Origin of the sequence: Rhodanobacter sp. FW102-FHT14D06 (assembly GCF_043950705.1) — a bacterium.
Lineage (GTDB): Bacteria > Pseudomonadota > Gammaproteobacteria > Xanthomonadales > Rhodanobacteraceae > Rhodanobacter.
In genome coordinates, this window is record NZ_CP170722.1 from 3,966,920 (window position 1) to 4,022,023 (window position 55,104).

Sequence of the window (55,104 nt, forward strand, 5' to 3'; positions counted from 1 at the left end):
GAGGGAAACATGCTCTTGGAGAAAGTGCCGACGTAGAACACCAGGGCGTCGCGGTCCAGCGTCTGCAGCGCATCGAGCGGACGGTCGCCGAAGCGGAACTCGCCGTCGTAGTCGTCCTCCACGATCACCGCATGGCGACGACGCGCGAAGTCGAGCAAGTCGGCACGCCGACGCAGCGACATCGCCACGCCGGTGGGCGACTGGTGCGACGGGGTGACGCTGATGATGCGCACGTCGTCGGGCAGGCGCTCGACGCGCAGGCCCTCGTCGTCCACCGGCAGCGGCACCAGTTGCGCGCCGGCGGCGGCGAACGCGGCGCGCACCGGCGGGTAGCCCGGTTCCTCCACCGCCACCTTCGTCTGCCCCGGCGTGACCAGCAGGCGGGCGATCAGGTCGAACGCCTGCTGCGCGCCGGAGGTGACGATCACATCGTCGGCGCCGCAGGCCACCGCGCGGGTGAACGCGACGTGCTGCGCGATCGCCTCGCGCAAGGCAGGGATCCCTTGCGACGGTGCATAGGCGAATGGTTCGCGCGCGCTCTGGCGCAGCGTCTGCGCCATCAGCCGGCGCCAGACCTCGTGCGGAAAATGGCGGTGGTCGGGAATGCCCAGACGGAAATTTCGCTCGGGCAGGCTGCGCGCCGGCGACGGCTGCAGGAACGGCGTGCGCCATGCCGGCGCGAAACGCGATTCGTCCGCGCCCGTGTGCAGCGGCCTGGATCGCCGCCGAACGAACTCGGCGACCCGCGGCCGGGCGCCCTGACGTGGGGCCAGGTAACCCTCCGCGATCAGCAGGTCGTAGGCGGCGACCACGGTATTTCGCGCCACGCCCAGGGCCTCGGCCACTTTCCGCGTGGCGGGCAACGCGGCGTGTGGTGGCAGGCGGCCGTCCAGGATCGCCGCGCGCAATTGCTGGTGCAGCGCCTGCGTGAGCGTGCCTGAGCCACGCGGCAGCAGCACGGGGAACGGAAAAACTGGTTCCATGGAATCTCTCGGGAATGGATCAATCACAGGTCCAGATTATGCCTAGAGTCGGCACCGTACGGCGGGCGCCGCCCGCCGTTCCCGAGTCGAAAAGCCGGCGGGCACCCCCCGCCCCAAGCGAGGCCAGACCATGACAAACGCCATCTGCGAAACCTGCGGCACGCAATACCCGAACGTCCCCACGCACTGCGCCGTCTGCGAGGATGAGCGCCAATACGTCGGCGCGCGCGGCCAGACCTGGACGACGCACGACGCCCTGAAAGCCACCCACACGCTGCGCCTGCAGGACGAAGCCGGCGTGCTCGGCATCGGCCTGGCGCCGGATTTCGCCATCAACCAGCGCGCGCTGTACCTGCCCACCGACGCGGGCAACATCCTGTGGGAAGCCTTGAGCCTGGTCACCGACGAGGCGGTCGCCGCCCTGAAGGCGCGCGGCGGCGTGGACCTGATCGCGATCTCGCACCCGCATTTCTACGCTTCGATGCTGGAGTGGAGCGAGGCGCTCGGCAACGTGCCGATCCTGCTGCACGAGGCGGACCGCGACTGGGTGCGCCGGCCGTCGCCGAACGTGCAGTTCTGGCGCGGCGAGGTCTACCGCCTGTCCGACGCGGTGACCCTGATCAACAGCGGCGGCCACTTTCCCGGCAGCACCGTGCTGCACTGGAAGAACGGGCCGCGACCCGGCGGCGCGCTGTTCTCCGGCGACGCGCCGCACGTCGCCAGCGACCGCCGCCACGTCTCGTTCATGCACAGCTACCCCAACTTCATGCCGATGCCGGCGGCCGACGTGCACCGCATGCGCTCGCGCCTGGCCGGCTGCGACTTCGTGGACGTCTACGGCTTCACCTGGGGCCGCAACATCATCGGCGGCGGCCGCGCGGCGGTCGATGCCTCGTTCGCACGCTATCTCGCCGCCATCGCCGCCTGAGGACACGCCATGAATCGTTCCGCCCGCCTGCACGACTATTTGCCCGCCCGCTTCAGCACCGCCGCCGCGCGGCACTGGGTGCCCTCCTCCACGCCCGGCAAGTCGTCCAGCCCGTTGCGCTTCTTCGCCGACGACCGCGGTTTCGTCGAGCTGCTGCGCATGGAACCGGGCACGGTGATGCCGCTGCATCGGCATACCGGCGAGATCCACGCGTACAACCTCAGCGGCACGCGCAAGCTGTGCACCGGCGAGCTGATCGGCCCGGGCGACTACGTCTACGAGCCGCCGGGCAACACCGACTGGTGGAAGATCGTCGGCGACGAGCCGATGCTGGCGCTGGTGATCGTGATGGGCACGGTCGAGTTTCTCGGCCCGGGCGGTGCGGTGACCGCCCGCGCATCGGCCAGCACGCAACTGGCGGAGTACGAACGCCATTGCCGCGAGCTGGGCGTGGCGATGCCGGATGTGCGGGACCGCTGAACGTGGCTCGGCGACGACGCAGCCCGGGCGGCGGCGGCAACCTTCGCCGGCCGTGTCGAAATCGCCGCCCGCCAATCGTCTTACGGGAGACGAGCAGCGCCGCTCTCCGTATCCCCCACCACCGGAAGACCCCGCCATGCCCAAGATGATCTTCGTGAACCTGCCGGTCGCCGACCTCAAGAAGTCGATGGCCTTCTACGCATCCCTCGGCTTTGCGAACAACCCCCACTTCAGCGACGACACCGCCGCGTGCATGGTGTGGAGCGAGGCCGTCCACGTCATGCTGCTCACCCACGCCAAATGGCGCGGCTTCACCGAGCGGCCGCTGCCGAGCGCAGGCGCCAGCGAAGTGATGCTGGCGATCTCGCTCGACGACCGCGCCGCGGTCGATGCCATGAACGGCACGGCCGCGGCGAACGGCGGCACGGCCGACATCAACCCCGCGCAGGATCACGGCTTCATGTACAGCCGCAGCCTGGCCGATCCCGATGGCCACGTGTGGGAAGCATTCTGGATGGACCCGGCGGCCATCCCGCCGGGCTGATGATGTCCGCTGCCGTGGTGGCCGCTGACGCAGCGCGCCCGGTACCGTCATCGGCTGCTGTAGCGGCCGTCCTGTTCGCGGGCGCGGCCCAGCGCCACCAGCATGTCGAGCAGTTGCGGCAGGCGTTTCTTCCACGGGCCGCGGGCGGTGAAGCGGGTCGCCAGCGCGTCCGCGTCGAGCGCGACCGGACTGGCGGCGAGCGCGTCGGCTACGGCACGCACCTGGGCCACCGCGTCCTTCGGCCACGGCAGCGGCTTGGCCGCGGCGGCCGGTGCAGCGGGTTCGTCCCCGCCCTGCCCGGCGGCAAGCTCGGCCTGCTCCGGTGCCGCCTGCGCGGTCGGGTGCTGGAATGCGGGGCGCAGCCAGCGGACCAGGCCGCGCGCTTCTTCCGCCGCGCGTTCCGCATTGAGCGCCACCAGCCGTTCGAGGATCGCCTCGTCGAAGGCGCGCTTCGCCTCGTCGCGGCTGGCGCCATCGGCGGGCGCGTCATTACCGTGCGCCACGCGCAGCAGCGGCAACAGGTCGCCCCAGCCGTAGGCATCGAGCACCGCCGCGTCGATCTCGTCGTGCAGCTGGCGCAGGACCGAGACCAGGCCGTGCTCGTGGATCACCCGCTCCTTCGCCGTCAGCGGCTCGCCGCTGCGCAGCTTGTCCAGCACGTTGTACATGCCGGTGAGAGTGAGGTCGGGGTACGCAGCCTGCTGGCGTTTGCGGTGGGCGTCGAGTTGTTCGGCGAGGTTAGACAGGTGGGTTTGTTGTTGCTCGATCATCACTTTCGGGAATGGAAAGGGATCGAAGCAAAGCGTGTTGTTGTAGCGTGGAGTCGGCCCTAGGTCTGCACCTGCTGCTAGTGCCCACGTGGTGTGAACACAGCTCGACAACACGCCAAAGAGGGCAGCGTCGTCGATGGCAATTCCAAACAAGGAGCCGTCCCAGAGCCGATCCGCTGACACGAACGTGAAAGCCCGGTGCTTGGTAGTTTCTAAAGTTGCAACGTAGCGTCGGAGCCCCTTTAGTCCGTTTCGGATCACCGGCCGATCCCAGGCAAACTTCCACCATTGCTCGCGTATGGAAGGACGCGCGTTCTGGTCGCGGATCGGCTTCACCTCGGTCAAAAGTTTCTGATACGCCGCCGACGAAGTTGCCCTCGCTTGTTGTTCCGTCATGCCAAAGAAGTCGATGACGAGACGTCCTCCTGTTCCATTGAGCACATCCTTGGGCCCAACCATCAAGCGTCCAACAGGCAAGCCAGTTACTGGATTTATCTCAGGGAACGTATCGCCATCGTTCGCGTAGAAGCCCTCACCTACCAATTTGATTCCTTGACCCGAGAGGCCGCGGTTCGCGCGAAGGCGTGTGGCGCCAGCAACGTTGGCTCCAGCGGTCAGGTCGACGTGAATCGTTCCGAGTTTTGTATGGGTGACGATCTCGTATTCACCGGTCGACCCTTCAGTTTCGCCTAAAAGCGAGACCTGCCGGCCTGGCTGGGTTCCGGCTTGTCCAACGGTCATCGCAATTCGAACTGCCGCGCCATCTGCCGTATCCACCCACGGATGATCGGGGATAGCAAACACCAGGGACAGCGGCCGAGCCTTTCCTTTTCCCTCCGGGAGAAGGGAAGAAGACAATGCGGCTTCGATGACGCGGCGGTTGAAAGTCTGGCTGATCGAGTTCGTGGTGATGAAGCCGAAGCGTTGCAGCGCGCCGCGCTGCGTCAACACGGCAGCGTGATGCCACCAGTACATGACGAAATCGGCGGAATCGGGCATGTCCGGCCACGCACCGCGCAACGCTTCGACGTAGCCATCACCCAACGCCGCACGCATCCGCTTGTTGCCAATAAACGGCGGATTCCCCACCACGAAATCCGCCTCCGGCCACGCCGCCTTGCGCGGGTTCACGTAGCGCTCCAGCGGCACGCGCTTGCTGTCGTCCGGCACGTCCTCGCCGGTGACGGGCGAGGGCTTCATGCTCACGCCGTCCCAGCGACTGACCGGCACGCCGCGTTCGTCGAGCACGTACTCCATGCGGTCGTAGGCCAGCACCGCATCGCGGTTCTCGATGTTGCGGAAGTCGCGGATCACCGGCTGCGGCGGGTTGATGTCGCCGCGGGTGCGGTAGTGCCATTGCAGGTAGCCGATCCACAGCACCACTTCGGCGATGGCGGCGGCGCGCGGGTTCAGCTCGATGCCGAGCAGCTGGTGCGGGTCGACGGTTTCGCCGCCGAGCGCGTCGGCGCGCTCGCCATCCAGCGCCAGGCCGGTCTGGCGGTAGCCGAGTTCGTCCAGCGCGTTGAACACTTCGCCTTCGAGGCGCTTCAGGTGTTCCAGCGTGACGTAGAGGAAGTTGCCGCTGCCGCAGGCAGGGTCGAGCACCTTGACCGTGCACAGGCGGTGGTGGAATGCGCGCAGGGTCTTCACCGCCTCGTCGGCCTTGCCTTCGGCGGCGAGGGTGAGCGCGGCGGCATGGGCGTCGCTCCATTCGCCGCGCAGCGGCTCGATCACGGTGGGCAGCACCAGCCGCTCGACGTAGGCGCGCGGGGTGTAGTGCGCGCCGAGCTTGTGCCGCTCGCCGGGGTCGAGCGCGCGTTCGAGCAGGGTGCCGAAGATGGCCGGCTCGACGTGTTCCCACTTGGCCTTGGCCGCCTCGATCAGCAGCGCGACCTGCTCGCGGGTGAGCGGCAGCGTGTCGGGCTGCTTGAACAGCTTGCCGTTGAAGTGCAGCACCTCGCTGGCGATGGCGCCGCTGAAGCCGCCCTTGTCCATGTCGTGCCAGAGCAGGCCGAGCATGCGCATGGCGGTGTCGGGCTGGTCGGCGTATTTCAGCAGCAGGTCGCGGAAGCTGTCGCTCGGCAGCAGCTTCACGTCTTCGGCGAACATGGTGAACAGGCAGCGCATCAGGAACTGCGCGACCGCCTCGGCGCGGTGGCCGGCCGCTTCCAGGCTACGCGCCAGGGTGGCGAGCCGCGCGGCAATCTCGCGGGTGACGCGGGCGGATTCGCGACTGGGGTCGAGCGCGAGCGGGTCGGTCCAGATCGTGCGCAGGCGCGCGCGGATCTTTTCCTCGCGCAGCTCGTCGAGCGCGATGCGGTGGCTGCGCGGGTCGGGGAACGGCGTGTAGGTGGCGCCGGAGCGGCTGAACTCCGCATACAGCTCGATGCGGTTGCCCACATCCACCACCAGCAGGAACGGCGGGCGGCCCTCGCTGGCCGGCAGCGCGCGGGCGTACTGCTCGGCCTGGCTGCGTGCGCGCAGCATCGCGTCGTCGAAGCCCTTGGTATGGGTGGGCGCCTTGAGCTTCTTCGCTTCGAGCACGAAGCAGCCGCGCTTGTACAAGTCGATGCGTCCGGCCGAGCTGCTGCCGTCGCCGTGACTGAAGGTGACCGGCCGCTCGAACATGTATTGCTGCTCGGCATCCGGGTGCGGCGCTTCCACGTCGAGCAGCCGGCACAGGTCCAGCGCGAAGCTCTGCGCGGTGGACAGCTCCGAGGCGGTGACGCCGCGCCATTTGGCGATGAAGGCGTCGGCGGCTTCCATGCGGGTGGTCGTCATGAGTGCTTCACCGCGACGGCGAGTAGGTGTTCCACGATCATTCCTTTCGATAGCCCCGCCGCCGAGGATATCCGGTTCCGCGCCCTGCCCTCACTTCGCCGTCTGCGCCGCCGCGTGCAAAAGCTCAGGCCGAACCCGACCGCCGCCTGCCGGCCGCGGCCACGCGCTTGGCCGGCGCGCTCTTGCGCGTGGCCGGTGCGCAGGTGCCGCCGGACTGGCTGCAGCAGTGGTCGGTGAGGTAGCCGACCAGCTCGTCCATCACCTCCATCACCGGCGCGTAGTAGATGAAGCGCCCGCTCTGCCGGCTGCTCACCAGGCCGGCATGCGACAGCTCCTTCAGGTGGAAGGACAGCGTGGCGTTGGGCAGGCCGAGCTTCTCCGCGATCGCGCTGGCCGCCAGTCCTTCCGGCGCATGTTCGATCAGCAGCCGGTAGACCGCCAGGCGTGATTCCTGGGCGAGCGCGGCGAGGATGGTGATGGCTTGCCTGTTCTGCATGGCGCTACTCCCGGGCCGATTCATACCAGCGCTTGCTGCGGTTGACGATGCGCACCACCCACAGCATCACCGGCACCTCGATCAGCACGCCCACCACGGTCGCCAGCGCCGCGCCGGAATGCACGCCGAACAGGCCCACCGCGGTAGCCACCGCCAGCTCGAAGAAGTTGCTGGCGCCGATCAGCGCCGACGGGCCGGCCACGCAGTGCGGCACGCCGAAGCGGCGATTGAGCCAGTAGGCCAGGCCGGCGTTGAAGTACACCTGGATCAGGATCGGCACCGCCAGCAGCGCGATGATCGCCGGCTGCGCAAGGATCTGCCGGCCCTGGAAACCGAACAGCAGCACCAGGGTGGCCAGCAGCGCGCCCAGCGATACCGGCCCCAGCCGCTGCAGCAGTGTCTGCAAGCGAGTCTCGCCGCCGTGCGCCAGCAGCTGGCGCCGCAGCAGCATGCTGAGCGCCACCGGCACCACGATGTACAGCAATACCGACAACAACAGCGTGTTCCACGGCACCGTGATCGAGGAGATGCCCAGCAGCAGCGCCACGATCGGCGCGAACGCCACCACCATGATGGCGTCGTTCAGCGCGACCTGGCTCAGGGTGAACGCCGGCTCGCCGTTGCACAGGTTGCTCCACACGAACACCATCGCCGTGCACGGCGCGGCGGCCAGCAGGATCAGGCCGGCGATGTAGGAATCGAGCTGCGCGGCTGGCAGCTGGCCGGCGAACAGGTGGCGGATGAAGATCCAGCCCAGCAGCGCCATCGAGAACGGCTTTACCGCCCAATTGACGAACAGCGTGACGCCGATGCCCTTCCACTGGCGGCGCACGCCGCCGAGCGCACCGAAGTCGATCTTCAGCAGCATCGGGGTGATCATCAGCCAGATCAGCACGGCGACCGGCAGGTTCACCTGGGCCACCTGCATGCTGCCCAGCGCCGCGAAGCTGCCCGGCAGCAGGTGGCCCAGCAGCGTGCCGGCGACGATGCACAGCAGCACCCAGAGCGTGAGCCAGCGCTCGAAAAAACCGATGCGGGCACCGTCCGGAGAAACCGCGTCGGCGGCGAGTGCGGCGGATGGCTGGTTCATGCGTGGGCTTCCTCGCCGGTGAGGCTGCCGATGCGGTCGAGCGCCTCTTGCAGCTCGTCGCGGCCCATCGTTTCCACCGGCAGCTGCAGCAGCGCGGTGATCCGCCGCACGATCAGCGCGTACGCACGCCGGAATGCCGCGGCAGCGTCCGCGTCCCGCGCGGCAGCCGGATCAGGCAGGCCCCAATGGCTTTTCACGAAATCGCCGAACAGCACCGGGCAGGCCTCGCTGGCGGCGTTGTCGCAAACCGTGATCACGATATCCAGCGACGGCGCGCCCGCTTCGGTGAAGCGGTCCCACGACTTGCTGCCGAGTCCTTCGGTGGCGATGCCGTGGGCCCGGAGTTCCTCGATCGCATGCGGATTGACGCGCCCGGTCGGCTGGCTGCCGGCGCTGAACGCCGCGAAGCGCCCCGCGCCCAAATGATTGAGGGTGGCCTCGGACAGGATGCTGCGGGCCGAATTGCCGGTGCAGATGAACAGGACGCGACACGGGGGCATGGGCGACGGTTCCGGGTTGGCTTCTATATTTCCATGATTATAGAATTGTCAAACCAACGCAACAGGAACCGCCGTGATCCCGGACCTGCCCCATGTCGCCGCCGACGTGCTGGACACCCCCAGCCTGGCCAAGCTGGCCTTGCCGGCCGATGCCGGCCACCCGCCGCGCATCCTGATCCTGTACGGCTCGCTGCGCGCGCAGTCGTTCAGCCGCAAGCTGGCGCTGGAAGCCGAGCGCATCCTGCGCCACTTCGGCGCCGAGACGCGGGTGTTCGACCCGCACGAACTGCCGCTGCTGGACAGCGTGCCGGCCAGCCACCCCAAGGTGCAGGAATTGCGCGCGCTGTCGCTGTGGTCCGAGGGCCAGGTGTGGGTCAGCCCCGAGCGGCACGGCACGATCACCGGCGTGTTCAAGAACCAGATCGACTGGCTGCCGCTGGAAGACGGCAGCGTGCGGCCCACGCAGGGGCGCACGCTCGCGGTGATGCAGGTCTGCGGCGGCTCGCAGTCGTTCAACGTGGTCAACACCTTGCGCGTGCTGGGCCGCTGGATGCGCATGCTGACCATCCCGAACCAGTCCTCGGTGGCCAAGGCCTGGCAGGAGTTCGACGACGACGGCCGGATGAAACCCTCGTCGTTCTATGACCGCGTGGTGGACGTGATGGAGGAGCTGTTCAAGTTCACCCTGCTGGTGCGCGGGCGCAGCGACTACCTGGTCAGCCGCTACAGCGAGCGCAAGGGTGCCGCCGCGGCGAAGGCGCTGACCGCGGCGGCCGAGGTGCTGGAAAGCGCGGCGACGGCGGGCAAACCCGCCTGCTGCAGCGGCGCGGCATGTTGAGCCCGCAGCTCTCGTAGGAGCCCGCCAGCGGGCTCCTACGGGAGTGCATCCTCCGCCGCCACGAAGCCACCGGTTTGCCGCTTCCACAGTCGCGCGTACAAGCCCTCGTGCGCGATCAGCTCGGCGTGCGTGCCGGTCTCGACGATCTGCCCCTTGTCCAGCACCACCAGCCGGTCCATCCGCGCGATGGTGGAGAGGCGATGGGCGATCGCGATCACCGTCTTGCCCTGCATCAGGATGTCCAGGCTGTCCTGGATCGCCGCCTCCGCTTCGGAGTCGAGCGCCGAGGTTGCTTCGTCCAGCACCAGGATCGGCGCGTCCTTCAGCAGGACGCGGGCGATCGCGATGCGCTGGCGCTGGCCGCCGCTGAGTTTCACGCCGCGCTCGCCGACCAGCGCGTCGTAGCCGCGACGGCCCTCGCCATCGCTGAGCTGCGGGATGAATTCGTCGGCGCGCGCCTTGCGCACGGCCTCGGCCACCTGCGCTTCGCTGGCATCGGGACGGCCATAGAGCAGGTTGTCGCGGATCGAACGGTGCAGCAGCGAAGTGTCCTGGGTGACCACGCCAATCTGCGAGCGCAGGCTTTCCTGGGTGACGTGTGCGATGTCCTGGCCGTCGATCAGGATGCGCCCGGCCTCGAGGTCGTACAGCCGCAGCAGCACGTTGACCAGGGTGGACTTGCCGGCGCCGGACGGGCCGACCAGGCCGATCTTCTCGCCCGCGCGCACGTCCAGATCCAGCCCGGCGATGACGCCGCCACGCTTGCCGTAGTGGAAGTGGATGTGCTCGAAGCGCACCGCGCCGTTGGTCACCTCCAGCGGCATCGCGCCTTCGCGGTCCTGCACCGCGCGCGGCTGCGAGATGGTGGTGATGCCGTCCTGCACGGTGCCGACGTTCTCGAAGATGCCGTTGACCACCCACATGATCCAGCCGGACATGTTGTTGATGCGGATCACCAGCCCGATTGACAACGCAATCGCCCCGGTGGTCACCCGCCCCTCGCTCCATAGCCAGATCGCCAGCGCCGAGGTGCCGGTGATGAGGAAGCCGTTGAGCGCGGTGATGCTGACGTCCATGGCCGTCGTCAGGCGGGTCGTCAGGCGATGCTTGTCGATCAACTCGCCCATCGCCTCGGCCACGTACGCCTCCTCGCGGCGCGTGTGGGCGAACAGCTTCAGCGTCATCACGTTGCTGTAGCCGTCGACGACGCGGCCCATCAGCTTCGATTTCGCCTCCGAGGATTTCCACGAGCGCTGTTTCACCCGCGGAATGAAGAAGGCCAGCAAGCCGATGTAGCAGAAGATCCACGCCGTCAGCGGTACCGCCAGCCAGCCGTCGGCCTGCGCGAACAGCGCGATGGCGCTGCCGGTGTAGATCACGATGTACCAGATCGCGTCCACGATCTGCACGGCCGAATCGCGCAGCGAGGCGCCGGTCTGGATGATGCGATTGGCGATGCGCCCGGCGAAATCGTTCTGGAAGAAGCCCAGGCTCTGGCGGATCACGTAGCGATGGTGCTGCCAGCGGATGCGGTTGGTGAGGCTGGGCAGGATCGCCTGGTTCACCAGCAAGTCGTGCAGGCCGCCGAGCAGCGGCCGCGCCACCAGTGCGACCAGCGCCATCCAGATCAGCGCCTGGCCGTGCAGGCGGAACAGGTCCGCCGGCGTGCCGCTGGCCATGTCCACGATGCGCCCGATGAAGCCGAACAGCGACACCTCCACCACCGCCACGCCAAAGCCGACCACCAGCGTGGCGGCGAACACCGGCCACACCTGGCGCAGATAGAACACGTAGAAACGCCACACCGGCCGCGGCGGCATGCCGTCGGCCGGCTCCTTGAACGCGTCGATGAGGGATTCGAACCAGCGAAAGATCATGGGCGGCACGCAGCAGGCAGGTTCTCTAGCGTGGGTGCGCGGCTGGCTGCATGCAAGGACCCACGCGTGACCAGCGGCGGCGACTGCGGCAGGCCAGGCGCGCTTGCCCGCGCGTGCCACCGCGCAACCAAGCTGAACCGTCGCCGTGCCTTCCGCCGCGCAGGACGCCAACACGATTGACCGCCTGTCGCACCGCTCCGATCATGCGCGGATGCCCACACCATGCCGCTTCCTCCTGCTCGCCCTGCTCGCCTGCGGCAGCCTCGCCGTGCACGCCCAGCAAGGCGACGCCGCGCCGGCATCGGCGGCGAGCGCCGCCACGCCGGCGCAGTCGCTGGAGCAGTTGGACGATCGCCTCGATGCACTCAAGGCAGCACTGAAGGACAAGCAAGCCGCCAGCTCGCTCGGCGACCTGCGCAACGACGCGCTGGCGGTGCAGGACCAGGCGCGGCAACTGGCCAGCGACCTGGCGCCCCAGCTGGCCGCGCTGCAGGCGCAGCTCGACGTGCTGGGCCCGCCGCCGGCCAAGGGCGCGGCGCCGGAAGCGCCGCAGGTCGCGGCCCAGCGGCGGCAACTGGACAAGGCCGGCGCCGCGCTGGATGCACGGATCAAGCAGGCGCAGCTGCTGGGCCAGAACGCGCTGCAACTGGCCGCGCAGATCACCGGCATGCGCAACGACGCGTTCCAGGCGCGGCTGGCCTCGCGCACGGCATCGCCGTTCGGCCGCGCATTCTGGAGCGAGCCGGCGCGCAGTTTTCCCGATGACCTGGCACGGCTGGACCGCCTCGGCGGTCGCGTGGCCGATGCCTGGAGCGAGGCGTGGGAAGCGCCGAACCGCACGCCACTGCTGCTGTGCCTGATTGGCGCATTGCTGTGGCTTGGCGTGGGCCGCTGGCTGCTCGATCGGCTGCTGTTGCGCCTGGCCACGCGCCACGTGCCGGACGGCCATCTGCGCCGCAGCGCGATGGCGGTGGCGGTCGCGCTCACCGCGCTGCTCACCACCGGCATCGCCGCCCAGCTGGCGTACCTGGGCCTGAACTGGAACGACATCCTCGCACCGGACCTCGACGCGCTGGCGCGCTCGGCGGTACGGCTGGTGCTGTTTGCGGCGTTTGTCACCGGGCTGGGCCGCGCGCTGCTCTCCGTGCGCCGGCCGAGCTGGCGCCTGCCGCCGCTGTCCGACCTGGCTGCGCAGCGCCTGCGCATGCTTCCCTGGCTGCTCGGCGCCGCCGCGTTGCTGTTCGGCCTGGTCGAGCGCATCAGCCGCACGATCGGCTCCAGCTTGCCGACCACGGTGGCCACGCGCGGCGCGGTGGCGCTGGTGGTCAGCGGTCTCATCGCGGCGGGCTGGTGGCGTTTGCGTGGGGCGCGGCGGCAGGCGGCGGCCGAGGGCGTGGTCGAACATCAGCCGTTGTGGGTCGGCGCGCTCGGTGCCGGCGCGGTGCTGGGCGTGCTGGTGAGCTGGCTGGGCGTGGCCACCGGTTACATCGCGCTGGCGTTCTTCGCCGCGGTGCAGATGCTGTGGGTCGGCGTGGTCGTGGCCAGCGCGTGGCTGCTCGGCCACCTGTTGAACGACCTGATCCACGTCGCGCTGTCGCCGCACGAACGCGGCGGCCAGCGGCTGCAGGCATCCTTCCAGCTGGCGCCGCATGCGCTGGACCAGGCCGCCACCCTGCTCGCCGGCATCGCCAAGGTGCTGCTGACCCTGCTGGCCATCGCCATCGTGCTGACCCCGTTCGGCGCCGGCCCGGGCGACCTGCTGGCCAGCGCCCTACGCACCTTCGGCAACCTGAAACTGGGCGATCTGCCGATCAATCCCGGCAACATTTTCCGGGCGGTGCTGGTGCTGGTGGGCGGCGGCGTGCTGCTGCACATGCTCAAGCGCTGGCTGCGCGAGCAGTTGCTGCCCAAGTCGACGATGGAACCGGGCATGCAGGATTCCATCGTCACCCTGCTCGGCTACCTCGGCGGCCTGCTGGTGCTGGTGCTGACCCTGGCCGCGCTGCACGTCAACCTGACCAGCATCACCTGGATCGTCAGCGCGCTGTCGGTGGGCATCGGCTTCGGCCTGCAGGCGATCGTGCAGAACTTCATCTCCGGCCTGATCCTGCTGGTGGAACGGCCGGTGAAGGTGGGCGACTGGGTCAGCCTCAACGAGGTCGAGGGCGACATCCGCCGGATCAACGTGCGCGCCACGGAGATCCAGTTGTGGGACCGATCCACCGTGATCGTGCCGAACTCGCAGCTGATCACCGAGAACGTGCGCAACGTGACCCAGGCCAACGCGCTGGGCCGCGTGCAGATCAAGCTGCCGATGCCGCTGGACACCGACGCCGACAAGGTACGGGCACTGGCGCTGGAGGTGCTCGGCGCACACCCGGGCACACTGGCCGCGCCGGCGCCCTACGTGCAATTGGAGGGCCTCGATGCCGGCTCGATGACCTTCAACTGCGTGGCCTACGTCGGCAGCCCGCGTGACACCGGCGGCGTCAAGAGCGACCTGCTGTTCGAACTGCTGCAGCGCCTGCGCCGCGCGCGACTGCCGCTGGTGCGCGCGCAACTGGTGCGCACCCTGCCACCGCTGGCCGAGGAAGACGAACAGACGGGCTGAGCCGGCACGCCAGACTGCCGCGTATCCACGGAGACGAGCCGATGGGATTCCAGTACTACCTGCCCGGGCCACCGCTGGACAAGCTGATCGCGAAAGTCTGGGACTGGGACATGCCGCCCGCGGCGCATCGCCACGAGCGCGTGCTGCCGCAACCCGGGGCGCAGCTCATCATCAACCTGCACGAGGACGAAACCCGTGTCTACACCGATGACGCGGCGCGGCGGTGTATCCGCTCGTCCGCCTGCGTGCTTGGCGGCCCCACCCTGCGCAGCGAGATCATCGACACCGCCGAACAGATCCGCGTGATGGGCGTGGTGTTCCGCCCGGGAGGCGCCCACGCGCTGACCGGCGAGGACGCCACCACGCTGATCGGATGGGACGTCGACCTGGGTGACTTGTTCGGGCCGGCCGCCGCGCTGCTGCGCGAGCAACTGCTGGAAACCCCCGCACCACGGGGCCGCCTGCGCCTGCTGACCCGGTGGCTGGTGCGACGCCTGCACAGCACCGCCTTGCATCCCGCCATCGCCTACGCGCTGGATCGGTTGGCCGACCCGCCGCAGGTGCAACGCATCGCGCCGCTGGTGCGCGAGGCAGGCTTGTCCGAGCGCCGCTTCGGCATGCTGTTCCAGCGCCAGGTGGGCATGCGTCCCAAGCACTACACGCGGCTGCTGCGCTTTCGCGCGGTGGTGGATCATGCGGCAGCGCAGTCGGCGGTGAACTGGAGCCAGGTGGCGGCCGATGGCGGCTATTTCGACCAGGCCCATTTGACCCACGAGTTCCGCCAGTTCGCCGGCGTCACGCCGACCGCATTCATGGCTGCGCGCGGTCCCTACTCGAACCACCTGCCGCTCGATTGAGCGACGGAAATCTACAAGACCGCCACGCCTCGCGGGGCTAGTCTGGTCGCGTCCTTGCTGGGCCGCGACGTCGTTTCGTGCAAGCGGAATGACCACCTCACCGGCTCTGCGAAATTCCACCACGGAGGTACCCCATGGAACAGTCCGGCGGCAGCACCATCATCCCTTGCCTGCGCTATCGCGACCCCCACGCGGCCATCGCCTGGCTCTGCCAGGCATTCGGTTTCGAACGGCACGCGATCTACGAGAACGACGCCGGCCAGGTCGAGCACGCACAACTGGCCTACGGCCGCGGCATGATCATGCTCGGCGGCGTGCGTCATGACGATTTCGGCCGGCACATTGCCCAACCCGACGAGATCGGCGGTCGCGAGACGCAGTGCGCCTGCGTGACCGTGACCGACTGCAAGGCCCACTACGAGCGGGCAAAGGCAGCCGGCGCGGTGATCGTCGACGACTACGCCGAAAAGGACTACGGCGGCGCCGGCTACAGCTGCCACGACCCGGAGGGCCACCTCTGGTACATCGGCAGCTACGACCCGTGGCAGCCGGAATGAACCGGAAACGCGCGGGCGGCGGGCGGTGCCCGCCCCACGGCGCGATGAGGATCAGGGCGTGACGACGGGCTTCAGCCTGGAATCCGGCCGCGCGATCGCATACATCGCCCAGCTGATCTGCTTGAGCAGGCCGTGGTGGTCCTCGCCGATCCAGTACAGGTTGCCGTGGGTGCGATCAGGCAGGAAGCGGAACTCCGTCTTCGCTCCCAGGCCATCGAGCACGGCCTTCAGCTTGTGCGCGGAACCGTCGAGATAGAAGGTGTCGGCCGTGCCCACGTAGAGATGGATCTTGCCGTCGAGGTCGGGCTTCAGCTGCGGCCATTGCTGCTGCAGGCGGTGCGCGATGTCGTAGTGATCACGCCAGTACGCCACCACCGCCGGGTCGACGGCGCCGGTGTCGCGATCGAACATCGGCACGGGCCGGCCATCCTCACCGCGCGGCGAGAATACCCACTCGAACGACGCCAGCTGGCCGCCGTAGCTGCCCAGCACGCGTTCGAGTTTCGCGAACTGCTCGAAGGTGCCCAGCACCTTGTCGTGGTTGCGCACCAGCGGGTAGGCCGAGCCGTCGGGCCGGCGGTAGACGTTGGCGTGCGGCGCGTAAAGATCCACGCCGGTGAAATCGTGAAAGTCGCTCGGGTCGGGCGAGGTCGACCAGGTGCCTCCGAACAGCTTCGGGTAGCGCGTCTGCAGCCACAGCGTGGCCCAGCCGCCGGAGGAGTGGCCGTTGAGGAAGCGGCCGTTGGCATCGCCATCCATGCGGTAGTGCGCTTCGAGATGCGGGATCAGCTCGGTGGTCAGCGCCAGTCCCCACGGGCCGTTGTTGACCGAGTCGGCAAACTCGTGGGTGCCGGTGGGGCTGGACTCGTCGAGGAACACCCAGATCATCGGCGGCATCTGCTGCTTCGCCATCGCGGTGTAGACGGTGACGACCGGGCCGATCACGCGCTCGTTGTTGCCGCCGAAACCCTGCGTGTAATAGACGGTCGGGTAACGCGCGGCAGCCGCGGCGTCGTAGCCGGGCGGGGTCAGCACCCAACCGCGCATGTGGATCGGCCGGCCCCAGAACGCACTCAGCGACGGACTGGTAAAATCGACCAGGTGCGCGTGCGGACGAGCGGCGGCCACGCTTTCGCGCATCGCCGGCGGGGCCGAATCCGGCACGGCCCAGGGATCGCCGTCCGTCGGCAACGCTTTCGCCAGGACCAGTTCCGGCACGCCGGTCGCCGGCAGATGCAGCCTGACCACGTCGCTGACCAGATCGCCGGCACCACGCCCGGTGTAGTTGTAGTCATGGTTCACGTCGAGCACGGCCTGCACCAGGTAATCGCCCGGCGGCAGCTGCGACCACGGAGCCGGGTACGCCATGCGGTTGGTGTCGATGTCGATGGCCTGTCCCGGCGCCCAGTGGTCCACCTCGCGCGCGGCCACGCTGGTCACCGTGCCGCTGAACGGATCGGCGTCGACCGACTCGACCACGCTGCTCTTGCCCTTGGACTCCGCTTCGGCCACCGCCTGCGCCGCCTTGGCATCGACCGCGAACAGCAGCAGCCGGCCCGAAGTCGCTTGCGTGCTGGCCGCGCCCAGTTCGACGCGGATGTAGCGATGTTCCAGCGCCTTGTCGCTGCGTGCCTGGGCAACGCCGACGAGCAAGCCGAAAGCCAGCAGGATCGCCCCGGCGTGACGACGATGATTCATGTCCCTTCCCCTTCGGCGTGGACGCCGCGAACGGCGCCGTGATGGATCACTTGCCTGCTGACGCCCCGGTGGCGGCCTCCACCGGCACCAGTCGCAGGTCCTGGAAATCGAAACTGAAATCGGTCAGCGGCGAGATCGGCTGCATGCGCACTTCACGGATCTTGCCGTCCATGTCCAGCGCGAAATCGACGAAGGCATCGGCGTCCAGCGAGCGGTCATCCCAGCGCACGGTGAAGCTGTCGTGTTGCCACGGCGTCAGCGTGCCGACCAGCTGTTCGGTCTTGCCGAAGCGCATGCGCAGCTTGCCGTGTTCCTGGCTGATGATGACGTCGCCGTACCACGGGTCGCGATAGGTGCCGGCGTAATCGGCCAGCGGCAACGAAGGTTTGCTGCGCTTGTCGCGCGCCTGCTCGTGCTTCGCCACGCTGTCGTCGGCCTTGGCCTGGGCGTGCTGCACGGCCTTCTCGTACACCGCCACCCAGTCGGTCTTGTGCGACGGGTTGAGGTACGCATCCAGCACTCGGTACGTCACCGCGTTGAACGCGGCGCCGGACTGCTGGTTGGTCAGCACCACCACGCCGAGCTTCAACGAGGGCACCATCGTCACGCGCGAGACGAAACCGGGCCAGCCGCCGGTATGCCAGACCAGCTTGCGGCCCTGGTATTGGCCGAGGAACCAGCCTTCGCCATAGCCGTAGTAGTCCGGTGTCAGCGGCTCCAGCTCGGGGATCGACGCCTTCCTGATCGGTATCGGCGTCAGCATCGACCACATCTCGTGGTGGCTCTTCTCGGAGAACACCCGCCGCGGCTTGCCGTCGGCGCCCACGGTCGGCAAGGCGCCGCCGGCCAGTTGCACGTTCATCCACTTGGCCAGGTCATGCACGCTGGAGTAGATGCCGCCAGCGCCCGGATCATTGAGCCAGGCCATCGGCGGCACCGGCTTGATGTCCTTGAACTCGTAAGGGGCATGACCGGCAGCCACGTCCATGCCGGGCTTCAGGTAAGTCATGTCGATCAGCGACTCCTCCATGCCCACCGGCTTGAACAGGTGCTCGCGCACGTAGTCGGCATAGCTCTGGCCGGAAGCCTGTTCGATCACCAGGGTGGCCACCGCGAACAGGATGTTGTCGTAGGCGTAGTGGCTGCGGAAACCGTTCTTCAGCGGCACCTTGGCCAACCGCTCGACCACTTCCCTGGTGGTGTATGAGGACGGCGGCCAGTACAGCAGATCACCCGCGCCCAGACTCAGGCCACTGCGGTGCGCCAGCAGGTCGCGAATGCGCATCTCGTGCGTCACGTACGGATCGGACATGCGGAACCAGGGCAGGTGGTCGATCACGCGGTCGTCCATGTCCAGCTTGCCCGCGTCGGCCAGCTGCTGCAGCGCCGCGGCAGTGAAGGCCTTGGTGTTGGAGGCGATCGCGAACAGCGTGTGCGCGTCGACCGGGTCCGGCTTGCCCAGCTCCTTCACGCCGAAGCCGCGCTCCATCACCACCTTGCCGTTCTTGACGATGGCCACCGCGATGCCGGGCACCTCGAAGGTCTTCAGCGTATCCGCCATGTAGGCGTCGAAATCCTGCAGCTGCGCCGGCAGCAGCGGCTGCACGATGTCGCCGGTCGATACCGGCGGCGGCAGCTGCTGCGTGGCCGGGGCCTGCGCCAGCGCCGACGCGCCGAGCACCAGCAAGGCATGGCCGGCCAACAGCCGGAACGACAGCGCACGCACGGACCCGAATCGCTGGACCATCGAAGTTCTCCCCCAGGGCGACGACCCGCGCACTATCGCGAGAAATCGCCCGCAAGGCCAGCCCGGCATCCAACTCGACGCCGGCCGCGCAAGCCGCGATCATGCGCGGATCGGCAAGCGAAACGAGGATCGCAATGAACACGCTGGCGGAATGGATTGCGCTGCACTCCCTGCTGCTGTGGGCGCTGCTGTTGCTGCTGGCCTTGCTGGCCGGCGACCTGGCCTGGCGGCGCAACGCGCGCTGGCAGCGGCGCGCTGCGCTGCTGGGCCAGGCGCCGACGATGCTGCGCTGGCGCACGGGCCTGCTGCTGTGCATGGTGCTGGGGTTGTTCTTCGGCGGCCTCGCGCTGGCGATTTCCGGCCAGCCGACGACCGGCCTGGACGGCTTCGACGCCAGCCTCGCCGCCAGCCTTCGTGCCCATCTGCCGGTGCCGGCGCTGCGCGTGATCGCCGCCATCACCCATCTGGGCGACACCTTGTGGGTCGCCAGCGCGGCGGCCGTGGTGTTGCTCATCCTGCTGCTGCGCCGCCAGTGGACGCTGGCGGCGAGCTGGAGCGTGGCCCTGCTCGGCATCCTGCCGATCAACGGCGGGCTGAAGGCGCTGTTCCGCCGTGCCCGCCCGATGCACGACCACGGTTTCATCGTCGAGCCGGGCTGGAGTTTCCCCAGCGGGCACGCGTTCGGCGCGATGGTGTTCTACGGCATGCTGGCCTACGTGCTGCTGCGGCTGACGCCGCGCTTCCATCGCGCGGTCATCGCCGGCGCCGTGCTGATGGTCGGGGTGATCGGCGTCAGCCGGATCCTGCTGCAGGTGCATTACCTCAGTGACGTGATGGCCGGTTATGCCATCGGCGCGGCGTGGCTGGTGCTGTGCATGGGCACCTCCGAATGGCTGCGCCACCAGCCCGGCGGGGCCACGCCATGAACAAGCACGGCACGATCCGCGCCGGCATCGGCGGCTGGACCTACGCACCGTGGCGCAACAACTTCTACCCGACGAAACTCGTGCAACGGCGCGAGCTGGAATACGCCAGCCGCCAGCTGCGCGCGATCGAGATCAACGGCACCTTCTACGGCGCGCAGAAACCGGCCACGTACGCGAAGTGGGCGGCGGAAACGCCGGACGGTTTCGTCTTCTCGCTGAAGGCGCCGCGCTACATCACCGAAGGCAAGCGGCTGGCCGACACCGGCAAGGGCATCGGCGGATTCATCCACGGCGGCCTCGTCGAGATGGGCGACCGGCTGGGGCCGATCCTGTGGCAGCTGCCGCCGTCGCGACGGTTCGATGCCAATGACGTGGCGGCCTTCCTGGACGCCCTGCCGCGCGAATTGAACGGGCACCCTCTGCGCCACGTGCTGGAAGTGCGCCACCCCAGCTTCGCCTGCGCACCGTACGTGGAACTGGCCCGCGCACGAGGCGTACCCACCGTGTTCACCGACTCGACCGAGTACCCGTCGCTGGCCGATCTCACCGGCGACTTCGCTTATGCGCGCCTGATGCGCAGCGTCGACGGCATCCCGACCGGCTACGCCCCCGACGCGCTCGACCTCTGGGCCACGCGTGCACGAGCCTGGGCTGCCGGCGAGGACATCGCCGACCTTCCGCACGCGGCCGCCGTGCAGCCACGAGGCAAGCCGCGCGACGTGTTCGTGTTCTTCATCAGCGCCGCCAAGCACCGCAACCCGGCCGCCGCGATGGCGCTGCAATCACGCGTGGATTCGGCGCCGCAGGGCGGGCGCGATCGCCCGGGCGCCGCCACGTGATCTGCAGGAGTGCACCCTGCATCAGGCAGGGCGGTAGTGGTCGACTTCGCGATAACGCCTGGCGTACAGGCCGAACGCCAGCGCAGCGAGCAAGGCGAAAGCGGCGAAGAAGAACATCTGGAACGCCGTGACGCTGAGCCCGCTGTGGGCGATCGAACCGATCACGCTTTCGTTGCGCACCGCCGCGTTGGCCAGCAGCACCCACAGGTTGCCGACCGTGGTGGTGAGGTTCCAGAAACTCATCACCACGCCCTTCATCGAGGCCGGCGCCTGGCTGTAGGCGAACTCCAGACCAGTCGCGGAGACCAGCACCTCGCCGAAGGTGAGCAGCGCGTACGGCAATACCTGCCACACGATGGACAGCGGATCGCCGCCGTCGATCACCACCTGCAGGCCGCCCACCACGATCCAGGCCAGGCCGCTGAACGCGATGCCGGCGGTCATCCGGCGCAGCGCGGTGGGCTCGTAGCCGAGCCGGCGCAACAGCGGGTACAGCACCAGGTTGTTGAACGGGATCAGCAGCATCACCAGCAACGGATTCAGCGCCTGCATCTGCGCCGGCCGGAACCAGGACGGCATCGTCATCTCGCCACCCTGTATCACCCAGGTCGAGGCCTTCTGGTCGAACAGCGAGAAGAACGGCGTGGTCAGCGCGAAGATCACCAGCACGCGCAGCACGTTGCGTGCGCCATCGACCGCAGCGTCCGGATGCGCGCCCCGTGCGCGATCCATCTGCAGCCAGGCGCCGCCGCCCACGCCGCCGATCAGCACCACCAGCGCGATGCATGCGGCGATCACGAAGCCGAGCGACGGCACCAGCGCGAACGACGCCAGCGCCACCACCACCGCGACCACCGCCAGCCACAAGCCCGGCCGCGTCTGACCCGGCCGCTGCGTCAGCAGCGCGGTACGGACCACCCGCGAAAACGCGTGCTGGTCCGGCGGCCCCGGCGGCACCATCACGTACTGCTTGCGGCCCAGCCAGAACACCACGGTGGCGACGAACATCAGGCCCCCGGGAATGCCGAACGCCACCGCCGCGCCGAAGTGGTGCAGGAACAGCGGCATCAGCAGCGAGGCGAAGAACGAGCCGAAGTTGATGATCCAGTAGAACGCGTCGAACACCATCTTCGCCAGGTGCTTGTTCGACTGGTCGAACTGGTCGCCCACGAACGACGCCACCAGCGGCTTGATGCCGCCCGCGCCCAGCGCGATCAGGCCCAGTCCCGCGAAAAAACCCAGCCGGTTGTCCTCGAAGATCGCCAGGCAGGCGTGACCGGCGCAATAGACGAGGCTCATCCACAACACGGTGTTGTACTTGCCGAAGAAACGGTCGCTGATCCAGCCACCCAACAGCGGGAAGAAATACACGCCGATCACGAAGGTGTGGAACACGTCCTTCGCCGCCAGCATGCGCTGGCCCTCGGGCAGGTACAGCAGCAAGCTCGTGATCAGGAACGGAGTGAGGATGTTGCGCATCCCGTAGAACGAGAAACGCTCGCAACCCTCGTTGCCGATGATGTAGGCGATCTGGCGCGGCAAGCGGCCGCGATCATGGTCGGAGGTGGTGCTCATCCGGGCTCCGGAAGTCGGGTGGGCAGCGCACGCGCTGTATCGAGGCGAAGGCGGAGTGTGCGTAATTTCCTTCGATGAAGGAAGCCTGCAGCCCCGTTCGGCCCTGCTAAGCTCGCCTCGCCACCGCCTGCCGCGAGAACCATGCGCCGTATTCGACCGCTGCTGTTGCTGCTGATCGCCATCGTCGCCGTGCTGCTGTGGCAGCGCCACGGCGAAGCGCCGGGCGCGCCTGCCGGCCCCGCCGGCAACCCTGTCGCCACGCGCGTGGCACCGGCGGACGACGCGATGGCATCGCTGCCGCTGCAGGCGCGCGCGATGGTGCAGCGGATCGCCGCCGGCGGTCCGTTCGAGCACCGCCAGGACGGCGCCGTGTTCGGCAACTACGAAGGCTCGCTGCCCAAGGAGCCACGCGGCTACTACCACGAGTACACGGTCGAGACGCCCGGCGCGCGCAACCGCGGCGCGCGGCGCATCGTCACCGGCGGCACGCCGCCGGAAGTCTGGTACTACACCGACGATCACTACCGCAGCTTCCGCCGCTTCGAGGTGGCGCGATGAGCGCGGACCGTTTCGACCTGGACCTGACCCGGCCCGCGCTGAGCGGCGTGTATTTCGTCGGCGTCGACGATCTCGATCGGCTGGCCCGCATCGCGGCGCGTGACGATTTGCACGTGTGTCGCACCGACCTTGCCGGCTGCCACGACAAGGATGAACTGCTGCACCGCCTGGCGGTGTCGTTGCAGCTGCCGGCCAGCTTCGGTCACAACTGGGACGCGCTGGCCGACTGCTTGCGCGATCTCGGCTGGCTGCCGGCGTGGGGCCACGTGCTGTTGTTCGAGCACGTCGACGACTTGCGCGCGACGGCCAGCCGCGACTACGAGATCCTGCTCGGCGTGCTGGACGACGCCGCCACCTTCGGCGCAGAGCACGACCATCCCTGGTTCGCCTTCCTGGCGCTGCCCGACAGCGCGTTCGAGCACGCCCATCCTTCCGCCTGAGCGCGGACCATCCATCCCCACGGCAAGACCATGCAGACCATCGAATTTGAACTGGAAGGCGGCTACGTCGAACTCAACATGCTGCTGAAGCTGGTCGGACTGTGCGACAGCGGCGGCGCCGGCAAGGCGATCGTGGCGAGCGGCGCGGTGAAGGTCGACGGCACCGTGGAACTGCGCAAGACCTGCAAGATCCGCGCAGGCCAGTTCGTCACCCTCGACGACGTGGAAATCCACGTGCTGGCCGACCCGCTGGGCGACGAAGACGGCCGCCCGTCGGCCGGCGGGCACCGCTGAATCAGGCGCGCGGCAAGCCTTGCAGGCGATCGCCGAGCGCCTCGACCGCGGAAGCTGGCAGCAGGAATTCACCTTCCATCACCTCGCGCAGCTCGGCCAGGTCGCGCAGTTGCCGGCGCTCCGGCTCCTGGCCATCGCGACGGATGGTGAACTCGTAATCGAGCAGGCCCAACCGTCGATCCGCGGTGGTGCGGCCGAGCAAGAGATGGCTGACGAAGCGCGAGGCCGGGTGGCTCGACACGTAATGATTGGCCACCACGTAATCGACCATCGGCACCGCGCGCAGATCAAACCGGTACAGCGTGCGCCACTGGCCATGCGCCAGCGACTGCATGCGCCACTCGCCATCGCGTTCGAGCAACCGGAAGGGTTCGTGCGCGGTGGCCTGCCGGATATCCGGCAGCAGCCGCAGCGCACCGGTGAGCACGTGGCCGCCGAAGCCGACATCCGCCAGCCAGCTCTCGCCCTCCAGCTCGACGCGCAACAGCATGTGGCTCTGCGGGGTTTGCGTATCCTCCGGATGACCCCACAGCACGCGGGCGATCAGGCCGCTCACCTCGAAGCCGATCTCGCGCAGCATCGCTTCGAACAGCAAGTTCTGCTCGAAGCAGTAGCCGCCACGGCCCTCGTCGACCAGCTTGCGCTGCAACGCCGCCAGACCGAGATCAACCGGCCGGCCCATCAGCGGATCGAGGTTGGCGAACGGGATCGTGGCCACGTGCGCGATGGCCAGCCCGCGCAGGGTCGGCAGATCCACCCCGACCGGGCCGGACCAGCCCACGCGGCGCAGGTAGGCGTCCAGATTGACGGCGTCAGGCATGCAACCCTCCAGCGAATTCGCCGCCCATGGTAGCGCCGCACCGTCGCGAGGTAACCGCCGCCCTCCCGTCGACGAATGATGGGTTGAGTGCGTCCGCACGCCATCGTCAGCGAGGTTGCCCATGATCCGTCCACGCCGCCTGTTTCCGTTTGTCGCCGCGCTCCTGCTCGCCGGCCTCGCGGCCTGCCAGCCCGCCGCGGCTGCTCGTGAAGGCGTGCGCCTGCCCTCGCCCGTCGTCGATGCGGCGCCTTCCACCGCGCACGACGAGGTGGCCGTGCTCGCCGGCGGCTGCTTCTGGGGCATCGAGGCGGTATTCGAGCACGTGAAGGGCGTGCGCAAGGTCACCGCCGGCTATTCCGGCGGCGCCGCCAGCACCGCCCACTATGATGAGGTCAGCGGCGGCGACACCGGCCACGCCGAGTCGGTGCAGGTCGAGTTCGACCCGTCCCGGGTCAGCTACGGCACGCTGCTGCAGGTGTTCTTCTCGGTCGCGCTGAACCCCACCGAACTCAACCGGCAAGGACCGGATCGCGGCACCCAGTACCGCTCGGTGATTTTCTACGGCAACGACGAGCAGAAGAAGATCGCCACCGACTACATCGCCCAGCTGACGGCGGCCCATGCGTTCGCCGCGCCGATCGTCACCCAGGTGGTTCCGCTCACGGCGTTCTACCCGGCCGAGGCCTATCACCAGCACTATTACGACCTGCACCCGCGCAACCCGTACATCGTGATCAACGATGCGCCCAAGGTGGCCCACCTGCAGCGGCTGTTCCCCGAGCTCTACCAGGCCGCTTTGTAGGGGCGCGCTCGTGCGCGATGCTCTTCGTGACGCAACGAAAAGGCATCGCGCCCAAGGGCGCTCCTGCGACAGGGGTCGCCTTGCGTGTGACGGCACGACCCCCATGTCGGAAGCTCCGCGCACCGTCCGCGCCTTCCGGCGACCTCCCACGTGCCACCCCACGCCACTTCTCCCGAGCCACCGAAGGAACTCGCCCGCAGCTTCCTGGGTGTGTTCCGCTACAGCGGTCGTGCGCTGGAACTGGTCTGGAGCACCAGCCACGCGCTGACCGTCGCGCTGGCCGCGCTCACCCTGGTCGCCGGCCTGCTGCCGGCCGGCATCGCCTGGGTCGGTGCGCACATCGTGGATGCGGTGGTGGCCGCCAGCCGCCTCTGGGCCACAGACGGCCACGCGCCGCTGCGATCGGTCTTCGAATGGGTGGCGCTGGAAGGCGTGCTGGTGGCGGCGCTGGCCGGCGCGCAACGCGGCCTGTCGCTGTGCCAGTCGCTGCTGCGCGCGCAGCTCGGCCAGCGCGTCAACGTGATGATCCTGGAAAAGGCGCTGACCCTGGAGCTGGCGCACTTCGAGGATTCGGAGTTCTACGACAAGCTCACCCGCGCCCGGCGCGAGGCATCGAGCCGGCCGTTGTCGCTGGTCACGCGCACGTTCGGGCTGGGCCAGAACGCGATATCGCTGCTCAGCTACGGCAGCCTGCTGTTCCAGTTCTCGCCGTGGGCGGTGGCCGTGCTGCTGCTGGCCGGCTTGCCGTCGTTCTTTGCCGAGACGAAGTTCTCCGGCGACGCATTCCGCCTGTTCCGCTGGCGGTCGCCCGAAACGCGGATGCAGCTGTACCTGGAAACCGTGCTGGCGCGCGAGGACCACGCCAAGGAAGTGAAGCTGTTCGGCCTCGGCCCCCTGCTGCTGCAACGCTATCGCGACATCTTCCACACCCTGTACCGCGCCGATCGCGACCTCGCCGTGCGCCGCGACAGCTGGGGTTTCGTGCTGGGCTTGCTGGGCACGCTGGCGCTGTACGGCGCCTATGCGTGGATCGCCGCCAGCACGGTGATGGCGCGCATCACCCTGGGCCAGATGACGATGTACCTGGCGCTGTTCCGCCAGGGCCAGTCGGCGGTGTCGGCGATGCTGTCGGCGATCGGCGGGATGTACGAGGACAACCTCTACCTCTCCACGCTGTACGAGTACCTGGAAACGCCGGTGCCGCCGGCGACCGGCATGGCGCAGCGCGGCGCGAAGCCCGAGGACGGCATCCGCTTCGAGCAGGTCAGCTTCACCTACCCCGGCGCCAGCGAGCCGGCGCTGCGCGACATCGACCTGCACATCCGTCCCGGCGAATCGCTGGCCCTGGTCGGCCAGAACGGCTCGGGCAAGACCACCCTGATCAAGCTGCTCACGCGCCTGTACACGCCCGACAACGGCCGCATCCTGCTCGACGGCACCGACCTGCGTGAATGGGACGAGGCCGTGCTGCTGCAGCGCATCGGGGTGATCTTCCAGGACTTCGCCCGCTACCAGATGCGCGTGGGCGAGAACGTCGGCGCCGGCGACGTCACCCACTTCGACGACGAGGCGCGCTGGCGCGAGGCCAGCGACAAGGGCATGGCCAGCGACTTCATCGACAGCCTGCCCGCCGGCTTCGAGACTCAGCTCGGCAAGTGGTTCAACGACGGCCGCGAACTCTCCGGCGGCCAGTGGCAGAAGATCGCCCTGGCCCGCGCCTTCATGCGCTCGCGCGCCGACATCCTGGTGCTGGACGAACCCACCGCCGCGATGGATGCGCAAGCCGAAGCCACCATCTTCGAACACTTCCGCGAACTTTCCGGCGGCCGCATCGCGATCCTGATCTCGCACCGCTTCTCCACCGTGCGCATGGCCGACCAGATCATCGTGATCCAGGACGGCCGCATCATCGAACGCGGCAACCACGAACAACTGATGGCCAAGAACGGGCACTACGCGCATCTGTTTTCGTTGCAGGCGCAGGGGTATCGGTGAGCCCCTGACGACCGCGACACCAACTCAGTCGTAGTAGCCGGGTGCGAACACGAGCGCGCTTTCCGACGGCAGTTTCGGATCCTTCGCCGCATGCGGAGCGTAGAGGCTTATCCCCAGCGCCAAGGAAATCGCCCCATCGACCTCGCGTTCCAGCTGTGGATCCTTGGATTTCAGGTACTTCACGGCCTCGTCGAAACCCACCCCCAGCAGGTTGATCCCGCAGAGCTGCGGCACTGCAGGCGGGGCGAGTTCGATCGCCTCAAGGTGTCCAGCCTTGTCGTAAATGGCGAACAGCCCCAGGTCGGCGAAGTGGTCACTCGGACAGGCGGCGTCCGGGGTCCGCTTGAACGAGTTGAACCTCGCAGGCAGCAGCGCCCTGACTTGCGCCGCGGACATCCCGAAGACAAGACGACCCACACCCTTCTGCGAAGTGATCACGCGCTCCATCGGCCCCTTGCCTCCTGCAACGCCTGATCACTTGAACAGCAGTTTGCGCAAGCGAGTCCGCACGCGTACTGAACTCCCGCCCAAAAAGTCACCGAAGATGTTCGTCAGCCGCGTCGAGTGCGCCGCGACAGGAAACCCGCATCGCCGTGTTCAACGCACGCCTGCAGCGCTGATCGGCACGGTCACCGTCGGCGAAGGCTTTTTCAACGAAGCATCACCGTCGCCCATTGCCACCGATACCATGCGGCCACCGTCGACATACTCGATCTCCCGCGTGTCGCTGGTGAACACCGTACGCGGCTTTCCGACCTGGCCGATGGTGGCCTGTGCAGCCAAGTCCAGCTGCAACATATGTGCAATCTCGGCGCCGCTGGCCTGCATCGCGGCCTTCAGCGCCTCTCCATGATCGGCTGCCCAGGCACCGGCCAGATACTGGGCGCGGGTATCGGCATCCCATATGGGCGAAGCCGCCTGCGCCAGCCGCCTGCGGTGCTCGACCTGCTCCTGGTTGATCTTCGTGCGCAAGCGCGCCGCCTCCGGGTCGCGCCGATTCAGGTCGGCATTGGCTTTTGCGATGTCGTCATCCACATGCAATGCGAAATAACGCTGATTTTCCTGCGCTGTCATGCGTTTGCTGTCTTCGGCGGTTTTCCGCGGCGCTACCTGCCGCTTCGACTGATAGACGAGCATGTTCCGGTAGATCGGTTTGCCGGAGTCTGCGCCAGTGCCTTCGATCGACACGAGCGAGATCACCTGCAAGGCGGAGAAATCCGGCGTCATCGAGTACGTGGTTTTCACCAGCAGGCGACGGGGAGCGGAGGCCGGCGCGGTTGCCACCATCTTGAAATCACCGAAGCGCGCCGGTTGCAGGATCAACGCCTGCCGCAACGAGTCGCTCAATGCCGATCTTGCGTCAAACCCCTGCAAGGCTGCGCGCAGCGGCTGCACGTGCTCCTCGGCAAATCGCTTCGCCTCCGCCTTGATCTCCGCATTGACTATCGCCATGCCAAGCGCGCCACCGGCCGCGGCGGCCATGATCGGCACGCCTGGCCCCGCGATCACGTTGGCACTGGCGGCAGTAAACGTGTCTTGCGCAGCCAGACTGTCCTGATCGATCACCTCGACCACGGACACTGGTTCGAGCTCGTGCAGTTGCGCCGCGCTCGGCCGTATCACCTGTGCTTGCTGTGCGCAGCCGGCCAGCCCCATCACCGCTGCCATGGCAACGGCCCAATTGACCCCTCGATTCATGCTGTTCCCCTGATGATTTGACGGTCGGGCTGCGCCGTGTCCGCAACGACATGGCGAGTCGACGCGCAACTCTAGTCCCGCGTTGCGCGTGACGACAAGCGATGCCTGGTCGCAATAAATTGCGCCTCGGCGTCACCGAGCCACGCGGGCGTCAGCGGGGTCAGCTCAACCCCGAGGCTATCCAGCGCGAAGCCAATTGCCGCTTTCCCCAAGCGCCCTTTTTTGGTCATGACGTCGGGGACGTGACCAGCAGGCGCCAAGCGCCAGGCGGCGTGCCTGTTGTGCGTCGGCTTGACCCTGCCCGCCCGAGCCCCGCATGCTTTGTGTCTTGTCTCGCAGAAAACACCCGCATGAGCAGTCGCTACAACGCCGTCGACATCGAAGTCCTCTCCGGCCTGGACCCGGTCAAGCGCCGGCCGGGCATGTACACCGACACCACCCGCCCGAACCACCTGGTGCAGGAGGTGGTGGACAACTCGGTGGACGAGGCGCTGGCCGGGTACGCCAATGCGATCGAGGTGGTGCTGCATGCCGATGGTTCGGTTTCGGTCAGCGACAACGGTCGCGGCATGCCGGTGGACATCCATCCCGAGGAAGGCGTGTCGGGCGTCGAGCTGATCATGACCCGGCTGCACGCCGGCGGCAAGTTCAGCGGCAAGAACTACAGCTTCTCCGGCGGCCTGCATGGCGTCGGCGTGTCGGTGGTCAACGCCCTGTCCGATCGGGTCGAGGTGACCATCCGTCGCGACGGTTCGGAATACGCGATGGCGTTCGAGCACGGCGACAAGGTCAGCTCGCTGGAGATGACAGGGACGGTGCCGAAGAAGCGCAGCGGCACCACGCTGCGTTTCTGGCCCGAGGCGAAATACTTCGACTCGCCGAAGATCTCGCTGGGCAAGCTCAAGCATCTGCTGCGCGCCAAGGCCGTGTTGTGCGCGGGGCTCGACGTGAAACTCACCGACGAGGCCAGCGGCGAAGTCGTCGAATGGCGTTACGAGGACGGCCTGCGCGACTACCTGCGCGGAGAACTGAACGGCAACGAGCTGCTGCCGACCGAGCTGTTCGTGCACCAGATGGCGCGCGACGCCGAAGGCATGGAGGTCGCGCTGGCCTGGCTGCCCGAGGGCGAACTGGTCCAGGAAAGCTACGTCAACCTGATCCCCACCATGCAGGGCGGCACCCACGTCAACGGCCTGCGCAGTGGCCTGACCACCGCGATCCGCGAGTTCTGCGACATCCGCAACCTGCTGCCGCGCGGCGTGAAGCTGGCGCCGGAGGATGTGTGGGAGCGCATCGCGTTCGTGCTGTCTGCGCGCCTGCAGGACCCGCAGTTTGCGGGCCAGACCAAGGAGCGGCTGTCCTCGCGTCATGCCGCCGGGTTGATCGAGAACGTCATCCACGACGCCTTCAGCCTGTGGCTGAACCAGCACGTGGACATGGGCGAGCGCATCGCCCAGTTGGCGATCGAGCGCGCCAGCGCACGGCTGAAGGCGGCCAAGCAGATCGTGCGCAAGAAGATCACCCAGGGCCCGCAACTGCCCGGCAAGCTGGCCGACTGCACCGCCACCGACCTCACCCGCACCGAGCTGTTCCTGGTCGAGGGCGATTCGGCCGGCGGCAGCGCCAAGCAGGCACGCGACAAGGAGTTCCAGGCAATCCTGCCGCTGCGCGGCAAGATCCTCAACACGTGGGAGGTCGAATCCACCTCGGTGCTGGCCTCCGAAGAAGTGCACAACCTCGCCGTGGCGATCGGCTGCGATCCGGGCAAGGACGACTTGAGCGGCCTGCGCTACGGCAAGGTAATCATCCTCGCCGACGCCGACTCCGACGGCCTGCACATCGCCACCCTGCTCTCGGCCCTGTTCCTGCGGCATTTCCCGCGACTGGTCAGCGAAGGCCACGTGTTCGTGGCGATGCCGCCGCTGTTCCGCGTCGACGTGGGCAAGCAGGTGTTCTATTGCCTCGACGAGGGCGAGAAGGAAGCGATGCTGCAGCGGATCGAGCGCGAGAAGATCAAGGGCGCAGTCAGCACCACCCGCTTCAAGGGCCTGGGCGAGATGAATCCGCCGCAGTTGCGCGAATCCACCATCCACCCGGACACCCGCCGCCTGGTGCAGCTGACCGTCGACGACGATGCCGGCACGGCGAAGCTGATGGACATGCTGCTGGCCAAGAAGCGCGCCGGCGACCGCAAGGCGTGGCTGGAGGAAAAGGGCGACCTGGCCACGCTGGAAGTTTGAGCGCGGCGACAGCGCTAAGATGCGGCCATCGAACGCGAGCGACGCCATGTCCCTGACCCCGCCCCTCAACTTGCAGCGCTGGATCGACGAGCACCGCCACCTGCTGAAGCCACCGGTGGGCAACAAGTGCATCGTCGACGGCGACTTCATCATCATGATCGTCGGCGGCCCGAACGCGCGCACCGATTATCACTACGACGAAGGCCCCGAGTTCTTCTACCAGCTCGAGGGCGAGATCACGCTGAAGGTGCAGGACGACGGCGTGGCCCGCGACATCCCGCTGCGCGCCGGCGAGATCTTCTACCTGCCCGCACGCGTGCCGCATTCGCCCAACCGCGCCGCCGGCTCGATCGGACTGGTGATCGAGCGCCGCCGCCTGCCCGGCGAAAAAGACGGCCTGATGTGGTTCTGCGAGCAATGCAACCACAAGCTCTACGAGGAGTATTTCACCCTCGCCAGCATCGAGCAGGACTTCCCGCCGGTATTCGAGCGCTTCTACCGCTCGACCGACGCACGCACCTGCAGCGAATGCGGCCACGTCCATCCCGCACCGGAGAAATACACGTAGGGCGAGCACGGCCCGCCGTCGCCACGCACGAATCGGTGCGGCGTTCGGTATCGCGTAGTTCCCCAGCGATGGCTGTGGGAGCGCACCTTGTGCGCGATGCTCTTGGGCCTTGGCCGAAAGGCATCCGCACAAGTTGCGCTCCTACATTTTCATCAGCCACTTGCGCGCCATCCGCCGCAACGACGCGTCGAGCGTCTCGTCGGCAGCAACTTCGTTCACCGGTCGCCATGCCAACGCGTGCGATTCGGCATTCACCACGAACGATTCGTCGGCGCCGCCATGCACCACGTAACGCACGTCGTAATGCCAATGCTCCGGTTCGTTCCCTCGCGCCGCGATGCGGTGCCGGTCGATGTCGAAAATGTCGCCATCGATACGAAGGCCGGTCAGGCCGGTTTCCTCTTCCGCTTCGCGCAGGGCCACACGCCCGAGGTCCGTGTCGCCATCGGCATGGCCGCCCGGCTGCAGCCAGCGATCCAGCTTGCGGTGATGCATCAGCAAGACACGGCCGCCATCGGCGCTGACCAGCCAGGCCGAGCCGGTGAAATGAGCCACCGGGTTGCTGCGCTCGAAAGCATCCGCGTGTGTCTGCGCGAAATCCTCGAACTGCGCGACGACGTCGGCGTCACCCTGCCATTGGTCACGGTAGCGACGAAGGGCCTGGATGAGACTGCTTGCGGACTCGCCCATGGGCACCTGCACGCGTGAAAGAAAGTGGGCGCGGCATGTTTCGCCGCAACATGGACGAAGCTTGTACAACCTTCGTCGCATGGGATATGTTGGCCCGCCATTGTCCAGCCTGTCCACGCACGCCGCCATCGCGCGGAAAGGACAGGAAATCCATCCGAGGGGAACCCGATGACAAAAGGTCTTTTTGCCACCCACGGCATCGAGGCGATGCCTCATGTCGACGCCGGCGAGCCTGTCGAGGGCAGCGGTACCGGCGAGGTGACACTGAAACGCGCACTGACCGCGCGTCACCTGGTGATGCTCGGTATCGGCGCGGTCATCGGCGCCGGCATCTTCGTGCTCACCGGCACGGCGGCGGCGCAGTTCGCCGGTCCGGCGCTGGTGATCAGCTTCCTGATGGCCGGTTTCGCCTGCGCACTGGCCGGTCTCTGCTACGCGGAGTTCGCCGCGATGCTGCCGGTATCGGGCAGCGCCTACTCCTATTCCTACGCCACGCTGGGCGAGGTGGTCGCCTGGTTCGTCGGCTGGAACCTGGTGCTGGAATACCTGTTCGCCGCCTCGACCGTGGCGGTGGGCTGGTCGGGCTACTTCAATGAAATGCTGCGCATGATCAGCGCCTGGATCGGCGTGGATGTCTCGCTGCCCGCCGCACTGGCCTCGGCACCACTGACCTTCGACGCCAGCGGCCACCACATCATCGCCACCGGCACCCTGATCAACCTGCCGGCGGTGGCCATCGTGGCGGCGATCAGCTGGCTCTGCTACCGCGGCATCACCCAATCGGCCACGGTCAACGCGATCATCGTGGCGATCAAGGTCATCGTGATCCTGCTGTTCCTGGCCGTGACGTTCCATTACCTCAACCCGGATCTCTGGCACCCGTTCATCCCGGAGAACGAGGGCGGCGCCAAGTACGGCTGGAGCGGCGTGATCCGCGCGGCGACGCTGGTGTTCTTCGCCTATATCGGCTTCGACGCCGTATCGACTGCCGCGGGCGAGGCGAAGAATCCGCAGCGCGACATGCCGATCGGCATCCTCGGCTCGCTGGCGATCTGCACCCTGCTCTACATCGCGATGTCCGCGGCGCTGACCGGCCTGGCCCCCTACACCGAACTCAACACGCCCGAGCCGGTGGCCACCGCGCTCAACTACGTGCTGGGCAACGTGCCGGCTGGCAGCAGCGCCAGCCATATCCTCGGCACGCTGAAGATCCTGGTGGTGTTTGCCGCGCTGGCGGGTCTCAGCTCGGTGGTGCTGGTGATGCTGATGGGCCAGCCGCGCATCTTCTATTCGATGTCGCGCGACGGCCTGCTGCCGCCGCTGCTGGGCAAGGTGCACAAGAAACACCGCACCCCGTACGTGGGCACGGTCATCGTGGGCGTGATCGCCTCGGTGCTGGCCGGCCTGTTCCCGGTCGATGTGCTCGGCGACCTGGTTTCGATGGGCACGCTTCTGGCGTTCACCACCGTATGCATCGGCGTGCTGGTGCTTCGCCACACGCGCCCGGATCTGCCGCGCGCATTCCGCGTGCCATTCGTGTGGGTCGTCTGCCCGCTCGGCGCGGCGGCCTGCCTGTTCCTGTTCTGGCAGGCGTTCGTGGTGCGCTGGTGGCTGATCCTCGGCTGGACCGCGATCGGCTTCCTGATCTACGGCTTCTACGGTTACCGCAACAGCAAGTTGCGCCAGAACGCCCACTGACCAACCCGCGGCCGGCGCCTCCAACGCCGGCCGCGACGCTTTTGCTGCTCTCCGCCCCGGCCACGAAGACTTTCCCATGCTCAGCCAGTTGCTCGCCCGCAAGACCGATTTCAGCAACGACGACCACGCCCACGGTCCAGGCCTGCGCCGCACGCTGGGGCCGTGGGGTATCACCGCGCTGGGCATCGGCGCCGTGATCGGCACCGGCATCTTCGTGGTCACCGGCACGGCTGCAGCCGAGCACGCCGGGCCGGCGGTGCTGATCTCCTTCATCATCGCGGCGATCTGCAGCGGCTTTGCCGCGCTGTGCTATGCCGAGTTCGCCACCCTGATCCCGATCTCCGGCAGCTCCTACTCGTACGCCTATGCATCGCTGGGCGAACTGGCGGCCTGGTTCATCGGCTGGAACATGGTGGCGGAATACGGCATCTCCGCCTCCGCCGTGGCGGCGAGCTGGACCGGCTACTTCACCAGCCTGCTCGATCATATGGGACTGCACCTGCCGGTGGCGCTGACCGAAGCACCGCTGGCCTTCACCAAGGGCGAACTCGTGGTCACGGGCCACCTGTTCAACCTGCCCGCGGTGGCAATCGTGATGGCGCTGACCTGGCTGTGCTACATCGGCATCCGCGAATCGTCCAGCCTCAACGCGCTGATGGTGCTGGTCAAGGTCGGTCTGATCATCATCGTGGTGGTGGCCGGCTACCGCTACGTGAACCCCGAGAACTGGCACCCGTTCATCCCCGAGCCGCAGGGCGACGGCAAGTACGGCTGGTCCGGCATCATGCGCGGCGCGGCCATGGTGTTCTTCGCCTACATCGGCTTCGAGGCCACCTCCACGGCGGCGCAGGAATGCAAGACACCGCAACGCGACCTGCCCTTCGGCATCCTGGTGTCGCTGGTGATCTGCACCGTGCTCTATCTGGCGATGGCCGCGGTGCTCACCGGGCTGGTGCCGTACACCCTGCTGGACACCGCCGAGCCGGTGGTCACCGCGGTGGCCGCGCATCCGGAGCTGGACTGGCTGCGCCTGATCGTGGAGATCGGCGCCATGATCGGCCTGTCGTCGGTGATCCTGGTAATGATCATCGCGCAGCCGCGCATCTTCATGATCATGGCGCGTGACGGCATGCTGCCGAAAGTGTTCGCCAAGGTGCATCCGCGTCACCGCACGCCGCACATCAACACGTTGATCACGGGCAGCATGATCGCCTTGCTGGCGGCCGTGTTCCCGCTCGACCTGCTGGCCAACCTCACCTCGATGGGCACGCTGATCGCGTTCTCGGCGGTGTGCGCCGGCGTACTTATCCTGCGCTACACCCTGCCCGACCTGCCGCGCACCTTCCGCGTGCCGTGGGTCTGGTTTACCTGCCTTGCCGGCGTGGCGTGCTGCTTCGCCCTGCTGTTCAGTCTCGACTGGTTCAACTGGGCGATCCTGGGCGGCTGGACCCTGCTGGGTTTCGCCATCTACTTCCTCTACAGCCGCAAGCACAGCGTGCTGCATCAGGCGGCCAATCAACCGTCCGTGACGAAATTTCAGTGATATTCGCTTAAGATCGCTGAAAATACTTCATAAGCACACAAGTAACGCAAACGTCGCGATTCCACCATTCTCGTCAGAACATGCGAACTTGAATGTAAAATGCGTGTTATGTTATTGATTTTAAATAGCTTGTCGGTGCGCCATCGCGGCGAGTTGCATCCGGGGTCGCCCATTCGCCGAACGCGGGAGTATGATCCCCAGTCCGAGGGTAAATCACTTGGCAGTGGGCCCCGGATCGCGGCCCGGCCCGTCAGGCAAAGCAGCTCCTCAGCCTGACGTCGCCGGGCCGCACTTTGTCCAGCATCCGCGCATCCATCACCGGCTCGTCCGCGGAATCCGCCCCATGAAATGAAAAGGCCGGCGAGATCGCCGGCCTTGCAGAGCTTGCCGCGTGGCGGTCAGGCTTTCTTGGGGGTGTGCGACACGCACCAACCTTTCGCGTTCACCGACTTGCCCGGGAACAGCTGGCACGGGCCGCGGCCAGTGGGGCCACCGGAGTAGAACTGACAGTTGGCGCAATCGTCGCCGGCCTTGTGCTTGGGGTTGGTGGACTTGGTGGTGTCCTCCACGTAGTCCAGGGCCTTGGCGGTCGGATCGTCAGGGCCCAACGCCGGCAGGTCGGCGGCACGCGCGAACCGCGGCAGGCCCCCCATCACCACGGCTGCCGCCGTGGTCCCTGCGGCCACCTTGAGGAACCGGCGACGCGATTCGATATCTTTGTCGTTCGACATGGCACATGTCTCCATTGGGTTGCAGCCGACGCACCCTGCCCCGGCCCCTCGGCGATGGTACGCCCGGTCACGCAATCTTTCCTGACTCGCGAGAATGGCTCTCATTCCGGCAAGAGCCGCTGGCGCGGCGTGTTATCATCGATCACTCATTTGGACGTCCAAATCACATGAGCCAGCCCCTGCCCGACGCAATCGCAGCCAGCCACTTCGACGCCTGCGCCGACCGCGTGGCCGAGACCGCGCGCGCGCTCGCAGGCAAGGGCTGGACTCCTGCGACCAGCAGCAATTTCTCGATGCGCGTCGATGCGGGCCACGCCGCCATCACGATCTCCGGGCGCGACAAGGGCAAGCTGGGCCGCGACGACATCATGCTGATCGACCTCGAGGGTCGACCGGTGGGCACCGGGGCGCGCCCCAGCGCCGAGACTGCGCTGCACACCCAGGTCTACCGGCGCTGGCCCGACATGAATGCGGTGTTGCACACCCACTCGCGCACGCAAAGCGTGGCGTCGCGACTGTTTGCCCGCGAGGGCGTGGTCCGGCTGCAGGGCTGGGAGTTGCAGAAGGCGATCAGCGGCTACCACAGCCATGACAGCGTGCTGGAGATCCCGGTGTTTCCCAACACCCAGCACATGCCCGAACTGGTCGCCCATGTGGATGCCTGGCTCGACGCCGGCAAACCGCTGCACGCCTACCTGATCGACGGCCACGGCATCTATACCTGGGGCCGCGACATGGCCGAGAGCGAGCGCCACCTGGAAGCGCTGGAGTTCCTGCTCGGCTGCGAACTGGATCTGCGAACACTGAGGTCATCATGAGCCGCCTGCGCATTTTCGACGAGAACGAACCGCACACCGCCCGCGCCACGCTCGACCGCCACGAAGCCATCGCGGAAGAACTGGCCAAGGTCGGCGTGCGCTTCGAACGATGGGAAGCGAACCAGCCGATCGCCCCGGGCGCCAGCCAGGAGGAAGTGATCGCGGCCTACCGCAGCGACATCGACCGCCTGATGGACGAAGCCGGCTACCAGGCCGTCGACGTGATCAGCCTCGCTCCCGACCATCCCGACCGCGCCGCCCTGCGCCAGAAGTTCCTCAGCGAACACACCCACAGCGAGGACGAGGTGCGATTCTTCGTCGCCGGCTCCGGCCAGTTCACCCTGCACCTGGATGGCAAGGTCTACGACGTGCTGTGCGAGCAAGGCGACCTGATCGGCGTGCCCGACGGCACGCGGCACTGGTTCGACATGAGCGAGGCGCCGTACTTCGTGGCCATCCGCCTGTTCACCAACAAGGAAGGCTGGGTGGCCAACTTCACGGGCGACGACATCGCCACCCGCTTCCCCCGCATGCAGCCGAACCCGTAGGAGCCCGCTCGCGGGCGATGCCTTTTCCAACCCCCGCATCCATCGTGCTGAATCTGTCGAAGGCCCGAGTCCCGTCCCCATGACCGAAATCCGCGCCATCGTCACCGACATCGAGGGCACCACCAGCTCGATCGACTTCGTCCGCGACGTCCTGTTTCCGTTCGCCCGCAAGCGCCTGCCCGCGTTCGTGGAAACCCATGGCGATCGTCCCGACGTGCAGCACTGGCTGCACGAGGCCGCGCGCGAAGCCGGCATGATCGAGGCCGAACGACAGGAGGTGGTGGAATTGCTGCTGCAATGGATCGCGCAGGATCGCAAGTCCACCGCGCTCAAGGCGCTGCAGGGCATGATCTGGAAGGAAGGCTACGAAAGCGGAGCCTACCGCGCCCACGTCTACCCCGAAGTGGCTGCCCGCCTGCGCGCCTGGCGCGCCGACGGGCTTCGCCTGTATGTGTACTCCTCCGGTTCGGTACCGGCGCAGCAGCTGTTCTTCCACTACTCGGAAGCCGGCGACCTGACGCCCTTGTTCGCCGGCTATTTCGATACGGAAACCGGCCCCAAGCGCGAGGCGCAGTCCTATCGCCGCATCGCCGAAGCCGTGGGCGAGGAGCCCCGCCACCTGCTGTTCCTGTCCGATATCGTCGAGGAGCTGGACGCCGCGCGCGCCGCCGGTTTCCAAACCGCCTGGCTGGTGCGTGAGCCGCAACCGCGGCCGGAGGCGGCAAGCCATCGGGTCTATCGCGACTTCGACGCGATCGACCCGGCCAGCTGAGATGCGTCGGGGCGTGCGTACTCTGCTGACCATCGCGGCGGCATTCAGCGCCGGCGTGGCGCTGGCCGCGTGGTTGCCGGTCAGCGCTCTCCCCGACTCGGCCAACACGCCGCCCGCGATGCCGCTTCAAGCCGAAACACCGGCCGAATCGACAGCGGCGCCCGATGCCTGGCCGGCATCCGCGCCCAGCCCCGAGCAGGTGCTCTACGCCCAGCCGCAGATGGTACGCGACGCCCTCGCCCGACTGACGCCGCGGGTGGCGGGCAAGCCCAATCTCTACCTGCTCGCTTTCGCCGGCGACGGCAGCGAGGACGTGTTCCGCAATGAGGCCGAATACGCCGCGCAACTGTTCGGTTCGCGCTTCGGCCCCACCGTCCACAGCCTGGTGCTGGAGAACAACCCGGCCTCGCTGACCACCCACCCGCTGGCCAGCTGGAGCAATCTCGAAGCGGCGCTCGACGGCTTGCAGCAGGTGATGCGAACGGACGAGGACATCCTGCTGCTCTACGTCACCAGCCACGGCGACGAGGACCATACCCTGCTGGTCGACATGGACCCGTTGCCGCTGGATCAGATCGGCGCGCAGGATCTCGCCGACATTTTGGCGGCGCGCCACTTCCGGTGGAAAGTGGTGGTGGTCAACGCCTGCTACTCCGGCGGCTTCGTGCCGCCGCTGCGCGGTTCCGGCACCCTGGTGCTCACCGCTGCACGCAGCGACCGCAGCTCGTTCGGCTGCGGCAGCGATTCGGACATCACCTACTTCGGCAAGGCCTGGCTGGTCGATGCGCTGAACCACACCGACAACTTCGTCGACGCGTTCAAGCGGGCACGCGGCGATATCGCCCACTGGGAAAGGCAGGACGAGCTCACCCCCTCCGAACCGCAGATCGACGTCGGCAGCGGCATCGCGGCACAGCTGGCAGCGTGGCGCAAGCACGTCGTGCCCGGCCCGGCGGTGTCGTTCAAGCCAGCAGCGCCCGGCGCAGCCGACACGACGCCGACGCCCTGACCGCAGCTCAAACCCCTGGCCAGGTCCGCGCCGGGCGTCGCTGCCATGAATCCCGGATATAACGCGCCACGCATGTCGCCGCGAGGCTTCACGAATTTCACCTGCAGCGGCTGCTAGCGTGGCGCTCCCTTCCTGAGCGGGAGACCCGCATGAGCGCACGCAGCCACCTGACCAGGCCCGCCATGTCGAGCCACCTGCGCCGGCCGTTCTCGTCGCCATGGCGGCCAGCCATGATTCCCCTGCTGGTGCTGTCGGCCTGTTCGTCAGCGCCGCCCGCGACACGCCAGACGCAAGCCGCCGCCCCCGCCGCATGCGTGCCCGCGCAGCTCAAGCTGTCGCTGGACGACGGCAACGGCCGCTTCAACGGAATGTCGCATGCCGGCACCATGCTGGTCGTGCACAACGCAAGCGAAGTCGCCTGTTCGATCGCCGCCATGCCCGCGCCGGGCTTGCGGGGCGCACAACGGCAAACACTGGCCATCGCCGCGCAGGTCCCGCCAATACCCGCCGCCCAACCACCACGGCTCACGCTGGCTCCCGGCGCCAGTGTGGAGAGCGACATGCGCTGGGTTTCAGGCAACGTCTACGACGACGGCCATTGCGAGTCGCCGGCCGTCATCACGCTGGCCATCGGCGCGGGAACCGTGAGCGCACCCTTCCACGGCCAACTCTGCGGCGCCGGCGGCAAGCCATCCACGTACTCGATCGGCCCGTTCCGCGTGGCCGGCGCAACCGGGACCATCGGCGCGGCCAGCATTCGCTACCGCTGCGACGATGGCCGCACCGTGCTGGCCGCCTATCCCGACACGCAGACCGCCATGCTGGACTTCGACTCGCAGACGCATCGGCTGCACGCGGCGGTTTCGGCCGATGGCGCGCGCTACGTGGACGAGCATTGGCAATGGTGGAGCAAGGGCATGCATGACGCCTGGCTCGCCGAGCTCAAACCCGGCGAACAGATCGCGTCGGCAGCCGGCGTGGCTTGCCGCACCCCCTGATCTGCACCGACCGGTCTCCTCGCTAGCGCACCCGGTGCCGGTCGGCCAGCACCGCAATCGCGTCCGCCAGCGACAATCCGCGCGCCCGCAACACGACCACGAGATGGAACAGCAGATCCGCTGCTTCACCCAGCAGCGCCTCGTCGTCCTGCACTACCGCGGCCAGCGCCGTTTCCACGCCCTCCTCGCCCACCTTCTGGGCGATGCGGCGGATGCCGTCGTCAAACAGCTTCGTCGTGTAGCTGCCGGTCGGCCGCTCGACGTGGCGTTGCGCGACCAGCGCGTCGAGTTCGGCGAGGAAACCCAGCGGCGGGCGCACGTCGGCGCTGTCGCCAAAGCAGCTGGAGGTGCCGGTGTGGCAGGTGGGGCCGTGCGGTTCGGCCTGGATCAGCAAGGTGTCGGCGTCACAGTCGAGGCGGATCGACTTCAGCGCGAGCACGTTGCCGGAGCTCTCGCCCTTCATCCACAAGCGCTGCTTGCTGCGGCTGTAGAAGGTGACGCGGCCATCGGCCTGCGTCTGCACCAGCGCATCGGCATTCATGTAGCCGAGCATCAGCACCTCGCCGCTCAGCCAGTGCTGCACGATCGCCGGCAGCAGGCCATTGCCCTTGGCCCAGTCGGGAACATCGGGATTGATTGCAGGGGTGGTGGTCATGGGTTGATCTCCTTGGAGCGAGAAGTGAGTGGAGAGAAGTGAGAAGTGACAGAAAGCATCCGATCCACCATTGCGGTGAGGTTTCTGCTGTCTCTCACTTCTCACTCCTGCTCACTCACTCCTCACCCGTACGCCTTCAGCTTGCAGGTAGCGCTTCAACGCGGGAATCGAAATGGCGCCCGAATGGAACACGCTGGCCGCCAGCGCGCCATCCACGTCGGCCTCGACGAAGGCATCGCGGAAATGTTCGGGAGCGCCGGCACCGCCGGAGGCCACCAACGGCACCTGGCAGATCGCGCGGGCGGCCCGCAATTGGTCCAGGTCGTAGCCGCGGCGTACCCCGTCGCTGTCCATGCAATTGAGCACGATCTCGCCGGCACCCCGCCGCTGTGCCTCGACTATCCAGTCCAGCGTGCGGCGCGGCAGCGCCTGCATTTTCGCGGGATCGCCGGTGTACTGGCGCACGCGCCATTCGCCGTCGCCGTCGCGCAACGAGTCGATGCCGACCACCACGCACTGCACGCCGAACGCGGCGGCCAGTTCGTCGATCAGCGCGGGCCGCGCCAAGGCGGGCGAGTTCACCGAAATCTTGTCGGCACCCGCATGCAGCACCGCGCGTGCCTCGTCGACCGAGCGGATGCCGCCGGCGACGCAGAACGGAATATCGATCACGCGGGCGACTTTCTCCACCCAGCTGCGATCCACGCTGCGTCCCTCGGGGCTGGCGGTGATGTCGTAGAACACCAGCTCGTCGGCGCCTTCGTCGCGGTAGCGCAGCGCGAGGTCGACGATTTCGCCCATGACCACGTGGTCGCGGAAGCGCACGCCCTTGACCACCTGGCCGTTGCGCACGTCGAGACAGGGAATGATGCGGCGGCTCAGCACGCCAGCGCCTCCGCCACGGTGAAACTCCCTTCCAGCAGGGCGCGACCGAGGATCACCGCATTCGCGCCGGCATCGCGCGCGGCACGGATATCGTCCAGCGAACGCACCCCGCCGGACGCCTGCAGCGCCAGTTGCGGCATGCTGGTCACGAGGTGGCGATACAGGTCGAGATTGAAGCCGGCGAGCATGCCGTCGCGATCGATGTCGGTGCACAACAGGTGACGGGCGCCGCGTGCTGCGTACCACGGTGCCAGCTCGTCCAGCGTGCGCGCCTCCACTTCGGTCCAGCCGGCGCTGGGCAGGACCCAGCGTCCCTCCGCGTGGCGGGTGTCCAGCGCGAGGGTCAGCCGCTCTGCGCCGTACTTCGCCAGCCAGGCGGCGACACGCGCCGGATCGCGCACCGCCACGCTGCCAACCACCACGCGCTGCACGCCGGCATCGAACAACCGCTGCAGATCTGCCTCTTCGCGCACGCCGCCACCGGCCTGGATCGCCATGCCATCGGTGGCGATCGCGGCGATCACCGCGAGATTGTCCAGCCGGCCCGAACGTGCGCCATCCAGGTCGACCAGGTGCAGCCACCGCGCACCGGCGTCGGCGTAGCGCCCGGCCAGCTCGCGCGGGTCCGCCGCGTAGGTCGTCTGCTGCGCGTAGTCGCCCTGCTTCAGGCGCACCACCTGGCCGCCGCGCAAGTCGATCGCGGGAATCACGTCGAAGTTCATAGTTCGAGAAAGTTCTTCAGCAGTCGGGCGCCGACACCCGCGGAGCGTTCGGGATGGAACTGCATGCCGTGGAAGTTGCGGTGCGCGATCACCGCCGAGAACGCGCCGCCGTAGTCGGCGGTGGCCAGAGTCCAGTCGCCGACCGGTACCGCGTAGCTGTGCACGAAATAGGCCTGCTCGCCCTCGCCCAGCCCGGCCAGCAGCGGATGTTCCCGCCGGATCGACACCTCATTCCAGCCCATGTGCGGCACGCGCAGACCGGGAGCCTCGGCGAAGCGTCGCACCGACGCGGGAATCAGGCCGAGGCATGCGGTGTCGCCCTCTTCCGAATGCGTGCACAGCAGCTGCATGCCCAGGCATACGCCGAGCACGGGCTGGCGCAGCGAACGCAAGACCTCGACCAGACCCAGCTCGCGCAGCCGCGTCATGCCCGGTCCGGCCGCACCCACGCCGGGCAGGATCACCTTGTCGGCGGCGCGGATCGCGGCAGCCTCCGAGGTCAATTCGGCGTCCGCGCCAAGACGCTGCAAGGCGTAGCGCACCGAGCCGATATTGGTGCCGCCTGCATCGACCAGTACCACGCTCATCACAGCGCGCCCTTGGTACTCGGCAGTTCGCTGCCGGAGCGCGCGATCGCCTGGCGAAGGGCGCGCGCCACGACCTTGAAGCAGGCTTCAACCATGTGGTGCGCGTTGTCGCCGCGCACGGCGAGGTGCAGGTTCGCACCCAGCGTCTCGCACAGCGAGCGGAAGAAATGCGGCACCAGTTCGGTCGGCACCTCGCCCACGCGCTCGCGCGGGAAGCTGCCCTCGAACACGAAGTACGGTCGGCCGGACAGGTCCAGCGCGGCGCTGGCCTGCGCCTCGTCCATCGGCAGGGTGAAGCCGTAGCGACCGATGCCGCGCTTGTCGCCGAGCGCCTGCTTCAGGGCCTGGCCGAGTGCCAGCGCGCAATCCTCGATGGTGTGGTGCTCGTCGATGTGGGTGTCACCGTCGCAATCGAGTTCCAGCGCAAGGCCGCCGTGCTTGCCGATCTGTTCCAGCATGTGGTCGAAGAAGCCCAGCCCGGTGCGCACCTGCGGGTCGGTCGCGCGATCCAGGTCGACCTTGACGGTGATGCGGGTCTCTTTCGTGTGGCGCACCACGGTGGCGGTGCGCGGCGCATCCAGCAGCCGGTGCGCCACCTCCTCCCAGCCGATACCTTGGGGGCCCACGCGAAAACCGCGCACGCCGAGGTTCGCGGCAAGCTGCAGGTCGGTTTCACGATCACCGACCATCGCTGAGGCGGCGCGGCTCCAGCCGTCGTCGGCCAGGTAGTGGCGCAGCATGCCGACGCCGGGCTTGCGCGTGTCGAGGCCTTCGTGCGGAAGGCTGCGGTCGATCAACACCTCGCGGAAGCGAATGCCCTGCGAGGCGAGGATGCGCAGCAGAAGTTCGTGGGGGCCACGGAAATCGGATTCGGGAAAACTGTCGGTGCCCAGCCCATCCTGGTTGCTCACCATCACCAGCGCGTAGCCGGCGGCGACGAAGCGCTGCAACGCGGCGATCACTCCGGGCAGCAGGGCCAGCTTCTCCCAGCTGTCGACCTGCTCGTCGGCCGGCTCCTCGATCAGGCAGCCGTCCCGATCGACGAAAAGAATCTTGCGGACGGTCATGCGATGCCTCGATCCGAAGCCAGCACGGCCAGTACCCGCTCGTTCTCCGCCGGCGTGCCGATAGTGATGCGCAGCGCGTCGGCGAGGTTCGGGTAGCGGCGCACGTCGCGCACCACGATGCCGGCGGCGAGCAGGCGCCGGTAGACGTCGGCGGCATCGTCGAAGCGGACGGCAAGGAAGTTCGCCTGCGAAGGCAACACCTCGCGCACGCCGGGCAACCGGCGCAACGCCTCGCACATGCGCGTGCGCTCCGCACGCACGATGGAGAGGTGTTCGCGCGCATTCGCCCGGCCCCAGCCGGACAGCGCCAGCAGCGCCGCGTCCACGCACGGCAACGGCAACGGGTACGGCGCCATGATCTTCCGCAGCAAGGCGACCACGCCGGCGTTCGCCAGCAGGCTGCCGATGCGTGCGCCGGCCAGCGCCCAGGCCTTGGACAGAGTGCGCAGCACGGCGAGGTTGTCGTAGCGGTCGATCAAGTCGGCGATGCTGCCGTCGTCGGCAAACTCCACGTACGCCTCGTCCACCACCAGCAAGGCGCGGTCAGACAGCGCCCGCGCCAGCCGTTCGAGTGCCGCACGCGGCACCGCCTGACCGGCGGGATTGTTCGGAGTGCACACGAAGACGAGCGTCACCGCCGGGGTCAGTGCCGCGAGCACCGCGTCCACGTCCAAGGTGAAATCCGCCGCCAGTGGCACCTCGACGATGCCGGCGCCCTGCACCCGCGCGCACACCGCGTACATGCCGAACGTCGGCGGCTGGATCAGGATCGCGTCGCGGCCGGCGCGACAGAACGCGCGCAGCAGCAGGTCGATCGCCTCGTCGCTGCCGCGGCCGACCAGCAACTGTTCGGGCCGCACGCCATACAGTGCTGCCAACGCAGCGACCAATGCGACGGGCTGCGGTTCGGGATAGCGGTTGCAGCCCAGTCCGTCGTCACCCACCGGCGCCCACGCCGACTCGTTCGCGTTGAGGAAAACCTCGCCGCCGCTGGCCTCCATCCGCGCCGAGGAATACGGCTGCATCGCCCGAAGTTCCGGCCGCGCCAGGTCGAGCACGCTCATGCCAGCGCCTCCAGCCGCAGGGTCACTGCACGGCGGTGCGCTTCCAGCTGCTCGGCCGCCGCCAGCGTCGCGGTACACGGGCCGATGCGGCGCAGGCCGTCGGCGCTGACTTCCTGCACGCTGATCTGCTTCTGGTAGCTGGCCACCGACACGCCGCTGTAGCTGCGCGCGTAGCCGTAGGTCGGCAGCACGTGATTGCTGCCGCTGCAGTAATCGCCCACCGATTCGGGCGTCCACGGACCGAGGAAGATCGAGCCGGCACTGTCGACGCCGTCGAGCAACGCGCGCGGCTCAGCCACCTGCAGGATCAGGTGCTCGGGCGCGTAGCGGTTGCTCACCTCGACCGCCTGCGCCAGCGAGTCGACTGCGATCAACCGGCTCTGCGCCAGCGCCTGGCGCGCGATGTCAGCGCGCGGCAGGCCGTCACACTGACGTTCGACCTCACGCTCCGCGCGCTCGATCAGCTCCACCGAATCGCTGAGCAGGATCACCTGCGAATCCGGTCCGTGCTCGGCCTGCGACAGCAGGTCGGCGGCGACGAACACCGGATTCGCGGCGGCATCGGCGATCACCAGTACTTCCGACGGCCCGGCCGGCATGTCGATCGCCGCACCGTCCGGGTCGGACGACACCTGCAGCTTCGCCTCGGTCACCCAGGCATTGCCGGGGCCGAACAGCTTGTCGCACTTCGGCACCGACTCCGTACCGTAGGCCATCGCGGCGATCGCCTGCGCGCCACCGAGCTTGAACACCTTGTGCACGCCGGTGAGGCGCGCGGCGTACAGCACCGCCCCGTCGCAGCACCCGTCAGCGCGCGCGGGCGAGCACAGCACCACCTCGCGACAGCCGGCGATGTGCGCCGGCACGCCCAGCATCAGCGCGGTGGAAGGCAGCGGCGCACTGCCAGCCGGCACATACAGGCCCACCCGGCTGACCGGCCGCAGCATGCGCTCGACCCGCACGCCGGGCGCGGTGTCGACCGCCACCGGCCGCAGCGCCGCGGCACGATGGAACAACTCGATGCGTGCGGCGGCTTCGCGGATCGCCGCTTTCAATTCGGGATCGAGCGCCGCCTCGGCCGCGACGAACTCGGCCTCGTCGACCTCGAGTGCATCCAGTGTGCAGCGATCGTACCGGGCGCTGAGCGCGCGCAACGCCGTGTCGCCGTCCTTGCGCACGGCCGCGACGATCCGTTCGACACCATGACGCACGTCGTCTGCGCGCGACTGCGCCGGTCGCGCCAGCGCCTCGCGCCGGGCCGTTTCGTCCAGGGCGTTCCAGTCCAGACGTTTCATGCAAGCGAACTCCTCGTGCTGCCCTGCTTCATGCCAGCATCTTCTCCACCGGCAGCACGAACATCTCGCGTGCACCGGCCTTCTTGATTTCCTCCAGTTGCCGCCAGCTCACCTCACCGGCGCACAACGCCTGCAGCATCAACTGGTCGGCCTGGCCAGCCACCGCCAGCAGCGTCGGCTGCGGACCGCCGGGGAGCAACCGGGTGACCGCCTCCAGCGAGTGACGCGAGGTCTGCAACAGCAGCAGCCGCGATTCGCGCACCTGGATCACGCCATCGAGCCGCTTCAGCAACAACTCCAGCATGTCGCCGCGCTCGTCCGCCGGCAGGGTCACCGGCCCGGCCAGCACCGCCTCGCTCTCCAGCAGCACCTCGGTCTCGCGCAACTGGTTGGCCACCAGGGTGCCGCCGCTCTGCACCAGGTCGCAGATCGCGTCGGCCGTGCCCAGCTTCGGCGCAATCTCGACCGAGCCGGCCAGGGTCACCACGCCGGCGTCGATGTGTTGCGCGCGCAGCCATTCACCAAGCAGGCCGGGGTATGACGTGGCGATGCGCCGTCCCGCGAGATCGCCGGGCGCGGAATAGTCGAGCTCCTGCGGCACGGCGATCGACAACCGGCACCGTCCGAAGCCGAGTGGCCGCAGTTCGGCCAGCGGCTCGCCATCGCGCCCCGCAGTGAGCTGGAACTCGCCCAGCACGTTGCGGCCGACGATGCCGACGTCGCATACGCCTTGCGCGATCAGGCCGGGGATGTCGTCGTCGCGCACCAGCAGCAGGTCGACCGGCTCGCCTTCGCCGAAGCAGAACAGCTTGTCGCGGCTTTGCCGGAAGGTCAGGCCGCATCGCTTGAGCAGGTCCAGCGCCGGCTCGGTCAGCCGTCCGGATTTCTGCATCGCGATGCGCAGGCGGTCGCGCGGCTTCATGCCCTCTTCCTTGCCGCCTGCGCCTGCCGCCGCGCCGCGCGGGCCGCGGCCGCGAGATAGCCGCCGCTGCCCTGGTTGAGATAGCGCGCGACCCGCCCGATCGTGGTGATGCTGACCGCAGTGCGCTCGTGGATCTCCCGGTACGACACGCCTTCGAGCAGGAACGGCACCACCCGCCAGCGGTCCACCAGCACTTCGAGTTCCGCCGGCGTGCACAGGTCGCTGAGGAACGCGCCAACTTCCTCGACGTTCTTCAGCGACAGCAACGCCTCGTACAGGCTCAGCTCGGCGGACTCGACGGGTGTTTCGGGATCAAGCGATCGGCGCTTCATAATGTACTAACGCATTAACACAGTGGTGCGCATCATACACCCATGCGGCGCTGCCGCAACCCCCTCGTTCCTCGCCGCTCGCCTCGCATCCCGGAACCCGCATCCCGGCTCTCGACAGACGAATGCCCGGTCATCCCGGCCCCAAAAACATGAACCCCCGCCGAGGCGGGGGTTCATGGCAACACGGGAAAGCCGTGTCGACTCAGGCGGACTTCTTGCGCGGGGCCGCCTTGCGGGTCGCCGGCGCCTTGGTCACCGTCGGCTTGGTGCCGGCCACGGCCGGGGCCAGCGCGTGCGCGCGCGTATTGCCGTAGCTGCTGCGGTAGATCTTGCCGCGGCGGGTCTTGCGATCGCCCTTGCCCATGGGGAACTCCTTGATTCGATGGATGTACGGCCGTCCATCATAGCAGTGCGGCGGGCAACGCCATAGGCCACTCGCGTCCAGCCCCAACCAGCCTCAATGCGCGCATTGCGGGCCGTGCACGTGGACCTGGACACGGCGGTCGCGACGCAGGTTGACGAAGTGCGCGGCGGCCAACAGCAGGCCGCCCGACGTGACCAGTGCGCTATGCACCAGGGTCAGTCCACCCTCGGCCCAGGTGACGCCGGAAATCAGCAGGAGCAACCCCGGGATGGCCAGCAGCAGCGGCAAGGGTTGCTGGTGGCGCCGAAAGCCCCGCACCAGGGCGATCACCGCCAGCACGCAGGCAAACGCCACGAAACCCCGCTCGAAGCGATGGTCGGCCAGGAACTCCAGCCCGACCAGTGGCAGCGCGGCCAGGACGAAGGGCAGCAAGGCACAGTGGATCGCGCACAGGAACGAGGCGATCGCGCCGATGCGATCGGCGCTCTGCCATCCACGCGATGTGCCTGCCTGCCCGGAATGCATCTGCCTGCCTGCCTGCCGTCGCCGCGCGAGGCGGCCGGGGAATCTGGCTGGCATGTTACATTATAACAATAGGCCGCGCTACCGGGCGATGGTCGCCGTTCAGGCTTTGCGGCAGGCCCGGCACAGACCGTGGACTTCCAGCGTCTGCGCCTGCGGCCGGAAACCCAGCGCGCGGGCCTGCGCCTCGATCAATTCGGCGACCCGTTCGTCGCAGACCTCCTGCGCGCTGGAACAGTTGTCGCAGATCAGGAATGGGACCTGATGCGCCTCGGTCGGATGGTGGCAGGAGACGAAGGCGTTGATCGACTCCAGCTTGTGGATGAAGCCGTTCTCGAGCAGGAAATCCAGCGCGCGATAAACCGTGGGCGGAGCGGCATTGCCGTGCTGTTCGCGCAGCTGGTCGAGCAGTTCGTACGCCTTGACCGGTATGCGAGATGCCGCGATCAGTTCCAGCACCTCCTTGCGCAGGGGGGTCAGACGCAGGCCCCGCTCCTCGCTGGCGTGTTCCACCGCACGCACGAAACCCTTCGCGTCATGATGGTGGTGCGGGTGGTGCGCGTGCGCGTTGTCGGCAACATCGTGGTTCAAAGCATTCACCTCGCCTCGATCATACATCCGCCACCGCCCGCCTCAGCGCGGCCCCGGCGGCGGTTTCACGGCCGGCTGGCCGCGCGGCCTGCACAGGATCACGATCCAGCCGATCGGGCCGAGCACCCAGGACCACAAGACCGCTTCCAGCACCCGGCCGCGCCACCAGCCGAGCAGCAGGCCCACGGCGACGAACAGCAGATTCCACCAGAACATGGCTGCCCAGGGCACCATATTCAACAGATTGAAGAAGACGTGCCGGAACGCGCCGGGGGCGTCGAGATCGACGCCCTGGGTGGCGCGGGCCAGCAGCTCATCCACGGGGAGACTGGCGCCAGCTGCGCCGCGCCGCCAACTCAGGCATGGGTCATGGCCATCGCGGCGTCGATGCGGCGGATCGCCTCCTCGCGCCCGGTGAGATAGATCGTGTCCTCGATCGAGGGCGAGACCTGGGTGCCGGTCATCGCGACCCGCAGCGGCTGCGCCACCTTGCCCATGCCCAACTCCAGCTGCGCCGCCACCTGCTCGATGACCAGGTGGATCGCCGCAGGCTTCCACTCGCACGTGCTCAGCAGCGTCTTCGCCGCCGCCAGCACGCCCGGGGCACCGGCATTGCCGAGATGCTTCGCCACCGCCTTGTCGTCCCAGGCAGTGATCGGGCCGTACCAGATCTTCGCCCGCTCGGCCATTTCCTTCAGCGTGTGCACGCGCTCGCGCAGCGCCACGATGACCTCGATCGGCGCGGGGCCTTGCGCGACGTCCACGCCGGCGCGCTGCAGGTGCCATTCGAACTCGGCCAGGAACGACTGCGGCTCGTCGGTCTTCAGGTAATGCTGGTTCAGCCACGCCAGCTTCTCGGTGTCGAAGCGCGAGGCCGCCTTGTTGACGTCGGCGATGTCGAACAGCGCGATCATCTCCTCGCGCGAGAAGATCTCCTGATCGCCATGCGACCAGCCCAGCCGCACCAGGTAGTTGAGGATCGCGTGGGGCAGGAAACCCTGCTCGCGATAATCCATCACGCTGACCGCGTTGGTGCGCTTGGACAGCTTCTTGCCTTCCTTGTCCAGGATCATCGGCAGGTGCGCGAACTCCGGCACCGGCGCGCCGAGCGCGTGATAGATGTTGATCTGCCGCGGCGTGTTGTTGACGTGATCGTCGCCGCGGATCACCTCGGTGACGCCCATGTCGATGTCGTCGACCACCACGGCGAAGTTGTAGGTCGGCCAGCCATCGGAGCGAAAGATCACCAGGTCGTCCAGCTCGCTGTTGGCGATCTCGATGCGGCCCTTGACCTTGTCCTCGAATACCACCGAGCCTTCGATCGGGTTGCGGAAGCGGATCACCCGGTTGGGGTCGTCGCGGCACGCCTCGTTGCGATCGCGGTAGTAACCGTTGTAGCGCGGTTTCTCGCCGGCCTTCATGGCCGCCTCGCGCATCGTCTCGATCTCGTCCTTGCTCTCGTAGGCGTAGTAGGCCTTGCCGGCGGTGACCAGCTCGTCGGCAACCTGCCTGTATCGATCGAGTCGCCGGGTCTGGTAGAACGGGCCCTCATCGGCATCGAGGCCGAGCCAGTGCATGGCGTCGAGGATCGCCTGCACCGCCGCGTCTGTGGAACGTTCGCGATCGGTATCCTCGATGCGCAGAATGAACTGTCCGCCGCGACGACGCGCCTCCAGCCAGCAATACAGCGCGGTGCGCGCGCCGCCGATGTGCAGGAAGCCGGTGGGGCTGGGAGCGAAACGGGTACGGACGGCCATGATGTTCCGGACAACAAGGAGAAACGATGGATTTTAACCGATACCGCGGGCAGCGCCGGCCTCGCATGCGCGCCCTGCCCACCTCCATGCTCGCGCTGGCGCTGCTTGTCGCCGCCGCACCCGCAAGGGCGGAGAACCCCGGTTTCGACCGCCCCGGCTACGGCTTCACGCCGGGCGTGCTGGCCGCTGGCGAGGCAATCCTCGAACAAGGCCTGCCGGACTGGAGCCGCGACCGGCAGGATGGCGTCACCGTGTCGCAGTACACCGCCGACAGCTTGCTGCGCATCGGGCTCGGCGGGCCGTTGGAAATGCAATTGGGCAGCGACTCCTGGAACGTGCTGCGGCAAGCCAGCCCGGGCGGCAGCGTGCACAGGGAAGGCCGCGGCGACAGCCAGCTGGGGCTGAAGCTGGCGCTGCCGTCGAGCCATGCGGGCTTCAGCTGGGGCCTGCTGGGCAGCGTCACCTTCACCGACGGCGAGCGGGAGTTCCGCGCAGACCATCGCCAGTACCTGCTCGGCGCGCAGTTCAACCTGGATGTCGGCGAGCGCCACTCGCTGGGCCTTTACCTGGAGAACGTGCGCCGCGGCGGCGCCGACAGCCCCACCGTGGCGCTGGACGACAGCCATGCGCTGTCGTCGGCGCTGACCCTGTACACCGAACTCGCCTGGCAGCACCTGCCCGGCGAGGGCAACGGCAGCCTCGCCGGTGCCGGCGTGCAGTGGATGGTCACGCCCAGCGTGCAACTGGACGCGGGCTTCGACCATCGCCTGCACGGCTCGGCAAACCAGTGGCAGGGCAATCTGGGCGTGTCGATCTACTTCGGCGGCTGATTGGGTCGCACGCCCCGGCGATTACTTGACGTGGACGGTGATTTTCTTCGACACCACCGCCGGCACGAACGGCACATGATTCGCGTCACCCAGCTCCAGTTGCAGAGTATGCGTACCCGGGGCCAGCTTCAGCTTGGTCTGGGTCTGGCCGCCGCCGAAATGGATGTGGTTGGCGTCGGCCGGAATCGGCTGGCCGGCGGCGGGCAAGGTCTTCACGTCGACCAGCAGGTGATGATGGCCGGTGTGCTCCCTGGTCACGCCCGCTGGCGCCACGCCCATGCCCTCGAGGCCGAAGCGCACGGTGAATTCCTGGCCGACGGTGGCGCCGTCCGCGGGCGAGATGATGTAGACCCTGGCGGCGGCCGGCGCCGACGTGCCCGGCAGCGCAGGTGCTTCGGCTGCCATCGCGACAGTGGCCAGACCGGTGAGGGCGAGAATGAGCAGGATGCGATTCATCGAGGGAACCTCCAGCAAAGGGGAACTCCCAGTGTAAGCGCTGCACCGCGCCGCCGCCCACTGTGCGCAATATGCTCACGCCGTCGTGGCTGCCTTTGCGCTCAAGCAGATAGCGAATTTGTCCACAGGCTTTGCCGAACGTGCTCCACAGTCGCTGTGGAAAACTCTCGCGCCGTTGCTCAGAAAATCATCAAGGCGTGGCAAGTCATTGCCGGCAAAGGACGAAGCGCGGTTGTCCACAGGCTTGTACAGCGACGGCGCACAGAAGCTGTGGAAAACCCGGCCCGCGATACGACGATGCCGCCCGTGGGCGGCATCGCTCCGCGACACGCGACGCACGCTCAGGCCGCGCGATCGGCCCGGGTCAGGATGCCGAACAGGTCGGCAAGCTTGTCGCGCATCTCGCGGCGGTCGACGATCAGGTCGATCGCACCGTGGTCAAGCAGGAACTCCGAACGCTGGAACCCTTCCGGCAGCGTCTCGCGCACGGTCTGCTCGATCACGCGCGGACCGGCAAAGCCGATCAGCGCCTTGGGCTCGCCGATGTTGATGTCACCCAGCATCGCCAGGCTGGCCGAGACACCACCGGTGGTCGGGTTGGTCAGCACGCTGATGTACGGCACGCCGGCATCGCGCAGACGCGCCAGCGCGGCCGAGGTCTTGGCCATCTGCATCAGCGAGAACAGCGCCTCCTGCATGCGCGCACCGCCAGTGGCGGAGAAACACACCAGCGCGCTCTTGTCGGCCAGCGCACGTTCGGCGGCGCGGGCGAACTTCTCGCCCACCACCGACCCCATCGAGCCGCCCATGTAGGCAAACTCGAACGCCACCGCCATCAACGGACGTCCCTTCAAGCGGCCGCTCATCGCGACCATGGCGTCCTTCTCGCCCAGTTTCTTCTGGGTGGCGATGATGCGGTCGCGATACTTTTTCGAATCGCGGAACTTCAGCGGGTCGGCCGGTTCCATGCTGGCCCACAGTTCCTGGCCGGAACCTTCGTCCAGCAGCGCGCCCAGGCGCGCCCGTGCGCTGATGTAGTGATGGTGGCCGCACTTGGGGCACACCATCAGGTTGCGTTCCAGTTCGGGCCGGTACAGCACGGTGCCGCAGCCCGCGCATTTCTCCCACACGCCCTCGGGCACCGAGCCCTTGCCGCCGCCCGAAGGGAGCGTGCGGGTACGCGGGTTCATGATCTTCTGCAGCCAATTCATGTCAATCGAATTCCATCCGGGCACAAGAGCGTTCGTATGCGGCAACCTCTCACGAGGCCAATCCCGCACGGCACCCCTTTGAGAGAGGGCAAAGGGTGAGGGTCCACGCTACCTCGAACCAACAGCAATAACCGCAATCATTTCCCTCAGCGTGCATCCAGCGCCGCGCGGATCGGCTGCAGGAAACTGCGCGCACGATCCGGGATATCCGCCGCGTCCGTGGCCGCCGCCAGGCTTTCGACCAGCGCGCTGCCGATGACGACCGCGTCAGCGAAGCCGCCGATCGCTGCGGCGCTGGCCGCATCGCGAATGCCGAACCCCACCGCCACCGGCGTACCGGCGAGGGTCCTGACTTCGGCAACCCGCTCGGCAATCTCGCTGACGCTCAACTGCGCCGCTCCGGTGACGCCAGCGAACGATACATAATACAGGAAGCCCTCCGCCGAGCTGCACAACTGCGCCATACGCGCAGGTGCGGTGGTGGGCGCGGCGAGCAGGATCTGCTGCAACCCCGCCTCGCGCAGCGACTGCAGCACGGTCGACTCCTCCAGCGGACAATCGACCAGCAGCACGCCATCGACGCCGGCCGCCACGGCCTCCTGTGCGAAGCGCGCGTAGCCGTGGATCTCCAGCGGGTTCAGATAGCCCATCAGCACGACCGGGGTTTCCGCATCGCGTTCGCGAAATGCATGCACCCAGCCCAGCACCTGCGCGAGACCGACGCCCTTGGCGATCGCCCGCTCACTGGCGTGCTGGATCACCGGGCCGTCTGCCATCGGATCGGAAAACGGCACGCCCAGCTCGATCAGGTCTGCCCCCGATTCCACCAGCGCATGCATCATCGCCACCATGTGCTGCGGCGAGGGATCGCCCGCGGTGACGAACGGGATCAGGCCGGTGCGGCCGGTGGCCTTGAGTTGGGCGAAGCGGGTGTCGATGCGGCTCATAAGACAGGAGTGAGTAATGAGAAGTGAGAAGTGAAAGAGAGCTCGGGCGGGTCTGAGCGGTTCTGGAGTGCGAGACTTCCTCTCACTTCTCACTCCTCTCCACTCACTCCTCGCTACACGCTCACTCCCTCGCGCGCCGCGATCGTGTGCACGTCCTTGTCGCCGCGGCCGGACAGGTTGCACAGCACGATGCCGTCTTTGGGCAACTCGCGCGCCAGCTTGATCGCCTGCGCCACCGCGTGGCTGGATTCCAGGGCGGCCAGGATGCCTTCGGTGCGCGCCAGCAGGTGGAACGCCTCCAGCGCCTCGTCGTCGGTGATGCCGACGTACTCGGCGCGACCGGCATCCTTCAGGAAGGCATGCTCCGGCCCCACACCGGGATAGTCGAGGCCGGCGGAGACCGAATGCGTCTCGGTGATCTGGCCGTTGTCGTCGCACAGCACGTAGGTGCGGTTGCCGTGCAGCACGCCGGGACGGCCGGCCGCCAGCGAGGCGGCATGATGGCCGGTGGCGATCCCCTCGCCTGCCGCCTCGGCGCCGACGATGCGCACGTCGGCGTCGTTGAGGAAGGCATGGAA

56 protein-coding genes (2 of these 56 only partly in view) are annotated in these 55,104 nt (G+C 67.7%); 24 read left to right on the forward strand and 32 right to left on the reverse strand.

The window, feature by feature from the left end; all coding sequences use genetic code 11:
* Positions 1-983 carry the 5' portion of a PLP-dependent aminotransferase family protein gene (locus ACFCQI_RS17995; RefSeq protein ID WP_395118923.1) on the reverse strand. 451 nt of this gene lie to the left of the window's left edge, so only the first 983 of its 1,434 coding nucleotides appear in the window; the start codon lies at positions 981-983; its stop codon lies off the left edge, out of view.
* Between the two features lie 130 nt (positions 984-1,113).
* On the opposite strand from ACFCQI_RS17995, the gene ACFCQI_RS18000 reads away from it, so the two are divergent.
* The 3 genes from ACFCQI_RS18000 (at position 1,114) to ACFCQI_RS18010 (ending at position 2,935) form a co-directional block, all read left to right on the forward strand.
* Entirely contained in the window at positions 1,114-1,911 is a 798-nt protein-coding gene (locus ACFCQI_RS18000) for an MBL fold metallo-hydrolase (protein ID WP_395118925.1), read from the forward strand.
* 9 nt (positions 1,912-1,920) lie between these two features.
* Entirely contained in the window at positions 1,921-2,391 is a 471-nt protein-coding gene (locus ACFCQI_RS18005) for a cupin domain-containing protein (RefSeq protein ID WP_395118927.1), read from the forward strand.
* A gap of 136 nt (positions 2,392-2,527) precedes the next feature.
* Complete coding sequence (locus ACFCQI_RS18010; protein ID WP_395118929.1) at positions 2,528-2,935, forward strand: VOC family protein; 408 nt, start codon at positions 2,528-2,530, stop codon at positions 2,933-2,935.
* Positions 2,936-2,982: 47 nt separating this feature from the next.
* Here ACFCQI_RS18010 and ACFCQI_RS18015 read toward each other — a convergent pair whose 3' ends face one another.
* The 4 genes from ACFCQI_RS18015 to ACFCQI_RS18030 all read right to left on the reverse strand — a co-directional run bounded on the left by ACFCQI_RS18015 (position 2,983) and on the right by ACFCQI_RS18030 (position 8,572).
* Positions 2,983-6,486, reverse strand: a complete 3,504-nt coding sequence (locus tag ACFCQI_RS18015) for a class I SAM-dependent DNA methyltransferase (protein ID WP_395118931.1) — start codon at positions 6,484-6,486, stop codon at positions 2,983-2,985.
* 124 nt (positions 6,487-6,610) lie between these two features.
* Entirely contained in the window at positions 6,611-6,982 is a 372-nt protein-coding gene (locus ACFCQI_RS18020) for an ArsR/SmtB family transcription factor (protein WP_395118933.1), read from the reverse strand.
* A 4-nt stretch (positions 6,983-6,986) separates the two neighbouring features.
* A complete protein-coding gene (arsB, locus tag ACFCQI_RS18025) occupies positions 6,987-8,072 on the reverse strand; it encodes an ACR3 family arsenite efflux transporter (RefSeq protein WP_395118935.1) in 1,086 nt (361 codons plus the stop codon).
* Positions 8,069-8,572, reverse strand: a complete 504-nt coding sequence (locus ACFCQI_RS18030; protein ID WP_395118937.1) for an arsenate reductase ArsC — start codon at positions 8,570-8,572, stop codon at positions 8,069-8,071. Before ACFCQI_RS18030 ends, arsB begins: the two co-directional genes overlap by 4 nt.
* 73 nt (positions 8,573-8,645) lie before the next feature.
* Between ACFCQI_RS18030 and arsH the strand changes: the two genes are divergently transcribed.
* On the forward strand, positions 8,646-9,410 hold the full coding sequence (gene arsH, locus ACFCQI_RS18035) for an arsenical resistance protein ArsH (protein WP_395118939.1): 765 nt from the start codon (positions 8,646-8,648) through the stop codon (positions 9,408-9,410).
* Positions 9,411-9,445: 35 nt separating this feature from the next.
* Here the strand turns inward: arsH and ACFCQI_RS18040 are convergent, their stop codons facing one another.
* Positions 9,446-11,284, reverse strand: a complete 1,839-nt coding sequence (locus ACFCQI_RS18040) for an ABC transporter ATP-binding protein (RefSeq protein ID WP_395121403.1) — start codon at positions 11,282-11,284, stop codon at positions 9,446-9,448.
* 214 nt (positions 11,285-11,498) lie between these two features.
* Between ACFCQI_RS18040 and ACFCQI_RS18045 the strand changes: the two genes are divergently transcribed.
* The 3 genes from ACFCQI_RS18045 (at position 11,499) to ACFCQI_RS18055 (ending at position 15,312) form a co-directional block, all read left to right on the forward strand.
* A complete protein-coding gene (locus ACFCQI_RS18045; RefSeq protein ID WP_395118941.1) occupies positions 11,499-13,898 on the forward strand; it encodes a DUF3772 domain-containing protein in 2,400 nt (799 codons plus the stop codon).
* 41 nt (positions 13,899-13,939) lie between these two features.
* A complete protein-coding gene (locus ACFCQI_RS18050; RefSeq protein ID WP_395118944.1) occupies positions 13,940-14,755 on the forward strand; it encodes a helix-turn-helix domain-containing protein in 816 nt (271 codons plus the stop codon).
* 134 nt (positions 14,756-14,889) lie between these two features.
* Positions 14,890-15,312, forward strand: coding sequence for a VOC family protein (locus ACFCQI_RS18055; RefSeq protein WP_395118947.1), 423 nt, complete (start codon positions 14,890-14,892; stop codon positions 15,310-15,312).
* Between the two features lie 51 nt (positions 15,313-15,363).
* Here the strand turns inward: ACFCQI_RS18055 and ACFCQI_RS18060 are convergent, their stop codons facing one another.
* Together ACFCQI_RS18060 and ACFCQI_RS18065 are read right to left on the reverse strand one after the other, a co-directional pair.
* Complete coding sequence (locus ACFCQI_RS18060) at positions 15,364-17,010, reverse strand: alpha/beta hydrolase (protein WP_395118949.1); 1,647 nt, start codon at positions 17,008-17,010, stop codon at positions 15,364-15,366.
* 46 nt (positions 17,011-17,056) lie between these two features.
* Positions 17,057-18,757, reverse strand: coding sequence for a serine hydrolase (locus ACFCQI_RS18065; protein WP_395118951.1), 1,701 nt, complete (start codon positions 18,755-18,757; stop codon positions 17,057-17,059).
* Between the two features lie 134 nt (positions 18,758-18,891).
* On the opposite strand from ACFCQI_RS18065, the gene ACFCQI_RS18070 reads away from it, so the two are divergent.
* Entirely contained in the window at positions 18,892-19,683 is a 792-nt protein-coding gene (locus ACFCQI_RS18070) for a phosphatase PAP2 family protein (protein ID WP_395118953.1), read from the forward strand.
* Positions 19,680-20,522 (forward strand): DUF72 domain-containing protein, encoded by an 843-nt coding sequence (locus ACFCQI_RS18075; RefSeq protein ID WP_395118955.1) that lies wholly within the window; start codon positions 19,680-19,682, stop codon positions 20,520-20,522. The genes ACFCQI_RS18070 and ACFCQI_RS18075 overlap by 4 nt, the downstream gene beginning before the upstream one ends.
* Positions 20,523-20,543: 21 nt before the next feature.
* On the opposite strand, the gene ACFCQI_RS18080 is transcribed toward ACFCQI_RS18075, so the two are convergent.
* Positions 20,544-22,097, reverse strand: coding sequence for an oligopeptide:H+ symporter (locus ACFCQI_RS18080; RefSeq protein ID WP_395118957.1), 1,554 nt, complete (start codon positions 22,095-22,097; stop codon positions 20,544-20,546).
* A 141-nt stretch (positions 22,098-22,238) separates the two neighbouring features.
* On the opposite strand from ACFCQI_RS18080, the gene ACFCQI_RS18085 reads away from it, so the two are divergent.
* The 3 genes from ACFCQI_RS18085 to ACFCQI_RS18095 are packed head-to-tail and all read left to right on the forward strand — an operon-like array spanning position 22,239 to position 23,389.
* Complete coding sequence (locus ACFCQI_RS18085) at positions 22,239-22,655, forward strand: ribonuclease domain-containing protein (RefSeq protein ID WP_395118959.1); 417 nt, start codon at positions 22,239-22,241, stop codon at positions 22,653-22,655.
* Positions 22,652-23,095, forward strand: coding sequence for a barstar family protein (locus ACFCQI_RS18090; RefSeq protein WP_395118961.1), 444 nt, complete (start codon positions 22,652-22,654; stop codon positions 23,093-23,095). Before ACFCQI_RS18085 ends, ACFCQI_RS18090 begins: the two co-directional genes overlap by 4 nt.
* 30 nt (positions 23,096-23,125) lie before the next feature.
* Positions 23,126-23,389, forward strand: a complete 264-nt coding sequence (locus ACFCQI_RS18095; RefSeq protein ID WP_395118963.1) for an RNA-binding S4 domain-containing protein — start codon at positions 23,126-23,128, stop codon at positions 23,387-23,389.
* Between the two features lies 1 nt (position 23,390).
* Here ACFCQI_RS18095 and ACFCQI_RS18100 read toward each other — a convergent pair whose 3' ends face one another.
* Positions 23,391-24,209 (reverse strand): arylamine N-acetyltransferase, encoded by an 819-nt coding sequence (locus ACFCQI_RS18100; protein WP_395118965.1) that lies wholly within the window; start codon positions 24,207-24,209, stop codon positions 23,391-23,393.
* A gap of 121 nt (positions 24,210-24,330) precedes the next feature.
* On the opposite strand from ACFCQI_RS18100, the gene msrA reads away from it, so the two are divergent.
* Together msrA and ACFCQI_RS18110 are read left to right on the forward strand one after the other, a co-directional pair.
* Entirely contained in the window at positions 24,331-25,011 is a 681-nt protein-coding gene (msrA, locus tag ACFCQI_RS18105; RefSeq protein ID WP_395118967.1) for a peptide-methionine (S)-S-oxide reductase MsrA, read from the forward strand.
* Between the two features lie 150 nt (positions 25,012-25,161).
* Positions 25,162-27,006 (forward strand): ABC transporter ATP-binding protein, encoded by a 1,845-nt coding sequence (locus tag ACFCQI_RS18110; protein ID WP_395118969.1) that lies wholly within the window; start codon positions 25,162-25,164, stop codon positions 27,004-27,006.
* 24 nt (positions 27,007-27,030) lie between these two features.
* Here ACFCQI_RS18110 and ACFCQI_RS18115 read toward each other — a convergent pair whose 3' ends face one another.
* Both ACFCQI_RS18115 and ACFCQI_RS18120 read right to left on the reverse strand, forming a co-directional pair.
* Positions 27,031-27,453: a hypothetical protein gene (locus tag ACFCQI_RS18115; RefSeq protein ID WP_395118971.1), complete on the reverse strand. Its 423-nt coding sequence runs from the start codon at positions 27,451-27,453 to the stop codon at positions 27,031-27,033.
* A 150-nt stretch (positions 27,454-27,603) separates the two neighbouring features.
* Positions 27,604-28,704 carry a hypothetical protein gene (locus ACFCQI_RS18120; protein ID WP_395118973.1) on the reverse strand — a complete coding sequence of 367 codons (1,101 nt, stop codon included), beginning with the start codon at positions 28,702-28,704 and terminating at the stop codon, positions 27,604-27,606.
* Between the two features lie 350 nt (positions 28,705-29,054).
* Here ACFCQI_RS18120 and parE point away from each other — a divergent pair, with 350 nt between their 5' ends.
* Together parE and ACFCQI_RS18130 are read left to right on the forward strand one after the other, a co-directional pair.
* Positions 29,055-30,944, forward strand: a complete 1,890-nt coding sequence (parE, locus tag ACFCQI_RS18125; RefSeq protein WP_395118975.1) for a DNA topoisomerase IV subunit B — start codon at positions 29,055-29,057, stop codon at positions 30,942-30,944.
* Between the two features lie 46 nt (positions 30,945-30,990).
* Entirely contained in the window at positions 30,991-31,512 is a 522-nt protein-coding gene (locus tag ACFCQI_RS18130) for a 3-hydroxyanthranilate 3,4-dioxygenase (RefSeq protein WP_395118977.1), read from the forward strand.
* Positions 31,513-31,653: 141 nt separating this feature from the next.
* Here ACFCQI_RS18130 and ACFCQI_RS18135 read toward each other — a convergent pair whose 3' ends face one another.
* Complete coding sequence (locus tag ACFCQI_RS18135) at positions 31,654-32,202, reverse strand: NUDIX hydrolase (RefSeq protein ID WP_395121404.1); 549 nt, start codon at positions 32,200-32,202, stop codon at positions 31,654-31,656.
* A gap of 168 nt (positions 32,203-32,370) precedes the next feature.
* On the opposite strand from ACFCQI_RS18135, the gene ACFCQI_RS18140 reads away from it, so the two are divergent.
* Both ACFCQI_RS18140 and ACFCQI_RS18145 read left to right on the forward strand, forming a co-directional pair.
* Positions 32,371-33,900 carry an amino acid permease gene (locus ACFCQI_RS18140; protein WP_395118979.1) on the forward strand — a complete coding sequence of 510 codons (1,530 nt, stop codon included), beginning with the start codon at positions 32,371-32,373 and terminating at the stop codon, positions 33,898-33,900.
* A gap of 76 nt (positions 33,901-33,976) precedes the next feature.
* A complete protein-coding gene (locus ACFCQI_RS18145) occupies positions 33,977-35,443 on the forward strand; it encodes an amino acid permease (protein WP_395118981.1) in 1,467 nt (488 codons plus the stop codon).
* A 398-nt stretch (positions 35,444-35,841) separates the two neighbouring features.
* Here ACFCQI_RS18145 and ACFCQI_RS18150 read toward each other — a convergent pair whose 3' ends face one another.
* Positions 35,842-36,174, reverse strand: a complete 333-nt coding sequence (locus ACFCQI_RS18150; protein WP_395118983.1) for a high-potential iron-sulfur protein — start codon at positions 36,172-36,174, stop codon at positions 35,842-35,844.
* Positions 36,175-36,341: 167 nt separating this feature from the next.
* Between ACFCQI_RS18150 and ACFCQI_RS18155 the strand changes: the two genes are divergently transcribed.
* The 5 genes from ACFCQI_RS18155 (at position 36,342) to ACFCQI_RS18175 (ending at position 40,319) form a co-directional block, all read left to right on the forward strand.
* Complete coding sequence (locus ACFCQI_RS18155; protein WP_395118985.1) at positions 36,342-36,992, forward strand: methylthioribulose 1-phosphate dehydratase; 651 nt, start codon at positions 36,342-36,344, stop codon at positions 36,990-36,992.
* Positions 36,989-37,540 (forward strand): 1,2-dihydroxy-3-keto-5-methylthiopentene dioxygenase, encoded by a 552-nt coding sequence (locus ACFCQI_RS18160; RefSeq protein WP_395118987.1) that lies wholly within the window; start codon positions 36,989-36,991, stop codon positions 37,538-37,540. Before ACFCQI_RS18155 ends, ACFCQI_RS18160 begins: the two co-directional genes overlap by 4 nt.
* Positions 37,541-37,619: 79 nt before the next feature.
* Positions 37,620-38,312 carry an acireductone synthase gene (gene mtnC / locus ACFCQI_RS18165; protein ID WP_395118989.1) on the forward strand — a complete coding sequence of 231 codons (693 nt, stop codon included), beginning with the start codon at positions 37,620-37,622 and terminating at the stop codon, positions 38,310-38,312.
* Between the two features lie 13 nt (positions 38,313-38,325).
* On the forward strand, positions 38,326-39,321 hold the full coding sequence (locus ACFCQI_RS18170) for a C13 family peptidase (RefSeq protein WP_395118991.1): 996 nt from the start codon (positions 38,326-38,328) through the stop codon (positions 39,319-39,321).
* A gap of 149 nt (positions 39,322-39,470) precedes the next feature.
* Positions 39,471-40,319 carry an MliC family protein gene (locus ACFCQI_RS18175; protein WP_395118993.1) on the forward strand — a complete coding sequence of 283 codons (849 nt, stop codon included), beginning with the start codon at positions 39,471-39,473 and terminating at the stop codon, positions 40,317-40,319.
* Positions 40,320-40,341: 22 nt separating this feature from the next.
* On the opposite strand, the gene hisIE is transcribed toward ACFCQI_RS18175, so the two are convergent.
* The 14 genes from hisIE to gltX form a co-directional block, all read right to left on the reverse strand.
* A complete protein-coding gene (gene hisIE, locus ACFCQI_RS18180) occupies positions 40,342-40,974 on the reverse strand; it encodes a bifunctional phosphoribosyl-AMP cyclohydrolase/phosphoribosyl-ATP diphosphatase HisIE (RefSeq protein WP_395118995.1) in 633 nt (210 codons plus the stop codon).
* 111 nt (positions 40,975-41,085) lie between these two features.
* Positions 41,086-41,859 carry an imidazole glycerol phosphate synthase subunit HisF gene (gene hisF, locus ACFCQI_RS18185; protein WP_395118997.1) on the reverse strand — a complete coding sequence of 258 codons (774 nt, stop codon included), beginning with the start codon at positions 41,857-41,859 and terminating at the stop codon, positions 41,086-41,088.
* Positions 41,853-42,581, reverse strand: a complete 729-nt coding sequence (gene hisA, locus ACFCQI_RS18190; RefSeq protein ID WP_395118999.1) for a 1-(5-phosphoribosyl)-5-[(5-phosphoribosylamino)methylideneamino]imidazole-4-carboxamide isomerase — start codon at positions 42,579-42,581, stop codon at positions 41,853-41,855. The genes hisF and hisA overlap by 7 nt, the downstream gene beginning before the upstream one ends.
* Entirely contained in the window at positions 42,578-43,168 is a 591-nt protein-coding gene (gene hisH / locus ACFCQI_RS18195) for an imidazole glycerol phosphate synthase subunit HisH (protein WP_395119001.1), read from the reverse strand. Before hisH ends, hisA begins: the two co-directional genes overlap by 4 nt.
* On the reverse strand, positions 43,168-44,235 hold the full coding sequence (gene hisB / locus ACFCQI_RS18200) for a bifunctional histidinol-phosphatase/imidazoleglycerol-phosphate dehydratase HisB (RefSeq protein WP_395119003.1): 1,068 nt from the start codon (positions 44,233-44,235) through the stop codon (positions 43,168-43,170). Before hisB ends, hisH begins: the two co-directional genes overlap by 1 nt.
* The gene (gene hisC, locus ACFCQI_RS18205) at positions 44,232-45,299 is read right to left on the reverse strand and encodes a histidinol-phosphate transaminase (RefSeq protein WP_395119005.1); all 1,068 of its coding nucleotides are present in this window, start codon (positions 45,297-45,299) and stop codon (positions 44,232-44,234) included. Before hisC ends, hisB begins: the two co-directional genes overlap by 4 nt.
* On the reverse strand, positions 45,296-46,594 hold the full coding sequence (gene hisD / locus ACFCQI_RS18210; RefSeq protein ID WP_395119007.1) for a histidinol dehydrogenase: 1,299 nt from the start codon (positions 46,592-46,594) through the stop codon (positions 45,296-45,298). The genes hisC and hisD overlap by 4 nt, the downstream gene beginning before the upstream one ends.
* Before the next feature lie 28 nt (positions 46,595-46,622).
* Positions 46,623-47,516: an ATP phosphoribosyltransferase gene (gene hisG / locus ACFCQI_RS18215; RefSeq protein ID WP_395119009.1), complete on the reverse strand. Its 894-nt coding sequence runs from the start codon at positions 47,514-47,516 to the stop codon at positions 46,623-46,625.
* Positions 47,513-47,848, reverse strand: a complete 336-nt coding sequence (locus tag ACFCQI_RS18220; protein ID WP_395119011.1) for a YerC/YecD family TrpR-related protein — start codon at positions 47,846-47,848, stop codon at positions 47,513-47,515. The genes hisG and ACFCQI_RS18220 overlap by 4 nt, the downstream gene beginning before the upstream one ends.
* Before the next feature lie 202 nt (positions 47,849-48,050).
* Positions 48,051-48,212, reverse strand: coding sequence for a 30S ribosomal protein THX (locus tag ACFCQI_RS18225; RefSeq protein WP_395119013.1), 162 nt, complete (start codon positions 48,210-48,212; stop codon positions 48,051-48,053).
* A gap of 93 nt (positions 48,213-48,305) precedes the next feature.
* A complete protein-coding gene (locus tag ACFCQI_RS18230) occupies positions 48,306-48,737 on the reverse strand; it encodes a MerC domain-containing protein (RefSeq protein ID WP_395119015.1) in 432 nt (143 codons plus the stop codon).
* Between the two features lie 99 nt (positions 48,738-48,836).
* Positions 48,837-49,352: a transcriptional repressor gene (locus ACFCQI_RS18235; protein ID WP_395119017.1), complete on the reverse strand. Its 516-nt coding sequence runs from the start codon at positions 49,350-49,352 to the stop codon at positions 48,837-48,839.
* Positions 49,353-49,367: 15 nt separating this feature from the next.
* On the reverse strand, positions 49,368-49,646 hold the full coding sequence (locus ACFCQI_RS18240; RefSeq protein WP_395119019.1) for a hypothetical protein: 279 nt from the start codon (positions 49,644-49,646) through the stop codon (positions 49,368-49,370).
* A gap of 35 nt (positions 49,647-49,681) precedes the next feature.
* Positions 49,682-51,082, reverse strand: a complete 1,401-nt coding sequence (gene gltX / locus ACFCQI_RS18245; protein ID WP_395119021.1) for a glutamate--tRNA ligase — start codon at positions 51,080-51,082, stop codon at positions 49,682-49,684.
* Between the two features lie 26 nt (positions 51,083-51,108).
* On the opposite strand from gltX, the gene ACFCQI_RS18250 reads away from it, so the two are divergent.
* Positions 51,109-51,912 carry a transporter gene (locus ACFCQI_RS18250; RefSeq protein WP_395119023.1) on the forward strand — a complete coding sequence of 268 codons (804 nt, stop codon included), beginning with the start codon at positions 51,109-51,111 and terminating at the stop codon, positions 51,910-51,912.
* A 21-nt stretch (positions 51,913-51,933) separates the two neighbouring features.
* Here ACFCQI_RS18250 and ACFCQI_RS18255 read toward each other — a convergent pair whose 3' ends face one another.
* The 4 genes from ACFCQI_RS18255 to trpB form a co-directional block, all read right to left on the reverse strand.
* Positions 51,934-52,368, reverse strand: a complete 435-nt coding sequence (locus ACFCQI_RS18255; RefSeq protein WP_395119025.1) for a DUF4399 domain-containing protein — start codon at positions 52,366-52,368, stop codon at positions 51,934-51,936.
* A gap of 341 nt (positions 52,369-52,709) precedes the next feature.
* The gene (accD, locus tag ACFCQI_RS18260) at positions 52,710-53,579 is read right to left on the reverse strand and encodes an acetyl-CoA carboxylase, carboxyltransferase subunit beta (protein WP_395119027.1); all 870 of its coding nucleotides are present in this window, start codon (positions 53,577-53,579) and stop codon (positions 52,710-52,712) included.
* A 146-nt stretch (positions 53,580-53,725) separates the two neighbouring features.
* Positions 53,726-54,526: a tryptophan synthase subunit alpha gene (trpA, locus tag ACFCQI_RS18265; RefSeq protein WP_395119029.1), complete on the reverse strand. Its 801-nt coding sequence runs from the start codon at positions 54,524-54,526 to the stop codon at positions 53,726-53,728.
* A gap of 113 nt (positions 54,527-54,639) precedes the next feature.
* Positions 54,640-55,104, reverse strand: the final stretch of a protein-coding gene (gene trpB / locus ACFCQI_RS18270; protein ID WP_395119031.1) for a tryptophan synthase subunit beta. Its footprint extends 747 nt past the window's final position; 465 of the gene's 1,212 nt are visible here — the last part of the coding sequence; its start codon lies beyond the right edge, outside the window; the stop codon is at positions 54,640-54,642.

Excerpts from the sequence above, each read along its gene's own strand:
- ACFCQI_RS18000 (WP_395118925.1), top strand. The coding sequence starts at position 1,114 with ATGACAAACGCCATCTGCGAAACCTGCGGCACGCAATACCCGAACGTC.
- ACFCQI_RS18005 (WP_395118927.1), top strand. The coding sequence starts at position 1,921 with ATGAATCGTTCCGCCCGCCTGCACGACTATTTGCCCGCCCGCTTCAGC.
- ACFCQI_RS18010 (WP_395118929.1), top strand. The coding sequence starts at position 2,528 with ATGCCCAAGATGATCTTCGTGAACCTGCCGGTCGCCGACCTCAAGAAG.
- ACFCQI_RS18015 (WP_395118931.1), bottom strand. The coding sequence starts at position 6,486 with ATGACGACCACCCGCATGGAAGCCGCCGACGCCTTCATCGCCAAATGG.
- ACFCQI_RS18020 (WP_395118933.1), bottom strand. The coding sequence starts at position 6,982 with ATGCAGAACAGGCAAGCCATCACCATCCTCGCCGCGCTCGCCCAGGAA.
- arsB (WP_395118935.1), bottom strand. The coding sequence starts at position 8,072 with ATGAACCAGCCATCCGCCGCACTCGCCGCCGACGCGGTTTCTCCGGAC.
- ACFCQI_RS18030 (WP_395118937.1), bottom strand. The coding sequence starts at position 8,572 with ATGCCCCCGTGTCGCGTCCTGTTCATCTGCACCGGCAATTCGGCCCGC.
- ACFCQI_RS18045 (WP_395118941.1), top strand. The coding sequence starts at position 11,499 with ATGCCCACACCATGCCGCTTCCTCCTGCTCGCCCTGCTCGCCTGCGGC.
- ACFCQI_RS18050 (WP_395118944.1), top strand. The coding sequence starts at position 13,940 with ATGGGATTCCAGTACTACCTGCCCGGGCCACCGCTGGACAAGCTGATC.
- ACFCQI_RS18055 (WP_395118947.1), top strand. The coding sequence starts at position 14,890 with ATGGAACAGTCCGGCGGCAGCACCATCATCCCTTGCCTGCGCTATCGC.
- ACFCQI_RS18060 (WP_395118949.1), bottom strand. The coding sequence starts at position 17,010 with ATGAATCATCGTCGTCACGCCGGGGCGATCCTGCTGGCTTTCGGCTTG.
- ACFCQI_RS18065 (WP_395118951.1), bottom strand. The coding sequence starts at position 18,757 with ATGGTCCAGCGATTCGGGTCCGTGCGTGCGCTGTCGTTCCGGCTGTTG.
- ACFCQI_RS18070 (WP_395118953.1), top strand. The coding sequence starts at position 18,892 with ATGAACACGCTGGCGGAATGGATTGCGCTGCACTCCCTGCTGCTGTGG.
- ACFCQI_RS18075 (WP_395118955.1), top strand. The coding sequence starts at position 19,680 with ATGAACAAGCACGGCACGATCCGCGCCGGCATCGGCGGCTGGACCTAC.
- ACFCQI_RS18080 (WP_395118957.1), bottom strand. The coding sequence starts at position 22,097 with ATGAGCACCACCTCCGACCATGATCGCGGCCGCTTGCCGCGCCAGATC.
- ACFCQI_RS18085 (WP_395118959.1), top strand. The coding sequence starts at position 22,239 with ATGCGCCGTATTCGACCGCTGCTGTTGCTGCTGATCGCCATCGTCGCC.
- ACFCQI_RS18090 (WP_395118961.1), top strand. The coding sequence starts at position 22,652 with ATGAGCGCGGACCGTTTCGACCTGGACCTGACCCGGCCCGCGCTGAGC.
- ACFCQI_RS18095 (WP_395118963.1), top strand. The coding sequence starts at position 23,126 with ATGCAGACCATCGAATTTGAACTGGAAGGCGGCTACGTCGAACTCAAC.
- ACFCQI_RS18100 (WP_395118965.1), bottom strand. The coding sequence starts at position 24,209 with ATGCCTGACGCCGTCAATCTGGACGCCTACCTGCGCCGCGTGGGCTGG.
- msrA (WP_395118967.1), top strand. The coding sequence starts at position 24,331 with ATGATCCGTCCACGCCGCCTGTTTCCGTTTGTCGCCGCGCTCCTGCTC.
- ACFCQI_RS18115 (WP_395118971.1), bottom strand. The coding sequence starts at position 27,453 with ATGGAGCGCGTGATCACTTCGCAGAAGGGTGTGGGTCGTCTTGTCTTC.
- ACFCQI_RS18120 (WP_395118973.1), bottom strand. The coding sequence starts at position 28,704 with ATGAATCGAGGGGTCAATTGGGCCGTTGCCATGGCAGCGGTGATGGGG.
- parE (WP_395118975.1), top strand. The coding sequence starts at position 29,055 with ATGAGCAGTCGCTACAACGCCGTCGACATCGAAGTCCTCTCCGGCCTG.
- ACFCQI_RS18130 (WP_395118977.1), top strand. The coding sequence starts at position 30,991 with ATGTCCCTGACCCCGCCCCTCAACTTGCAGCGCTGGATCGACGAGCAC.
- ACFCQI_RS18135 (WP_395121404.1), bottom strand. The coding sequence starts at position 32,202 with ATGGGCGAGTCCGCAAGCAGTCTCATCCAGGCCCTTCGTCGCTACCGT.
- ACFCQI_RS18140 (WP_395118979.1), top strand. The coding sequence starts at position 32,371 with ATGACAAAAGGTCTTTTTGCCACCCACGGCATCGAGGCGATGCCTCAT.
- ACFCQI_RS18145 (WP_395118981.1), top strand. The coding sequence starts at position 33,977 with ATGCTCAGCCAGTTGCTCGCCCGCAAGACCGATTTCAGCAACGACGAC.
- ACFCQI_RS18150 (WP_395118983.1), bottom strand. The coding sequence starts at position 36,174 with ATGTCGAACGACAAAGATATCGAATCGCGTCGCCGGTTCCTCAAGGTG.
- ACFCQI_RS18155 (WP_395118985.1), top strand. The coding sequence starts at position 36,342 with ATGAGCCAGCCCCTGCCCGACGCAATCGCAGCCAGCCACTTCGACGCC.
- ACFCQI_RS18160 (WP_395118987.1), top strand. The coding sequence starts at position 36,989 with ATGAGCCGCCTGCGCATTTTCGACGAGAACGAACCGCACACCGCCCGC.
- mtnC (WP_395118989.1), top strand. The coding sequence starts at position 37,620 with ATGACCGAAATCCGCGCCATCGTCACCGACATCGAGGGCACCACCAGC.
- ACFCQI_RS18175 (WP_395118993.1), top strand. The coding sequence starts at position 39,471 with ATGAGCGCACGCAGCCACCTGACCAGGCCCGCCATGTCGAGCCACCTG.
- hisIE (WP_395118995.1), bottom strand. The coding sequence starts at position 40,974 with ATGACCACCACCCCTGCAATCAATCCCGATGTTCCCGACTGGGCCAAG.
- hisA (WP_395118999.1), bottom strand. The coding sequence starts at position 42,581 with ATGAACTTCGACGTGATTCCCGCGATCGACTTGCGCGGCGGCCAGGTG.
- hisH (WP_395119001.1), bottom strand. The coding sequence starts at position 43,168 with ATGAGCGTGGTACTGGTCGATGCAGGCGGCACCAATATCGGCTCGGTG.
- hisB (WP_395119003.1), bottom strand. The coding sequence starts at position 44,235 with ATGACCGTCCGCAAGATTCTTTTCGTCGATCGGGACGGCTGCCTGATC.
- hisC (WP_395119005.1), bottom strand. The coding sequence starts at position 45,299 with ATGAGCGTGCTCGACCTGGCGCGGCCGGAACTTCGGGCGATGCAGCCG.
- hisD (WP_395119007.1), bottom strand. The coding sequence starts at position 46,594 with ATGAAACGTCTGGACTGGAACGCCCTGGACGAAACGGCCCGGCGCGAG.
- hisG (WP_395119009.1), bottom strand. The coding sequence starts at position 47,516 with ATGAAGCCGCGCGACCGCCTGCGCATCGCGATGCAGAAATCCGGACGG.
- ACFCQI_RS18220 (WP_395119011.1), bottom strand. The coding sequence starts at position 47,848 with ATGAAGCGCCGATCGCTTGATCCCGAAACACCCGTCGAGTCCGCCGAG.
- ACFCQI_RS18225 (WP_395119013.1), bottom strand. The coding sequence starts at position 48,212 with ATGGGCAAGGGCGATCGCAAGACCCGCCGCGGCAAGATCTACCGCAGC.
- ACFCQI_RS18230 (WP_395119015.1), bottom strand. The coding sequence starts at position 48,737 with ATGCATTCCGGGCAGGCAGGCACATCGCGTGGATGGCAGAGCGCCGAT.
- ACFCQI_RS18235 (WP_395119017.1), bottom strand. The coding sequence starts at position 49,352 with ATGTATGATCGAGGCGAGGTGAATGCTTTGAACCACGATGTTGCCGAC.
- gltX (WP_395119021.1), bottom strand. The coding sequence starts at position 51,082 with ATGGCCGTCCGTACCCGTTTCGCTCCCAGCCCCACCGGCTTCCTGCAC.
- ACFCQI_RS18250 (WP_395119023.1), top strand. The coding sequence starts at position 51,109 with ATGGATTTTAACCGATACCGCGGGCAGCGCCGGCCTCGCATGCGCGCC.
- ACFCQI_RS18255 (WP_395119025.1), bottom strand. The coding sequence starts at position 52,368 with ATGAATCGCATCCTGCTCATTCTCGCCCTCACCGGTCTGGCCACTGTC.
- accD (WP_395119027.1), bottom strand. The coding sequence starts at position 53,579 with ATGAATTGGCTGCAGAAGATCATGAACCCGCGTACCCGCACGCTCCCT.
- trpA (WP_395119029.1), bottom strand. The coding sequence starts at position 54,526 with ATGAGCCGCATCGACACCCGCTTCGCCCAACTCAAGGCCACCGGCCGC.